Source organism: Rhodococcus sp. Eu-32 (genome assembly GCF_003336925.1).
Classification (GTDB): Bacteria; Actinomycetota; Actinomycetes; order Mycobacteriales; family Mycobacteriaceae; genus Rhodococcoides; species Rhodococcoides kyotonensis_B.
This window is the reverse complement of sequence record NZ_QGNK01000005.1, coordinates 228,087-280,770: the sequence shown is the minus strand read 5'-3', so window position 1 is coordinate 280,770 and position 52,684 is coordinate 228,087. Positions and strand designations below refer to the sequence as shown.

The following is a 52,684-nucleotide window of genomic DNA, read 5'->3' as shown; positions in this document are numbered from 1 at the left end:
ACCGGTCGCGTGTGCTTCAGGTGTCCATCGATGCAGCAGCCGACACATCACGGGAAAGACAGCCATCGGCGTCAGCGCGGAAACGAGTCAAACCACTGCATCGACGAACCATTCCAGTATCACTGCGCGGATAGTTGCACCCTGGCCCGACTATCCGCGCACGAGCCGCGCAGCGGCAGCCGCGGCGACCGCAAGACTCGCGACGAACACAGCCATCGCCGTCCAGCCGAACTGCTGGTAGACGACGCCGCCGACCCAGCCGACGAGGGACGAGCCGCCGTAGTAGAAGAGGTTGTACAGCGACGTGGCCTGAGCGCGGCCGACCGTCGCGCGTTGACCCGTCCAGCCCGACGCGATCGCGTGGGCGGCGAAGAATCCGACGGTCAGGATGACGAGTCCGACCAGAATGACGATCAGATTGCTGCTGATCGTCAGCGCGACACCGGCGATCATGACGGCCGTCGACCCCGCGAGTACCGGACCACGGCCATGCTTGACGGCCAACTGCCCGGCGACTCGTGACGACACCGTGCCGCTCAGGTACGCGACGAAGATCAGGCTGATCAGCGACTGCGGCAGACCGAACTGCGCACTTTCGAGGCGGAAACCGAGGAAGTTGTAGATCGCGACGAACCCGCCCATCAGCAGGAAGCCCTGCGAGTACAGCGCGAGCATGCTCGGTTCGCGCAGGTTCGCCCACAGCCGTGCCCCGAGTGACGGCCCGTCGGACGTGCCACCGAAGAACCGTCGCGGCGTGGGGGCCAGAAACAGGAAGAGTCCTGCGGCAACGGCCGCGATGATCGACACGGTCAACGTCCCGACACGCCAGTTCGTGAATTCGGCGACCGGCCCCGCGACGATGCGTCCGAGCAGCCCACCGAGCGTCGTGCCCGAGACGTAGGTCGCGGCAGCGAGCGCGGTGTGGCTGCGGTGGACCTCCTCGCTCAGGTAGGCGATGGCGATCGCAGGCAGTCCGCCGAGTGCCGCTCCCTCGAAGAAACGTATCGACAGCAGCATCGGCAGCGAACCGGACAGCGGAACGACGAGTCCCAACACGGTCGCGACGACGATGGAGACCGACATGGCACGGACGCGTCCGATGCGGTCGGCGACGATCGACCACGGCAGGACCGACACGGCGACGCCGACGGTCGCCAACCCGACCGCGAGCGACGACTGCGACGGCGTGATCTGCAGGTTCGACGCGATGAGCGGCAGGATGCCCTGCACCGAGTACAGCTGAGCGAACGTCGCGATGCCGGCGAACAACAGCGCGGCGACGAGTCTCTTGTACTCGCGCGATCCCCGCGGATGCCCCTCCCAGCCATCCCGCTGGACTTCACTGACCGATGCACTCATTGCTTCGACGTTAGAAGTCGTGGGGAACATACGTCCAATGCATGACGGCACCGCATTTAATGCGTCGGCGATATCATTGGCTCTATGCGCGACGAGGCAGAAGCATTGCTCCCGCTCATTCCGACGATCCTGGCCGTCGCCGATACCGAGCACATCACCGAGGCGTCGCACGTGCTCGGCGTTCCGCAGCCGACGGTCAGCCGTCAGATGGCGAGAGCGTCGGCGATTCTCGGGGTCGACATCGTCGAGCGGAAGGGTCGAGGAATCTCGCTGACGACGACGGGGCGCATCCTGGTTCCGTACCTCGAACGAGCCGTCGCCGACCTCGAAGCCGGTCTCGACGCGATGAGCGAGCACGACGCCCGTGCACGTGGCCGGATCTCGATCAGCTTCCAGAACACGCTCGGCGAGGACGTCGTGCCCGCGCTGATCAAGCGATTCCGCGCCGACCATCCGGCCGTCACATTCGCGCTCGATCAGGGCGCGCGCACACGATGCCTCGACCGTCTCGACGACGGGTCTGCCGACGTCGCGTTCGTGTCGCTCAGCGCCGAGCACACCGAGGACAACTCGTTCCAGCTGTACGAGGAGAGGCTCGTGCTGGTCGTGCCCGCCGATCACCGGCTCGCGCGTCGGAAATCGGTGAATCTGACCGACACCGCCGAGGAAAGTTACGTCGCGATGGGCCATGGATTCGGCATGCGCTCGATCTGCGAGGACCTGTGGGCGGAGTCGGGCATCACCCCGGACATCGCGTTCGAGGGCCAGGACATCCACACCGTGCGCGGTCTCGTCGGTGCCGGCCTCGGGGTCAGCATTCTGCCGCGCCTGCGTGGGCAGGGTCCCGAGACCGTCGAGGTCCGCATCGACGACCTGTCTGCTCGACGACGCATCGGCATCGTGTGGCCGACGCGTCAGCTCGCGCGTCAGGTCCAGGCTTTTCGGACGATGGTGATCCGAAGCGGCAGAAGCCTCGTGGTTAGGTAGAGCAGTGCAGCTGATCCTCGTGCGCCACGCACTCCCGCAACGGTCCGAGGTGTCGGCCGACCCACCGCTCGACGAACTCGGCCACGAGCAGGCGAAACGAGTTCCAGGTGCGTTGGCCCGCTTTCCGATCGCGAAGACCGTCGCCAGCACGCAGCTGCGCGCGGTGCAGACCGGAACCGTGCTTGCCGCCGAGCTCGGCTTGTCGCTGGAGTCCGACGAGCGCATCGCCGAGTACGACCGCGACTTCGCCGGCTACATCCCGATCGAAGCCGCGCGCACCGAGTTCCGCGACGCCTTCGAGCGGATCAAGGCCGGGCACCTGCCCGAACAGGTCGACGAGGCAGCCTTCCGGGCGCGTGTGCTCGACGGGATCGCGGACGCGGTCGACGGCGTCGAACACAGCGATACCGTCGTCGTCTTCGCGCACGGCGGCGTCGTCAACATCCTGCTGCAACACATCCTCGGCACGCCGAAGGTGCTCGGCTTCCCGATCGACTACTGCTCGATCACTCGGATTCTGTACGCGCGCAACGGAAATCGATCGGTTGCGTCGGTCAACGAGACTCAGCACGTGTGGGATCTGCTGCCGCGGAACCGCTGACGGCGTCCGAATCTCATAGGACTCTTAAACTGCCAGGTCGCACCGGCTTTTCACCCGTTTCACCGGCTCTTCGTGGTCGAGACGACCTGTCGAGACGGTTAGCCTCAGGGACACTATGCGCGTATCCAGTGTCCTTCGCAGGCCGTCCGTTGCACTCCTCGCCATCGCCTTCCCGCTGGTGGCCGCCGGTGCGTTCACACTCGGTGCAGGCTACGACCTCGACCCGGCCGAGACCGTCCGGGTGGACACTGCCACCGAAACGCCCGCCGAGGCGTCCGGTGACCCGCTGGCGTCGCCGCGGCAGAACCTGCAGCGGGCTGGGCTTCCCATCAGCTTGCTGTCCGGCGGTCTGACTCAGCTCACCGACGGGGGCAACCAGCTCAACGACGGTGCCGGACAGCTGTCCGACGGCATCACCCTGGCCCACGACGGTACGGTCCAGCTCGCCGACGGGTGGGTGCAGTACCGCGACGGCATCGGTCAGCTCGGCGACGGCGCGTCGCAGATCAGCGGTGGCGTCGACCTGGTGGTCGATCAACTCACCGGATTGGGTGAGCAGCAGGCAGGTTTCACCGCGCAGCTCGAGGCCGCAGCGGCCCAGGTCGCCGCATTCCCGACACCCGGATCGCAGGAAGCTGCCGCACAGATTCGCGGCGTCATCGACACGTTGAACACCCAGGGACTCGGGCCGCAGACACTCGGCCAGCTCTCCGAACTGAAGAGCGGGGCGCGTCAGCTGTCGAGCGAGCTCAACGACCCGTCGAGTCAATTCCTGACTGCGACAGGACAGATCGGCGACGCCACCGTCCAGCTCAGGGACGGACTCGGCCAGCTCGACGACGGCGGCAAGCAGCTGCGCGCGGGCACGCAACAGCTGGTCACATCCGTAGAACCGGTCCCGGACATCGTCAGCGGCATCCAGACGAACGTCAGCGAGGCGACGGCCGGGTTGCCGTCGGCCAAGGAACTGAGCGCACCGGCCGTGACGCCTACCGCAATGACGGTCGACGAGCCGGAGGCGTCGGTCGCGCCGTATCTGATCGCCGCGCTCGTCGCCGTCGGTGCTGTCGGGGCCGTCAGTCTCGTGCGCGTCCTCAGCCGGGATAGCCGCCCGCAGAATTCAGGGTCACTCCGCGGGCTACGCTCCTGGCTTGCGGCAGGCGTCGCCTCCCTGGCCGTCGGTGTATCGGCAGCACTCGCGTTCGCGTTCACCGCACCCGACGCCTCGATCGGCGCCCTCCTCGGCGCCGGTGCATTCCTGCTGGTCTCGGCGGCCGCCTACCTCGCCGCCGCAGGTGCGATTCAGCGTGTGCTCGGTGCAGCCGTCGGACAGGCGGTCAATCTCGCGCTTCTGCTCGTACAGGTCGTCGTCTGCGGCGCGGCGTACGCGTCGAACGCGGCGATCTGGGGTCAGTTGTCGGCCTTCGTGCCGATGGCCTACACCGCGGCCGGTGCCCGCGACATCGGCGACGGGACCATGACGTCGACGGCCTGGGTTGCCGTCGCACTCACCGTCGTCCTGCTCGTGATCTCCGGTCTCGTGTACCGAGGAGTCTCGACGACGCGGGTGCCCGACGAGTCCGCAAGCCTCGCGTAGCCGTCGAATTGTCGGAAAGCGCCGGTACGGTCATATCGGACGCTCCACCCGGCACCCGACGCGAAGGGGAATCGTGCACGACAAGGCGACGCGGAAAGACTGGCTCGGGCTGAGTGTCCTCGTCATTCCGATCCTGCTGGTCTCGATGGACATCTCGGTGCTGTACCTGGCCTTGCCCGCGGTCACCGCGGATCTCCAGCCCAGCAGCAATCAGACGCTCTGGATTCTCGACCTGTACGGATTCCTGCTCGCGGGCCTGCTCATCACGATGGGATCGGTCGGTGACCGCATCGGCCGACGCAGGTTGCTGCTGATCGGCGCGCTCGTGTTCGGTGCGGCATCGCTCATCGCCGCATTCTCCACCTCGCCTGAGATGTTGCTCGTCGCGCGAGCCCTGCTCGGCGTCGGTGGCGCCACCATCGCGCCCAGCACACTGTCGTTGATCCGCAACATGTTTCACGATCCCGCGCAGCGCAAGGAAGCCATCGGACTGTGGACGGCGGGCTTCGCGGGCGGCGGCGCGATCGGGCCCGTCGTCGGCGGCTTCCTGCTCGAGCATTTCTGGTGGGGCTCGGTGTTTCTCGTCAATATCCCGGTGATGGTGCTGTTGCTGGTCAGCGCCCCGCTGCTCGTCCCCGAATTCAAGGATCCCGACCCCGGGAAGTTCGATCCCCTGAGCGTCGTTCTGTCGATCGCCGCGATGCTCGGGATCGTCTACGCCATCAAGCACGGCGCGCAGGACGGCCTCGACGCCGCGACCATCGGGGCCGCCGTCGGCGGGCTGATCCTCGGCTTCTTCTTCGTCAGGCGTCAACGCCGCGGACGAGACCCGCTGATCGACGTCACCCTGTTCTCCGAACGTGCCTTCACCACAGCCGTTCTCGTGCAGTTCCTCGTCATCTTCGCGGTCACGGGTTTCAGTCTGTTCGCGTCGCAGTACCTGCAACTGGTGGTCGGACTCGGCCCGCTCGCCGCCGGCCTGTGGCTGCTCATCCCGGCCGCGGCTGCCGCAGCGGGAGCCGTCTTCTCTCCGACCGTCAGCAAGGTCGTCCCGACGGGTGTCATCATCGCCGGTGGTCTGCTGCTGATCAGCATCGGCGCATTCACGATGACCTTCATCGAAGCCGGATCGGGACTGCCACTGCTCATCACCGGTATGACGGCGATGATGCTCGGCATCGGTGCGGCGTCGACGATGAACTCGGACATCGTTCTCACCGCAGCGGCACCGGAGAAAGCAGGTGCCGCATCGGCGTTGTCCGAGACCGGTGCCGAGCTGGGAGGCGCCGTCGGCATCGCCATCCTCGGCACGATCGGTACCACTGTCTACCGCAACCGCGTCTCCGACGCCCTACCGCCGGAGACACCACCCGAGGTCGCCGGCCCCGCGTCGGAAACCGTGGGTGGCGGTATGGCCGTCGCCGACTATCTCCCGGCGCCGCTGAACGACATGCTGCGTGAGTTGGCCGCATCGAGCTTCGTCGACGGCTTCAACCTCGCCGCGGCATGGAGTGCAGCGGGAATGGGTGTCGCCGCAGTGGCCGTCTACCTGCTGCTTCGTTCGCGGCAGGCCGTCGTCGACAAGGTCTAGGCCTTGCTGCGCAGGTAGTTCGCCAGCCAGGTCGTCGCGCTCGTTCCGTTCGCGTCGACGGCATAGCTGCCGTACTCCTGGTGGATGCCGGAGCGGTAGAACGCGTCGATCTCGCGTCGACGCTGCTCGTTGGCCTTATCGGACAGCTGGCCCTGCAGGATCGGTAGGCCGCCCGCGTCGGCGATGTCACCGAGCAGAACCTGCGCCTCCTGCCCAGCCTGCTGCAGCACGTTCGGATTCGGATCGGACGACACCGCGAGGAACCCGGCGAGGCGCGCGATGTAGTCGTCCTTCGGCGTCGAGCAATACAGATCGCCGACGGCGCAGAACGTCCGAACCACCGGGCTGACGAATCCGAAACCGCCGACCCGAGGCCCACCGACACCGGTGCCGACGACCTCGGGCCCGACCAACGCGTCGACGTCGGAACGCTTGGGGTCGGAGATGAGTCCGACGGCGACCAACCGATCCGCGGGTACGACGCCAAGACCGCTGCCGATCGAGGCCGCGAGGTCGCCTGCCGCGTCGGCACCCTGGCTGTAGCCGATGACCGCGAGTTTCGTTGCGCCGCAACGATCCGCCATCACCTTCAGCATGCCGCCCGCATTGGCCGTCGCGATCGCGCGTGACTCGCCGTACACACCGCCCTCCCACGGGAACGCGGTGGCGGGGTACGACACGTACTCGGTGCGAATGTCCGCGCTCGCGATGCGGTCCGTGACGGCGGTCAGCATGCCCGGCCGCGGGGCTGCGCCCGAACTGGTCTCCCACGTGCCGGGAATCGCGGCGACGTAGAGGCTGGGACAGTCGGCAGGATCGGCCGACACGGGACCGGCAGTCAGAGCGGAGGTCCCCGCGACGACCGCCGCAAGTGTTCCGACGGCAGCGACGAGCTTCTTCACACGCATTCTGGACGGCCTCACTGATACTCGGGCGTGACGTTGTCATCCGTGACAATGCCAGCCGTCCATGTCGAAACGATGCCCGTCCGGTTAACGGAGGTAACCGAAGCGTTCGCCCCCGAACGCACGCCCCCGAAACGCATCGATGGACCGTAGCAACCGTCTATCGGCTGCTGCGGTCCATCGATGCCGGCCGGGAGCGGAGCCTGCGGAGTGACCCAACGATGCCCGGGGGCGGGAGAAAACTACCGCTGCGGCGCCTGCGTCGGCACGATCGGCGCGGGGAGCGCCGTTGCACCCTGCAGGAACGTGTCGACAGCTGCTGCGCAGGAACGACCTTCGGCGATCGCCCACACGATGAGCGACTGGCCACGGCCCATGTCACCGGCGACGAAGACGCCGTCGACGTTGGTTGCCCATTCGTTCGTGCGCTTGACATTGCCGCGCTCGTTCAGATCGACACCGAGATCGGTGAGCAGACCCGGCTTCTCCGGTCCGACGAAGCCCATCGCCAGCAGGACGAGATCGGCCTCGAGCGTGAACTCGCTACCCTCGACCTTCTCGAACTTGCCGCCCTTGAACTCGACCTCGTGCGCCTCGAGCGCGGTGATCTTGCCGTCCTTGCCGACGAAACGCTCGGTGTTGACGGAGAACACGCGCTCGCCGCCTTCCTCGTGCGCAGACGCGACGCGGAACATCAGCGGGTACATCGGCCACGGCGTCGAGGTGGCGCGCTCGGCAGGCGGCCGAGCCATGATCTCGAACTGGTGGACACTCTCGGCACCCTGACGGTGCGACGTGCCGAGGCAGTCGGCACCGGTGTCACCGCCACCGATGATGACGACCTTCTTGCCCTTGGCCGACACGGGCGGCTCGGCGTAGTCGCCCTGCTGCACACGGTTGGCGTGCGGCAGGAACTCCATCGCCTGGTAGATGCCCTCGAGCTCGCGGCCTTCGATCGGCAGGTCGCGCCACGCGGTGGCACCACCGGACAGCACGACGGCGTCGAACTGTGCGCGCAGCTCGTCGGCGGTGATGTCGACACCGACGTTGACGCCGGTACGGAACACCGTGCCCTCGGCCTCCATCTGAGCCAGACGGCGGTCGATGTGGCGCTTCTCCATCTTGAACTCGGGAATGCCGTAGCGCAGCAGACCACCGATGCGGTCGGCACGCTCGAACACCGTGACGGTGTGGCCGGCGCGCGTGAGCTGCTGTGCCGCAGCCAATCCCGCGGGACCGGAACCGACGACGGCGACCGTCTTGCCGGTCAGATGCGTCGGGTAGACCGGAGCGACCCAGCCTTCCTCGAACGCCTTGTCGATGATCTCGACCTCGACCTGCTTGATGGTGACCGGATCCTGGTTGATGCCCAGGACGCACGACGCCTCACACGGCGCCGGGCACAACCGACCGGTGAACTCCGGGAAGTTGTTGGTCGCGTGCAGACGGTCGATGCTCTCGCGCCAGCGATCCTTGTAGACCAGGTCGTTCCACTCGGGGATCAGGTTACCGAGGGGGCAACCGTTGTGGCAGAACGGAATTCCGCAGTCCATGCAGCGGCTGGCCTGTGTCCGCAGGGTGTCCTTCGAGAAGTCCTCGTAGACCTCTTTCCAGTCCATCAGACGCAGGTCGACCGGCCGACGCTTCGGCAGTTCGCGGACGGTGTTCTTCAGAAATCCCTGTGGGTCACCCACGAGCTGCCTCCATGATCGCCTCGTCCACGTCCGCGCCCGACTTCTCGGCCTCGGAGATGGCAAGCAGTACCTTCTTGTAGTCGCGCGGCATGACCTTCACGAAATGGTTCACCTGCTGTGACCAGTCCGCCAGGATGCGTTCTGCGACTGCGGATCCCGTTTCCTCGTGGTGACGGGTGACGATGTCCTTGAGCCACGTGAACTCGTCGCCTTCGAGCTCCTCGATGTCGACCAGCTCGGTGTTCAGGTTGGCCTCGAACGTCTTGTTCGGGTCGAACACGAACGCCACGCCACCGGACATACCGGCGCCGAAGTTGCGTCCCGTCTCACCGAGAATGACGACCTTGCCGCCGGTCATGTACTCGCAACCGTGGTCGCCGACGCCCTCGACGACGGCCACCGCACCGGAGTTACGGACTGCGAAACGCTCGCCGACGACACCGCGGATGAGAGCCTCACCCTGCGTCGCACCGAACAGGAAGACGTTGCCACCGATGATGTTGTCCTCGGCGACGAAGCCCTCGGGAGCGTTCAGCGACGGGCGCACGATTATGCGTCCACCCGACAGACCCTTGCCGACGAAGTCGTTGGCGTCGCCGTGCAGGCGCAGGGTCATGCCCGACGGAACGAAGGCACCGAAGCTGTTGCCCGCCGAACCGGTGAACGTGATGTCGATCGTGTTGTCGGGCAGGCCGACTCCGCCGTACGCCTTGGTCAGCTCGTGTCCGAGCATGGTGCCGACCGTGCGGTTGACGTTCGTGATCTTGATTTCGAACGTGACCTTCTCGCCCTTGTCGAGAGCGTTACGGCTCTGGACGATGAGCTGCTGGTCGAGAGCCTTCTCGAGTCCGTGATCCTGGACGCCCGTGTTGTAGAGGTCCTGGTTCATGAACGCGGACTCGACCTCGTCGAGGATCGGCGACAGATCGAGCTTCGACGCCTTCCACGCTTCCTTGGCAGCGGTCGTGTCGAGCAGCTGGACCTGGCCGATGGCCTCGTTCAGCGTGCGGAAGCCGAGCTCCGCGAGGAGCTCGCGAACCTCTTCTGCGATGAACATGAAGAAGTTCTCGACGAACTCCGGCTTGCCCGCGAAACGCTTGCGCAGCACGGGGTTCTGCGTCGCGACACCCACCGGGCAGGTGTCGAGGTGGCAGACGCGCATCATGATGCAGCCCGACACGACGAGAGGTGCTGTGGCGAAACCGAACTCCTCACCACCGAGCAGTGCGGCAACCATGACGTCGCGACCGGTCTTGAGCTGGCCGTCGACCTGGACGACGATGCGGTCGCGAAGTCCGTTGAGCAGCAACGTCTGCTGAGTCTCGGCGAGGCCGAGCTCCCAGGGTCCACCGGCGTGCTTGACCGACGTCAGCGGCGTGGCTCCCGTGCCACCGTCGTGACCGGAGATCAGGACGACGTCGGCGTGCGCCTTCGAGACACCTGCTGCGACGGTTCCGACGCCGACCTCGGAGACCAGCTTCACGTGGATGCGTGCCTCGGGGTTGGCGTTCTTCAGGTCGTGGATCAGCTGCGCGAGATCCTCGATCGAGTAGATGTCGTGGTGCGGCGGCGGCGAGATCAGGCCGACGCCGGGCGTCGAGTGCCGAACCTCGGCGACCCACGGGTACACCTTGTGCGCCGGAAGCTGGCCGCCCTCACCGGGCTTCGCTCCCTGCGCCATCTTGATCTGGATGTCGGTGCAGTTGGTCAAGTAGTGCGAGGTGACACCGAAGCGTCCCGACGCGACCTGCTTGATGGCACTGCGTCGCCAGTCGCCGTTCTCCTCCGGCTCGAAGCGCGAGACGTCCTCGCCGCCCTCACCCGAGTTCGACCGTCCACCAAGGCGATTCATCGCGATGGCGAGGGTCTCGTGCGCCTCGGCCGAGATGGAGCCGTAGCTCATCGCACCCGTCGAGAAGCGCTTGACGATCTCCGATGCCGGTTCGACCTCGTCGATCGAAATCGGCTGGCGCTCTTCGGTCTTGAAACGGAACAGGCCACGCAGCGACGCGAGACGCTCGGACTGGTCGTCGACCATCTTCGTGTATTCCTTGAAGATGTCGTACTGACCCGTGCGAGTGGAGTGCTGCAGCTTGAACACGGTGTCGGGGTTGAAGAGGTGGTACTCACCTTCCCGACGCCACTGGTATTCGCCACCGGTCTCGAGCTCGCGGTGAGCACGCTCCTGGCGGTTCTCCAGGTACGCGACGCCGTGGCGCGTGGCGACGTCCTGCGCGACCTGCTCCAGGTCGATGCCGCCCAGGTGGCTGTTGAGGCCGGTGAAGTACTCGTCGACGAGCTCCTGCGACAGGCCGATGACCTGGAACAGCTGCGCACCGGTGTACGACGCGAGCGTCGAGATGCCCATCTTGGACATCACCTTCAGGACACCCTTGCCTGCTGCCTTGATGTAGTTGGCGACAGCCTTGTCGAACTCGATGCCGGTGAGTGCGCCGCGCTCGATCATGTCCTCGATGGACTCGAAGGCCATGTACGGGTTGACCGCTGCCGCACCGAAACCGATGAGCAGAGCCATGTGGTGCACCTCGCGGGCGTCACCGGACTCGATGATCAGACCGACCTTGGTGCGCGTCTTCTCGCGAACCAGGTGATGGTGCACGGCCGAGGTCAGCAGCAGCGACGGGATCGGCGCGAGCTTCTCGCTCGACTCGCGGTCGGACAGCACGATGATGCGTGCGCCACCGGAGATCGCGGCAGACACCTGAGAACGGATGGCCTCCAACGACTTCCGGAGTCCTTCACCACCCTCGGCGACGGGGTACAGACCACGCACCACGACCGAACGCAGTTCGTCCTGGGTGCCGTCGTCGTTGATGTGAACGAGCTTGGCCAGATCGTCGTTGTGCAGGATCGGCTGAGGAAGCACGATCTGCTTGCACGCGTCGGGGCCCGGGTTGAGCAGGTCGCCCTCGGGTCCGATGGTGCCACCGAGACTGGTGACGATCTCTTCGCGGATCGCGTCGAGCGGCGGGTTGGTGACCTGCGCGAACAGCTGCGAGAAGTAGTCGAACAGCATGCGCGGGCGCGCCGACAGGACGGCGATCGGGGTGTCGGTTCCCATCGAACCGATTGCCTCGGCACCGGTCTTCGCCATCGGCGAGACGAGGACGTTCAGCTCCTCGGTGGTGTAGCCGAAGATCTGCTGACGGATGAGGACGCGGTCGTGCGGCATGTGCACGTGCGGGCGATCCGGCAGATCGTCGATCGAGGTCAGCCCCTCGTCGAGCCACTGCTGGTACGGATGCTCGGCAGCGAGCTCGTCCTTGATCTCGTCGTCGGAGACGATGCGTCCCTGCGCGGTGTCCACGAGGAACATGCGACCGGGCTGCAGACGGACCTTCTTGACGACCTTCGCCGGATCGATATCGAGGACGCCGACCTCGGACGCCATGACGACGAGGCCGTCCTCGGTGACCCACAACCGGCTGGGGCGCAAGCCGTTTCGGTCGAGAACCGCGCCGATGACGGTGCCGTCGGTGAAGCAGACCGATGCAGGTCCGTCCCACGGCTCCATGAGCGACGAGTGGTACTGGTAGAACGCCCGACGAGCGGGGTCCATGGACTCGTGACGCTCCCAGGCCTCGGGAATCATCATCAGGACCGCGTGCGGCAGGCTGCGTCCGCCGAGGTGCAGCAGCTCGAGGACCTCGTCGAACCGAGCGGTGTCACTGGCACCGTGGGTGACGACGGGGAAGATCTTCTCGAGCGCCTCGGAACCGCCGAACACGTCGGAGGCGATCAGAGCCTCGCGAGCGCGCATCCAGTTCTCGTTACCGGTAGCGGTGTTGATCTCGCCGTTGTGGGCGACGCGTCGGAACGGGTGCGCCAGCGGCCAGGACGGGAACGTGTTGGTGGAGAAGCGGGAGTGGACCAGACCGAGAGCACTCTCGAGCCGATCGTCCTGCAGATCCAGGTAGAAGCCCTTGAGCTGTGGCGTCGTCAGCATGCCCTTGTAGACGAACGTCTGCGACGACAGCGACGGGAAGTAGACGGTCTCGCGACCGGGAACGTCCTTGCCTGCACCCTCTTCACCGAGCTCGTGCTCGATGCGCTTGCGAATCACGAAAGCGCGGCGCTCGAGTTCCAGGTCCGTAACGGAGCGGTCGGGGGCGGCGAAGAACAACTGACGGAACGTCGGCATCGCGTCGCGCGCAAGTGCACCGAGGGAGGAGTCGTCGGTGGGGACCTCACGCCAGCCGAGGACCTGCATGCCCTCGTCCTCGACGATTCGAGCCACGTCGTCGCACGCACGCGCAGCGTCCTTCTTGCCCTGCGGCAGGAACGCAACTCCGGTGGCGTACGCGCCTTCGGCGGGCAGCTCGAAATCGACAACGGCACGGAAGAAGGCGTCCGGTACCTGGATGAGGATTCCGGCGCCGTCACCGGTGTTCGGCTCGGAGCCGGCGGCGCCCCGATGTTCGAGATTGACCAGCGCGGTGATGGCCTTCTCGACGATGTCTCGACTACGACGACCATGCATGTCCACGACGAACGCGACACCACAGGAGTCGTGCTCGTTACGGGGGTCGTAGAGGCCTTGCGGGCCCGGAGTGTGCTTCATACCTAGCCTTCGGATAAGTCCAGCCTTCAAGTACGTCGGATCGGCTCGGCACGAATTGCCGGCCGTCGCGGACGGCTCTTCGGTGCCGTTCGCCGTTGAAGCAGCACCCCCGGATCGACGATCTTCGACTAACCTCGAGCGGGTGGGCTCCGGTGTAGTTCGCAGCGTCGTACGGGCGGATCGGGCATCGGGTACGCCGGTCCAACCACAAACGATAAGTCAGTACCTAGCCCACCTCGCAAATTAGGTATACCTATTCAGGCCCTCTACCTGGTGTTTCGTGATTTCTCACGTCGCTCATAGCGCCCCCCTGCGCTCGAAAATGCATGCGTCGTAACCACCCTCGGCACGGAAACTACTCCCACGGGGGTCCACGCGCACCGAGATCCACGCTCGTGGGCGGGATTTGGGGAAATTACACACCTGTGGTTCCGCCGCGTCGCACAGGCACGTGCGTTCGTGGGAGAAGGCGGAGTTTGCCGGGCTCGCACCGGGGGTATGAACCGGCGGGCTGTGGACAACCCCGGAAATGACAACTGGCCGCAGCGATCGAATCAGCTGCGGCCAGTGTTGTGGGCGGAGGGGGACTTGAACCCCCACGTCCCGAAGGACACTGGCACCTGAAGCCAGCGCGTCTGCCATTCCGCCACCCGCCCGGGCGACGTCGAAAACACTAACACGCACATCCGGCAGCGATGAAATCGCGTCGTTACCAGCCCATCGGCGGCGACGCCCGGCAACCGGCAACGTATATCATGCTTGAACGACGACCTCGAGCCGACACGCGCTCGTCGGTCACAGGAGGATCGAGACCGGGAGGAGAGGTCACCCATGGGCATTGTCCAGCGCTTCGAGCGAAAGTTGCAGGGAGCGGTCGGTGACGTGTTCGCCCGCGTGTTCGGCGGCGGTGTGGTTCCGCAAGAAGTGGAAGCCGCGCTTCAGCAGGAGGCGTCGGATCGAGTCACACAGCTCGAGAGTGGCCATTACCTCGCACCGAACAGCTATGTGATCACCATCAACAGTTCCGATCACGACGAACTGGCTGCCGACCGAGATCTGACGGTGAAGGCATTCTCCCGTCACCTCGGCGATTACATCCGAGATCAGGGCTGGCAGACGTACGGCGACGTGGCAGTCAGATTCGAACCGTCACCCACTCTGCACACCGGACAGTTCCGGGCCAGTGGTTCGGTCGATCCCGATGTGGGACGATCACCGACTGCAACCGCACGACCTCCGCGCCCGTCAGCCCCACCCCAGTCGACATCAGGAGCCGGCCCCATGACGCAGAACCCAGGCTACGACCCCAACCGCGATCCGGCCGACGGCTCTCGCCAGGATCCGCGGAGTCGTGGCGGCTACCCGGCACCCGGGCAGGATCCGCGGTACGCGCAGCAGAACGGCTACGACGCGCAGGGACGCGACCAGGGCTACCGCAACGGCACGCCGTACCCGGGCAACGCGCCTCAGGACGATCGCTACGACCCGCAGTCGTACGACCAGGGCTCCTACGAGCAGGGTTACGACCAGCAGGCGTACGGCCAGCAGGCCTACTCCGACCAGAACTACGCCGACCAGGGCTACGGCCAGCAGGCGTACCCGGAGCAGAACTACGGCCAGCAGGCCTACTCGGACCAGGGTTACGCCGACCAGGGCTACGGCCAGCAGGCGTACTCGGACCAGAACTACGATCAGCAGGCCTACGACGGTCAGCGCTACGACCAGCAGGGACGCCAGGGCTACCAGCAGCAGCCGTCGTACGACTACCCGCCGCAGCCGCAGGGCGGCTACCAGCAGGGCGGCTACCGCTACGACGAGCCCACGTACGGCGACAGCCAGGGCTTGACGGCGACGCTGCAGCTCGAGGACGGCAGCGGCCGCTACTTCCAGCTACGCGACGGCCAGAACATCATCGGCCGCGGCCAGGACGCCCAGTTCCGCCTGCCCGACACCGGCGTGTCCCGTCGCCACGTGGAAATTCGATGGGACGGACGCGTCGCGATGCTGTCGGATCTCGGCTCGACCAACGGCACGACCGTCAACGGCGCCCCGGTACAGGACTGGCAGCTCGCCGACGGCGACGTCATCCGCGCCGGACACTCCGAGATCTTGGTCCGCATCGTTTAAACGGCCCCACCAGTATGGTGATCTCCACACGCAGCTTCACCCTAGGATGCTGCGTGAGATGCCGTGTCCGCACGAAGGGCACGGCCACGGGGGCCGTATTCGGGGCTCGTCTCACCGTGAACGAACAAGATGGTGGCGAAGGAGGTGGACGGCTGTGCAGGGCTTGATTCTGCAGCTGACCCGAGCAGGCTTTCTACTGTTGCTGTGGTTCTTCGTCTGGGCCGTCCTCCGGACCCTTCGTAGCGACATCTACGCAGCGTCCGGCATGCGGATGCCCGCGCGGTACACGGGTGGCTCGAAGGTGCTCCCGTCGTTCTCCAAGCAGAAGGTTGCCAAGAATCTCGTGGTGACGCAGGGCGGTCTCGCCGGAACCCGCATTTCACTCGGTACGCAGCCGGTTCTGATCGGCCGAGCCGACGACTCGACGCTCGTGCTGACCGACGATTACGCGTCGACCCGTCATGCTCGCCTGTCGCCGCGCGGCGGCGACTGGTACGTCGAGGATCTCGGCTCGACCAACGGCACCTACCTGGATCGCGCCAAGGTCACCACCGCCGTCCGCGTTCCGCTGGGCACGCCGGTGCGCGTCGGCAAGACCGTGATCGAGCTGCGCCCGTGACTCTGGTACTCCGCTATGCGGCCCGCAGCGATCGCGGACTGGTCCGTTCGAACAACGAAGATTCCGTCTATGCCGGTGCGCGCCTGTTGGCGCTCGCCGACGGTATGGGCGGCCATGCGGCAGGCGAGGTCGCGTCGCAGTTGATGATCGCCGCGCTGGCGCATCTCGACGACGACGAACCGGGCGACGATCTGCTCGGCAAGCTCGAGGCCGCGACGCGAGAAGGCAACGCGTCCATAGCCGACCAGGTCGAGGACGAGCCAGAGCTCGACGGCATGGGTACGACCCTGACCGCAATTCTGTTCGCGGGCAAGAAGATCGGGCTCGTGCAGATCGGCGACTCCCGTGCCTACATGTTGCGCGAGAAGAAGCTGACGCAGATCACCCGCGACGACACGTTCGTGCAATCGCTCGTCGACGAGGGACGCATCACTCCGGAACAGGCGCACACGCATCCGCAGCGGTCGTTGATCATGCGCGCGTTGACCGGCAACGAAATCGAGCCGACGCTCACCGTGCGCGAGGTCCGAGCCGGGGACCGTTACCTCCTGTGCTCCGACGGCCTGTCCGACGTGGTCAGCGACGAGACCATCGAGAACACGATGAACGAGGGCGACTCCGGTGAATGCGCCGACCGCCTCATCGAACTCGCGCTGCGCAGCGGTGGACCGGACAACGTGACGGTCGTCGTCGCCGACGTCATCGACCTCGACTACGGGCAGAGCCACCCGATCCTCGGCGGCGCTGCCAGCACCGAGGACGAAGAGGACTCCCCTCCCCCCAACACCGCTGCGGGACGCGCCGCGGCGATGCGGCCTCCCCGCGCGACACCCAAGCGGATCACGACGCCCCCACCCGAGCCCGAGAAGAAGTCGCACAAGCTGCGGTGGACTCTCGTCGCGCTCGCCGTCGTCGCGCTGCTCGTGGGCGGCGCGTTCGTCGCCAACACGCTGATCCGAAACAACTACTACGTCGGCGAGGACACGGGCCGCGTCGCCGTGCTGCGCGGCGTGCCCGGATCCATCCTGGGCTACTCGCTGCAGTCCGTACACACCATCGGCTGCCTCGACGCCGAGGGCGCGTTGACGTTGACGGCGCCGGACACCGCGCCGAGCGACTGCGACGCCTTCGAGATCGACGACTTGGCACCGGCTGCGCGCGAACAGGTTCGCGCCGGACTGCCGTCGGGACGGCTCGAGGACGCGAACGGTCAGATGTATCGCCTCGCCGATGGTGATCTGTTGCCTCCGTGCGAGGCGACCACCGCAACGTCGACGCCGACACCCACCCCGAACCAGCCGGTGACGACGCCGGAACCCGGGGCACCTCCCGTGGTTCCGACCACGGATGCTCCGCCGGCGCCGGAGGCACCGCAGCCGCCGGTCACGACCGTCGAACCCACTCCCTCGGTGCCTCAGGTGGCGGGTCAGAACTGCAGGGCCGGTACCGGATGAGTTCCAATCCATCTGTGGGCGCGTCGTTTCCGAGTCCACCGGGAGGATTCGCTCCTGCTCCGGTGCAGTCGAACCGTCGCAACGTGGAGTTGCTGCTTCTCGGTGCCGCGGTCCTGATCACGACGCTGTCGTTGATTCTGGTCGAGGCGAGCCAGGAACAGACCATCACGTGGGACATCGCGAAGTACGGACTCGCCTACCTCGCGTTGGTCTCCGTGGCGCACTTGGCCGTTCGTCGGTTCGCGCCCTACGCGGATCCGTTGTTGCTGCCCATCGTGGCGCTGCTGAACGGACTCGGCCTCGTGTTGATCCATCGACTCGATCTGGCGGATCAACAGACGGCCGCCTATCTGGGACAGGAGATTCCGTCGCCCGACGCGACCCAGCAGGTGCTGTGGACGACGCTGGCGATCGCAGGTTTCATCGCCCTGCTCGTTCTGTTGCGCGACTACCGCACGTTGGCTCGCTACAGCTACACCGTCGGGCTCGCCGGCCTGGTGTTGCTGGCCATCCCCGCGATCCTGCCGTCGGCGTTCTCCGAGGTCAACGGATCGAAGATCTGGATTCGGTTGCCCGGCTTCAGTCTTCAGCCCGGTGAGTTCGCGAAGATCCTGCTGCTGATCTTCTTCGCGTCGCTCCTCGTCGCCAAGCGTGAACTGTTCACCACGGCAGGCAAACACGTCCTCGGCATGGACTTCCCGCGTGCACGCGACCTGGGCCCGATCCTGCTGGTGTGGATCGTGTCGGTCGGCGTTCTCGTGTTCGAGAAGGACCTGGGCACGTCGCTGCTGATCTTCGGCACGGTGCTGGTCATGATCTACATCGCGACCGAACGTGTCGGCTGGTTGATCATCGGCTTCGGGTTGCTCCTCGTCGGATTCCTGTTCGCGTACCAGGTGTTCGGCCACGTCAAGATCCGTACCGACACGTGGCTGCACCCGTTCGACGACTACAACGACACCGGTTATCAGATCGTGCAGTCGATGTTCAGCTTCGCGACCGGTGGCCTCGCGGGCACGGGTCTTGGCAGCGGACGGCCGTCGCAGGTGCCGTTCGCGAAGACCGACTTCATCATCGCCACCGTCGGCGAGGAGCTCGGTCTGATCGGTCTCGCGGCCGTGCTGATCCTGTACCTGGTCTTCATCATCCGTGGCCTGCGAACCGCCCTCGCCGTTCGCGACAGCTTCGGCAAACTGCTGGCCGCGGGCCTGTCGTTCACCATCGCCATACAGCTGTTCGTCGTCGTCGGCGGCGTCACCAAGCTCATCCCGCTGACCGGCCTGACGACGCCGTATCTGTCCTATGGAGGATCGTCTCTGCTCGCCAACTATCTGCTGCTCGCGCTTCTGATCAAGATTTCCGACGCCGCCCGTGAGCCCGCGACGCCGAAGAAGAAGCCGGCTCCGGCCGCGCCGATCGCCGACGCACCGACCGAGATGGTGAAGCGCAAGTGAACACTCCCCTCCGGCGCGTCTCCATCGCCGTCATGGTGATGGTCGTCGCACTTCTCGCGAACGCGACCTATCTGCAGGTCATCAAGGCGGACGATCTGCGCAGCGACCCGCGAAACTCTCGCGTCCTTCTCGACGAGTACTCCCGCCAGCGCGGGCAGATCTCGGCAGGCGGTCAGGTGCTCGCCGCGTCCGTCGCCACCGACGACCGCTACAAGTACCTGCGCACGTACCCGCCGAACCCGCTGTCGACGTCCAGCCCGTTGGCCAACGCTCCGGTCACCGGCTTCTACTCGATGCTGTTCTCGAGCAGCGGACTCGAACGCAGCGAGGACGAGGTGCTCAACGGATCCGACGACCGCCTGTTCGGCCGTCGACTGTTCGATCTGATTTCCGGTCGCGATCCTCGAGGTGGCAACGTCGTCACCACGATCGATCCCGTCGTCCAACAGGTCGCGTACGACCAGCTGACCTCGCGCGGATACACCGGTTCCGTCGTCGCGATCGAGCCGTCGACCGGCAACATCCTCGCGATGGCGTCGACACCCAGTTACGACCCGAACACCCTCGCCAGCCACGACGGCGAGCAGACGACGGCAGCGTGGGACGCGCTCAACGCCGACCCGGACAAGCCGCTGCTCAATCGCGCGATCTCGGCGACGTACCCGCCGGGTTCGACGTTCAAGGTTCTGGTCACCGCTGCGGCACTCGAAGAGGGCGCGACGCCGGACGATCAGCTCACCGCCGCACCGAACATCACGCTGCCCGGTACCGAGACGACCCTCGAGAACTACAACGGCAGCACGTGTGGCGGTGCACCGACCGCGTCGCTGCGGGAAGCGTTCGCCCGGTCGTGCAACACCGCCTTCGTGGAGCTCGGCATCAAGACGGGTGCCGACGCGTTGCGCGACACGGCGTCGGCATTCGGCATCGGTTCCGAGACGACGTCCGTACCGCTGCCCGTCGCAGACAGCACGATCGGTTCGATTCCCGACGACGCCGCCCTGGGCCAGACGAGCATCGGCCAGCGCGACGTGGCGCTGACGCCGTTGCAGGACGCGATCATCGCGGCGACCGTCGCCAACGGCGGAGTCCGCATGGCACCGCACATGGTCGCGCAACTGCAGTCCCCCGACCTGTCGGATCTGGCGACGACGACGCCGCAGTCCGAAGGGCAGGCGATCAGCCCCGAGACTGCTGCGACGCTGACGTCGTTGATGGTCGGCGCCGAGAACAACGCCGGATCCGAAGGCAAGATCCCCGGCGTGCAGATCGCGTCGAAGACCGGAACGGCCGAGCACGGCACCGACCCGAGGAACACGCCTCCGCACGCGTGGTACATCGGGTTCGCACCTGCCGACAACCCCAAGATCGCGATTGCCGTCATTGTCGAGGACGGCGGCGACCGGGCACTCGCCGCGACGGGTGGCTCGGTGGCCGCCCCGGTGGGACGCGCCGTCATCGCGGCCGGATTGCAGGGGAGGTGACGTCATGCCGTTGAGCAACGGTGCACTGATCGCACAGCGCTACCGACTGATCCGACTCATCGCCACGGGTGGCATGGGTCAGGTCTGGGAAGCGATGGACACCAGGCTGGACCGTAAGGTCGCCGTCAAGGTCCTCAAGGCCGAGTTCTCCGAGGATCCGGAATTCCTGCAGCGGTTCCGGTTCGAGGCGCGAACGACCGCCCAGCTCAACCACTCCGGCATCGCAGGCGTCTACGACTACGGCGAGACCAGGGACGAAGCAGGCGAGTCGCTCGCTTACCTCGTCATGGAACTCGTCAACGGAGAACCGCTCAACGCGGTGCTGGGACGCGTCGGCCGACTGCCGCTCGGTCATGCCCTCGACATGCTCGAGCAGACCGGACGCGCGCTGCAGGTCGCGCACTCCACGGGCGTCGTGCACCGCGACGTCAAGCCCGGCAACATCATGATCACGCCGGCAGGGCAGGTGAAGATCACCGACTTCGGTATCGCGAAGGCCGTCGACGCATCACCCGTCACCAAGACCGGCATGGTCATGGGCACGGCCCAGTACATCGCACCCGAGCAGGCTCTCGGCAGCGAAGCGACCGCGGCCAGCGATGTCTATTCGCTCGGTGCCGTCGGCTACGAGGCGTTGTCGGGATCGCGGCCGTTCACCGGCGAAGGCGCCCTGACGGTGGCGATGAAGCACGTCCGCGAGATGCCTGCGCCGCTCCCGACCGACCTTCCGCCGCACGTGCGCGAGCTCATCGAGATCACGATGGCCAAGGATCCCGTCGCGCGCTACTCCAACGGCGGCGAGTTCGCCGACGCCGTGGCCGCCGTCCGCGCGGGCCGTCGCCCACCCGCCCCCGGAAACGGGCGGGGACCGGGAACCGGACGCGTGATGATGCCCGGTGTCGTAGCACCCAGCAGTACGCAGATGATGCCGACGTCGCAGAACCAGTACTCGGGACCGCAGACCGGCGCGGCGGTCACACCGCCGCCGGACGAGAAGTCCGGCATGACGAGTGCGCAGAAGGCGCTCGCGTGGGGCGGTGCCGGGCTGCTCGTTCTCGCGCTGCTGATCGGTGGGTTCGTCCTGTTGAACGGGCGTGACGACACGCCCGCCCCGTTCACGCCGCCGACGTCGACCACCGCACGGCCTACGACCACGACGACCACCGTCGAACCGACGACCGAGCCGCCGACCACACGGCCGACTACCACGACTGCGGAACCGACGACCACCACCCCCGAGCCGACCACCACCACACCCGAACCCACCACGACGACGCAGCCGCCGACGACGACAGCTGCTCCGACGACCACGACGGGTGGCGGCTTCACCTTGCCCAGCTTCACGTTGCCCGGGCTGCCGGGCGCAGGCGACGAGGACAGCCAGGGCGAGGAACCCTCGAACCCCTTCATGCCAGATCGACAAGGACAGCGATGACGACTCCCCGCAATCTCTCATCCCGGTACGAGCTGGGCGAGATTCTCGGCTTCGGTGGCATGTCCGAGGTCCATCTGGCGCGCGACGAACGACTGGATCGCGACGTCGCCATCAAGGTTCTGCGTGCCGATCTCGCGCGTGACCCTACGTTCTACCTGCGATTCCGACGTGAAGCTCAGAACGCAGCAGCACTCAACCACCCGGCCATCGTCGCCGTGTACGACACCGGTGAGGCCGAAACCGAAGCCGGTCCGCTGCCGTTCATCGTCATGGAGTACGTGGACGGGCACACCCTGCGCGACATCGTGCGCGCGGAAGGCCCGATGGCACCGCGTCGTGCGATGGAAGTGATCGCCGACGTCTGTGCCGCGCTCGACTTCAGCCATCGCAACGGCATCGTGCACCGCGACGTCAAACCCGCGAACGTGATGATCAACAACGCGGGCGCGGTCAAGGTGATGGACTTCGGCATCGCCCGAGCCATCGCCGACAGCTCGAGCCCGATGACGCAGACCGCCGCGGTGATCGGCACGGCACAGTATCTGTCGCCCGAGCAGGCCAGAGGCGAGCAGGTCGACGCGCGTTCCGACGTCTACTCCCTCGGCTGCGTCCTGTACGAGGTGCTCACCGGCGAGCCGCCGTTCAAGGGTGACTCACCCGTCGCCGTCGCGTACCAGCACGTCCGCGAGGATCCGCAGCTGCCGTCGCGCGTCAACCCGTCGGTGCCGCGCGAGCTGGACTCCATCATCTTGAAGGCGATGGCGAAGAACCCGGCGAACCGGTATCAGACCGCCGCCGAGATGCGGACCGACCTCGTCCGTGTTCTCGGTGGGCAGCGGCCGAGCGCGCCCACGGTCATGAACGACGAGGACCGCACGACGATCCTCGGCTCGATGGATTCGCGTTCGTCGCACAGCTCCGAATCGCGGGCCGTGTCGACGTCCGGGGGACGGCACTCCGACGGCCGTGACGATCAGCCGAAGCGACGCGGACTCCGTATCGCATTGTTCACCCTCGCCGCAGTCGTCGTCATCGGCATCGTCGGCGCGTTCCTGTGGTCGCTCGGTCCCGGATCGAGTCCGGACCGCGTGTCCATTCCCGACGTCACCAACCTGTCCTCGTCCGACGCCGAATCGCGGCTGCTCGAGGCGGATCTGCGCGTCGCCATCCAGGAGAAGGCCGACGCGACCGTTCCCGCAGGCAACGTCATCACGACGCGGCCGGGCGCCGGCTCCCAGGTCGACTCGAAGAGCACCGTCAACCTCGAAGTGTCGACGGGCCCGGAGCAGGTGCAGGTACCGCAGCTGAACGGCAAGACGCAACAGCAAGCCGCACAGGCCCTGTCCGCGCTCGGGCTCGAACTCGACGGAAACGTCGGGCGAGCAACGTCGACGCCGGAGAACCTGGACAAGGTCGTCGACCAGAACCCGTCGTCCGGTGTGAGTATCACGGTCGGTTCCGCGGTTCGAGTGACGCTCGGAAGCGGGCCGGCTCAGGTTCGCGTGCCCGACGTCGTCGGACAACAGCTCGAGGTGGCACAGCCGAACATCGAAGGCGCCGGATTCAAGGTGCAGGTCGAGAACATCGACTCTAGTCAGCCCGCCGGGCAGGTCGTGTCGACGTCGCCCACGGGTGGATCGAATGCCACGGACGGCGACACGATCACCCTGCGCGTGTCCAACGGCGACAAGATCCCGATGCCGGACCTACTCGGACTGACGCCGTCGCAGGCACGGGATGCGCTCGAGGCCGCCGGATGGACGGGTACCAGCTCGAGCATCACCTCGACGAACCAGAGCACGCTCGACCCGACGCTCGTCGGCAAGGTCGTCAATCAGGCCGAGCCCGCCGGGTCGGAGATCACGAAGCAGCAAAGCCTGAGCATCAGCGTCGGCACTCTCGGAATTCCGCCGCGATAGTGCGCTTCGCGGCCTCGATGGGTCGTTCCTGCAGGCTCCACTCCCGGCTTCGCCGCCTCGATGGGTCGTTCCTGCAGGCTCCACTCCCGGCTTCGCCGCCTCGATGGGTCGTTCCTGCAGGCTCCACTCCCGGCCGTGCGCGAATAGTTGGAACCTGGGCCAACTAAGCACGCACGGGTGGCGCAGCCGCACTCGCGACCTGCGCCTCGAGCTCACGCACCAGACCGTCGTCCAGCTCCATGCCGCACACCGCGAGCCAGTTCGCCAGCATCCGGTGACCGCCCTCGGTGAGGATCGACTCGGGGTGGAACTGGACACCGTGTATCGGCAGCTCGCGGTGACGCATCGCCATGACCAACCCTGTATCGGTGCGGCCGGTGACTTCGAGAACGTCGGGAACGGTGTCGGCCAGAACCGTCAGCGAGTGATACCGCGTCGCGGTGAACGGTTCCTCCAGGCCGGCCAGCACGCCTTCGCCCGAATGATGAACCTTGCTGGTCTTGCCGTGCAGCAACTCGGGTGCACGGTCGACGGTACCGCCGAATGCAGCACCGATCGCCTGGTGGCCGAGGCACACCCCGAGCAGAGGCGTGCGTGCTTTCGCCGCAGCTTCGACCAGGTCCATCGTCGCGCCCGCTCGCTGCGGCGTACCCGGTCCCGGGCTCAGCAGAATGCCGTCGAACTCCTCGGCGACGGCGTCGCGGTCGGCGAGCCGGTCGTCGTCGTTGCGCCACACCGTCGCGTCGACCCCCAGCTGCCCGAGGTACTGCACGAGGTTGAAGACGAAGCTGTCGTAGTTGTCGACGACCAGGATGCGCATAGGGCAAGGATAGGCGAGCCGCTCGGCACGAGCCGACGTCACCTCACAGGCTGAGCGAACCGCGTCCGGACGACACCCGTGTAGCCCGGCACCGAGAGCTCGTCCGCCGATCTCGCCTCGTATCCGAGCCCGTACCGCTGCGCGTACTGCTGGTACACGCGGACGCCCCGGTCGTTGTCGAGGGCCGCCGTCAGTCTTCGAGGATCGCCGAGGGCGGTGACGACGTACGGCGGACTGTAGGTGCGGCCACCGAGCAACAGCGTGTTCCCGATGCATCTGGGTGCGATCTCGCTGACGATCCGTTGGTCCTGCATCGCGATCGCCGACGCGCCCCCGGTCCACAGCGCGTTCAATACGCTCTGAACGTCCTGTTGATGAACGACGAGGTCGTCAGGTCTCGCGTCGGTCGCGTAACGGCCGTCGGCGCCGCGCGACGCGTCGGTCAGCGTGACGACGACGCCCGCGCCCGACTCGGGGTGCAAGCCCAGCGCGTCGGACTGCGCGAGGGCGTCGCCCACCTCGGCGTCTCGTGAACCGGCCGAACTCTGCAACTCCTCGAGCCGACGCGTCAGCTCGGCGCGGGCGGCCTCGGCTTCGTCGGTGCTGCTCTGCGCGCCCCGTACGAGGTCCGACACCCGGGTCGTGTCCGACCTGCGGATTTCGTCACCCGCGGAGATCTGCCTGGTCGTCGCGAGCAGGATTCCGGTCACGACGCACACGACGACCACCATGATCTGCCAGACGCGGTCCGTCGGACGCTGTCGGTGATGGTCGGTCATGTCGAAAGTCCGGTGCTCTCCCCAGAGAAAGTCCTGCGCTAGCGTGTACTGGACGAGTATCGCCACGTGCGACGCTCTCTTCGCAAGCAGACGCTACCCGCTCGCGCGCACAGGCGTTGTCCACAGTCTGTCCCATGGTTGTCCACAGGCGAGACGACGTCAGCGAGCAACGACGACGAAGGGGTTCACCCGTGCCCAAATCGAAGGTTCGCAAGAAGAAGGACTACACGGTCGCCCCGGCGACCCACACGCCCGGCTCCGTGAAAGCGGGCCCGTCCAGCACCCTCTACGTGTCGGTGATGCTCGGATTGATGCTGGTAGGGCTTCTGTGGCTGCTCGTCTACTACCTCGCTGCCGAGAACCTTCCGTGGATGGACGCACTCGGTGCGTGGAACTTCCTGATCGGTTTCGGATTCATGGTCGTCGGGCTCGTCATGACCATGCGGTGGCGATGACGGCGGGACGCTCCCGCCTAGTTACACACATGTCATTCACTAACAATGTGGATAATTACTGTGGATAAGTCGTCGAACCATCCACAGGATGTGCACAACTTGTCCTGGGCGACGCCGATGGCGGCAGTGATCGCACTCGCGGTCGGCGGATTCGTGCTGGTCATCGTCGCGTTCGTCACAGATGTCGATCCTGCCGGTCGATTTCTCGTGTCGGCTGCGGCCCTCGGCCTGTGGATAATCGCCGGATTGGCAGCGTTCCAGCGGCCGCGGCTGTGGATAGACGGTGGATCGTTGGCGATGAAGCGTCTGTCGGGGGTGCACACCTACCGAGCCGACGAGGTCAGCCGGATCAAGCTCGTCCGCTACCCACGCCTGGGTCGACGCATCCCGATGCTCGAGCTCGATCTCCGCCGAGCCGGCGAGGACGACGACCGGCTCGTCATCCTCGGTCGTTGGGACCTCGGCGCCGATCCACGGGACGTGTACGACGCACTCGAGCAAAACGGGTTCGTGCCACCGCATCGTTAGATGCGGGTGAGCACTTCCACGCCGTCGTCGGTGATGGCGATCGTGTGCTCGCTGTGTGCGGTCCGGCACCCGGTCGCGCTACGCAGAGTCCAGCCGTCGTCGTCGGTGACCAGTTCGTCGGTGTCCACCATGACCCACGGCTCCAGCGCGAGAAGAAGTCCCGGTCGGAGCGTGTATCCACGACCGGGGCGTCCGGTGTTCGACACGTGCGGATCCTGATGCATCGTCGACCCGATGCCGTGACCACCGAATTCGGTGTTGACCGAGTATCCCGCGTCGTGAAGCACGGTTCCGATGGCATGCGAGACGTCTCCCATGCGCGCCCCCGGCCCCGCGGCCGCGATACCTGCGGCGAGTGCGCGTTCGGTCGCGTCGATCAGCGCGACGCTCTCCGCAGGTCGCGCGTCGCCCACGATGAAACTGATCGCGGAATCGGCAGCGAGACCGCCGGTGATCACGGCCAGATCGAGGGACAGCAGATCGCCGTCGGCAAGCGTGTAGTCGTGCGGCTTGCCGTGCAGCACAGCGTCGTTCACCCCGGTGCAGATGTAGTGCCCGAACGGTCCGCGGCCGAACGACGGCGCATAGTCGACGTAGCAGGACTCGGCGCCCGCGCCCAGAATCATCTCTTTCGTCCACCGGTCGATGTCCAGCAGGTTGGTTCCGACGGTGGCCCGTTGCTTCATCGTCTGCAGGATCTCGGCGACGAACGCGCCTGCCTTCCTCGCCTGCGGCAGCTGGCTGGGACTCAGAATCTCGATCATGGGGCGCCTTCCTCGTGAAACCAATAACTATCCCGGTCATATTATCCCGGTATTAGTATTGGCGACATGGTCAGGTTGCCACTCACACCCGTGGAGGTCGAGCGAGGTCAGCGTCTCGGCTCCCTCCTGCGTCGAGCTCGAGGCTCTCGTTCGATGCTCGAGACCGCCCTCGATGCAGGGGTGTCACCGGAAACTCTGAGGAAGATCGAATCGGGCCGGGTCGCGACGCCCGCGTTCCCGACCATCGCGGCCATCGCCGACGTCCTCGGCCTGTCGCTCGACGAGGTGTGGACGGAGATCAACGCTCCCGCGGCGCGCGAAGCGTCGTAGACGTCGGTTCTAGATACCCATCTGGGCACGGATGTCGAGGATGCGCACCGCGATGATCGCCAGCGCGACGACCGCAACCGCGGCAACTCCCGCCCACGCCACCTTCGGCGACCGCGTGCGGCTCGGCAGAAACACGACGGCTGCGGTAGCGGCGGCTCCTGCCACGAGCCCGCCCATGTGTCCCCACAGCGAGATCCCCGGGATCGAGATGCTGATGACGATGTTGAGACCGATGATGACCAGAACCGGCGTCGGGCTGCGCTTCAGCCGCAGCAGCACGACGGCCTGAGCACCCAGAAGACCGAAGATCGCACCCGACGCACCCACCGTGACGGCGCCGGGCGACTCGAGGACCAGTACCGACGCGCTGCCGCCGAGCAGCGACACGACGTACACCGCGACGTAGCGGGCCTTACCGAGGATCGCTTCGAGATCGCGACCGATGATGTACAGCGCGAACATGTTCACGAGCAGGTGGATGGGCCCGTAGTGCAGGAATCCGCTACCGATGACGCGCTGGACGTCGCCGGTGGCGACCAGAGGCGCGTACAGGGCCCACTGCTGGAAAAGCGCGGACCCGCGAGTGTTCTCCATCAACGAGCCGGACTGTGCGGCGGTGACCGCGAAGGCCAGCACGTTGAGGCCCATGATGATGTACGTGACCAGGCCGTACCTGGACGACGCAGGCGCGCCGACGACGGTACGCACCGGCGCGGCCGACCGGTTGGCGGCCTGAATGCAGTCGACACAGTGCTGACCGACCGCTGCCGGGCGCAGGCAGTCCGGGCAGGCGGGTCTGCCACAACGCGAGCAGGCAAGACCCGTGGGTCGATCGGGATGCCGAACGCACCTCGACTGAGGTGGGGTGGGCTGATCGCCGGGCGCGCCACCCCAGCCGGGGTTCGTCATGTATCGAGTTCCTTCTGTGGGAGAAACCGTCAGGAAATCGTGATGCTGTTGATCTTGACCTCGTCCACCGGGCGGTCGCCGCGGCCGACAGCGGTACCGGAGATCTCGTCGACGACCTTCTTCGACGCCTCGTCGGTGACCTCGCCGAAGATGGTGTGGCGACGGTTCAGGTGGGGCGTCTTCACCGTGGTGATGAAGAACTGCGAGCCGTTGGTGCCCGGGCCCGCGTTGGCCATGGCCAGCAGGTAGGGGCGGTCGAACGACAGTTCCGGGTGGAACTCGTCGCCGAACTTGTAGCCCGGTCCGCCGGTTCCGGTGCCCGTCGGGTCACCGCCCTGGATCATGAAGTTGTCGATGACGCGGTGGAAGATCGCGCCGTCGTAGAACGGGCCGGAGTTTCCGCCGGACGCGTTGGTGGTCGTGTACTCCTTCGAGCCGTCGGCGAGGCCGACGAAGTTCTCGACCGTCTTCGGCGCGTGATTGCCGAACAGTTCGATGACGATGTCGCCGCGGTTGGTGTGCAGCGTTGCCGTGGATGTCTTGTTTGGTGAAGTCACACCACCATCGTGCCATTGTCGCCGCTCCTCGTGGCCGGGTGCCGGGGCACGACTGCCTCTATATGGAACAGTGGTGTCATGACCAGCACATCGAAGGTTCGCGACGTCGCCGTCGGCACGGGTGGCAATTTGCTGCATGCTGCGAGGATCGCCAGCACCGGACCTGCCGGTATCGGTGCCGCAGTCGCTACGCGGGGCTACTCGCTCGCCCGCACCGAGCTCGCGCGTCGGAAGAAGGCGAAGAAGCAGAAGGCACGGTCGACGGCGGGTGTGTCCCGACGGACTCGCCGGCTGGTCGTCTTCGGAACCTTGTTCGGTGCTGCAGCAGGTGCAGCCTTTCTCGCCACCAAGCGTCGACGGACGGTCCAGCGTCCGGCCGACGCGCCGCCCAGCCTGTCCGACTACGCCGACGACACCCCACGCATCGTCGAGACACCACAGGTCTGAACGGGTCATTCCTGGGGCTTCACTCCCGGCTCTAGTCCAGTCCTGCAACGACCCGAGCAATCGCCTGCTGCGATGTCGTGCCGTCGGTGAAGTAGTCGCTGTGCCCGTCCGATGCTCGCAGGTCGCCTGCTGCCGTGGTGGGCAACTCCTCGACGCCTGCGAGTTCGCTCGGATCGGCACCGAACACACCGAGATCGACGACGACGTCGCCGGCCGCCTCGCCGACGTGGAGGTGCCCGGGCGGGATCGACAGTTCGTGCACGGTCCCGACGCCGAGGCCCGGCGAGCCCACCGAGACGAACTCGTCGACACCGGTCGCCGACGCGTCGCGCACCGCATGTGCCGCGGTCAGCGAGCCGTACGAGTGTCCGAGCAGCGACAGGTGCGGGTCGCTGCGTCTCGACGCGTCGAGGCCGTCGAGGAACGTGCTGAGCCTGGCACCACCGGCGACGGCAGCGCCCGCGCCGACGACGGAACGGTTCGGGTCGAACAGACTCCAGCCGGTGTGTGGCGTCGAGTAATTCATCCACGTCACCACCGCGGCCGTGTCGTTCGACGGAAGCTGTTGTCGCACAGCTCTTTCGAGCGCATCCATGTCGCCGTCGTACCGAATCAGGTCGCTCTGCACGTCGGAGTTCATTCCCGGGACGAACACCGCTACATGGGTTGCCGTGTCGACATCACCCACCGCGACAGCGGCCAATGTGTCGTCGGCGGAGTGATTGTCGAGCACCAGCAGTTGCCTGTTTCCCTTCGCAAGAGTGGTCGCGACGGCGTCCAACGCGGCCAGCCTTTTCTCGGTCTGCGCGAGCCCTGCGTCGGCGTTGCTGAATGCTCCTCCGAACTTGTTGCCTTGCAATTCTTTACGTAGTTCCTCGACGACTTCCGCGAGCCGTGTTCGCTCCTGGGCCAGCACGCGACGGTTCGCCGCGTCGCGAACGTGGGCCGGAATGCCGTCGAGATTGCCCAGCAGTTCCGGTCGACGCACCAGGAATTCGGTCCGTTCGGCCTGAGTCGCCGCGTCCCAGAAAGCCGCGTTCGCCGCCGGCGTTCCTGGCACCGGAGGGTCCACTGTGGCCTGCCGCGTCCGATCCTCGCCGTTCTCGCACCGGTTCAACGACGCTGCGGTACGTCCGTCCAGTTCCTCTGCCCGAGCGAGCAATGCGGCGGCTCGTTCCTCGAGCTCCCGCCGAATCCGCATTCGGTCGCGGGCGATACCCCAGGCATCAGCGGCAGCACTCGTGTACGCCGGGAGGCCGTCGACCACGGTGCCGTCGGAACCGATGGACATCGACGTGCCGTCCGCGTCGGCTGCGCACTCACGAACCGCATGCGTCAGCGGATACATCGCGATGGCCATCTCGTCCAGGCACCGACCGACGGCGCTCAGCACTCGGGCACGTTCTCCGACATCGCTTTCGAGGCCGTTCATCGCCGCACGGGCAGCATCTGCGGCCGGACCGTGCCAGTCGAGCTGTTTCAGTAAGCCCGCCAGATCCACACTTCGGTCGTCCATTGATTTCGACGAGTCACGGATGCGCCGGGCGAGGACGCCGACCTCCGACGGATTCCAGTTTCGAACATCCCCCCACGCCAACGACATGCCGCCCCCGCTCGATCGCCCACCTCGCACGTCGACGAATGTGCCGACGCATCAGGACAATTGAACCGCGAGCCGCGACCGCGACGGAGAATTCATCCACAGACTGTGGATGAATTCTGTGGAGCAAGCGTCAGCGCGCTATTCTCCACTCCGAATCGTCGGAGCCCGGCGTATCGGTCCGTGACGCCTTCTGTGCCCGCGATGGGCGAGCGCGCTTGGCGCGGTAGAGATCGGCGTCGGCCGCACGATAGACGTCCACCCAGCGTCGCGTCGCAGGCATGCACACCAGTCCCACGCTCCACTCGGCGCGATGTGCCCGTCGTAGGCGGTCGATGATCTGCCACGCCTCGGCCTCGAGAACGCCAGGCATGAACAACACGAACTCGTCTCCCCCGAGCCGTCCCAACACGTCGCGACGACCGATCTCCGCCTTCCATGCTTTCGACACCCTGGACAGCAAGACGTCGCCGGCGATATGGCCGTACTCGTCGTTGATCTGTTTGAAGTTGTCCAGATCCAGAACGGCGACGCTGACGGACAATCCGCGACTTGCACACGCGGGCAGCATCTTCTCGACCTTGGACTCGAACCCGAAGCGGTTGAGGAGACCGGTGAGCGTGTCGTGTGTCGCCGAGAAGCGCATACGACGCGCGAACGCGCCGAAAACTTCTGTAGCCCCGACGATTCCGAGTGCCACGAGGACGTAGACGACGAACGACGAGTCGAACGGACTGGCCGCGGCGCCGACGACGGCCGAGACGGCGAGGACCGCGACCCAACCACCGGCGTTGCGCTCCGACCAGAACGCACCGATGTGCATACCCAGGAAGATCGCGGCCTGGACGCAGATCAGGAAAGCAGGAAGCGTCACCACCGCGGAGAAGGACACCGCCAGCGCGACGATCGCGAGTGACGTCACGATGCCGATGATTCGCTTGGGGCTCGGCGGCCTCGACCGAACGAGAACGACGGCTGCGGCCGACCCGCACAGCACGGACACCACGACCGCGGTGCGTCCCCACACGCCCAACATCGACCACGACGCGCTTCCGGCTGCCGCGTACAGAAGGGTCGACCCGACCACGAACACGAACAGCGTGACTCCGGCCTCGTCGAATCTGGGCCTGGTCACGCGTGACGCAATCGTGCCGCGGATTCCCCGGTACCGAGGCGGACAGCCGATGCGAGCAGAATTCGACCCGGCACGGCCCACCTCCCCATGAACACCACGCACTACCGACGTCGTGCGGGACTGTAACACCTTCCGCCGACTTTTCGGATGGGTAACCGACGGATCGGCCGATGGCACGCGTCCTGGCGTGACGATCGGCCGAACGACGTCGTCGTGGATACCGGGAGTCCGTACGTGAATGCACCCCCCTGCGGCGCATTCACGTCGGACGATTGCCGGTACTTACCGAAGAGTAGGGCCCAGACGGTGTGCAGGCACGCTACACAGCCGAAGACTGGGCATTTCGACACACCCGCCTACCCGCGTCTTGGCATCTCTCACAGTCCAGGAAAGACCGGCGCAGATGATGGCAGTTTTTCGACGTACATTGTCATCACTGCCACTGTTCGCCCGTTTTCGCAGCACAGACACTCTAGGCATGACAACTTTCATCGCCCTCGTGATCGTCATGGTCTTCCTTCACGTCGTCACGACGACGTACATCCGACACGGACGGTCGCAGTCCGTCCGTGACCTCTGGGACAGCCCGTACCGCTACAACTGGTTCCGGGAGAGCTGACGGATCAGGCGCTACGTGCCACCACACAGTAAGGACGTTGCACAGACACGAAAAAGGCGTCCGATCCGTGCGGATCGAACGCCTTCTTCTTTGTGGAGCCTAGGAGATTCGAACTCCTGACATCTGCCTTGCAAAGGCAGCGCTCTACCAACTGAGCTAAGGCCCCGGGTCGTGCCGGACAAGCGAACAACAGCTTACACGCTTGCAACCAACGGACGTCAGGCGGCTGTAACTTCGTGCCAGACACCGTCTCCCGCACGCTGTGCGCGTACCTTCGACACTGTCACGATCGCTGCTACTGCCGCGCCGACGAGAACGAGAATCTTCACAGAATCTCACCTCTTCGTCTCGCTCGGTGTGGGCCTAGGAGGACTTGAACCTCCGACCTCTTCCTTATCAGGGAAGCGCTCTAACCGCCTGAGCTATAGGCCCGTGTACCTCGGTGACCGGAATGATTTCTCTTTCCGAACCGAGGAGAGAGATTACCGTATCGAACCGCCGTACTCCAAAACGGCCCGATACGGTGCCTCTCACCTGCGCATTTTAGTCCCGGTCGGCCAGTGTCACTTCGACACCGCCCACCAAGTCGGACGACAGGTTGTAGATGAACGCCCCGATCGTCGTCAGCGCCGTGAACAGGATGACGTTGATCACACCGATCACCGCTGCATACCCGAACACCTGTCCGGCGCTGACGAGTCCGCCGCCACCGGATTCGTTGACGATCTCGGTGAAGGCACTGTTCAACCTGTCCCAGACGCCCATGCCGTCGAGAACCGCGTACAGCAGCCCGACCGCGACCATCCAGACGAAGAACAACGACACCGCGATCACGAGCGAGATCTTCAGCGTCGACCAGGGATCGATCTTGCGCAGCTGAACCGTCGCACGCAGCGACTCACCCTCGGGTCGTGCGGCGACGAGGGCAGGCGCTGCGACGGCAGACTGCTTCTCGGAGCCGGACTCCGGGTGGCGAACCGCGGACAGATCCGGCATGTCCTTGGCCAGATCCTTGCGCTCGATGTGACGAGTCGGACCGTCGATGACCGCTGCCTTCGACTTCGCGGCCTCACGGCGCTGTGTCTTGGCGTCGGCGTCCTCGGCGACCGCCGGGTAGGCGGCCGTCCGATCCGCTGCGGCCGCGGAGACCTGCCCGCCGGTGGGCAACGATCCACCACGGTTCGACAGGTTGGTCTGCGGCGTGCTCTGCGGTGCGGACGCATCGGCCGGCTCCTGACGCTGCGTGCGCTGCCACGGCGGAGACTGCACAGCACCGTTGGTCGGCACCTGCTGGGTCTCGTTCGCCCGCAGAGGGTCACGGGGACGACTCTGTTCCGGCGTGGGTGCCGACGCGGAAGGCGACTGCGGGGCGCGCTTCTCGGGCTGACCGACCGCCGGAGCAGCCTCGGTCGGCGGCTGCTTGTCCGCTGACGGACGGGACGCCGGTGCCTGCTGCGGTGCCGGTGCCTGCTGGGGTGCCTTGGGCGCGGTAGCGCCCTGCTGCGGGCCGGGCTGAGCCGCGGGGTGAGCCTGGGTTGCAGGCTGTTCCCGCGTCTGCGGAGTCCTGTCCGACGTCTGTTGCGGCGCCGGGCGAGCGGCCTGCGGGGGCTGCTGGGGACGCTGAGCGGCCGGACCCTGCGCAGGCTGCGGCCCCCGAGGAGGCTGACCCTGCGGGCCGGGACGTCCACCCTGCACCGGCTGTTGGCCCTGCGGAGGTTGTTGCCCTTGCGGAGGCCTCGGTTGCGGCCGAGCACCACCCTGCGGCGGCCCAGCGGGCCGCGATGCCGGTTGCGGCCTCACAGGCTGAGCTTGCTGTTCGGCTCGATCACTCTGCGGACCGGGCGTGCTGCCTGGCCTGTTGGGAGTGCTCACTACGACTCCTTCGATGCATCATCTTCGGTGCTCGTGGTACCCGGCTCGGGCTCGTCTGCTTCGTCTGCGTTGCGGGCGATAGCGAGCAGTGTGTCGCCTTCACCGAGATTCATCAACCGAACGCCCTTCGTCTGCCGGCCCGCCTTGCGTACCTGCTTCGCGGCGGTACGAATGACACCGCCACTCGAGGTGATGGCGTACAGCTCGTCGTCGTCGTCGACGATGAGCGCTCCCACCAGGGTGCCACGCTTCGGGTCGTACTGGATCGTGAGCACACCCTTGCCGCCACGACCCTGAGCCGGGTAGTCCTCCATCGCGGTGCGCTTGGAGTAACCGCCGGACGTCGCGACGAGAAGGTACTTGCCCTCACGGACGACGTTCAGAGACAGCAGCTGGTCGTCACCGTTGAAACGCATGCCCTGGACGCCGGATGTCGCACGACCCATCGGACGCAGAACTTCGTCGGTCGCCGAGAAGCGGATCGACTGCCCCTGTCCGGAGACGAGCAACAGATCGTCGTCGGACGACGCCAACACGGCGCCGACCAGCTCGTCCTCGCCGCGGAGGTTGACGGCGACGATGCCGCCGCTGCGGTTGGAGTCGAAGTCGGTGAGCTTGGACTTCTTCACCAGACCACCCTTGGTGGCCAGCACCAGGTAGGGCGCGTCCTCGTACGTCTTGATCTGGATGACCTGGGCGATACGCTCGTCGGGCTGGAAGGCCAACAGGTTCGCGACGTGCTGACCGCGTGCGGTGCGGTTGGCCTCGGGCAGCTCGTATGCCTTCGCGCGATAGACGCGGCCCTTCGTGGTGAAGAACAGAATCCAGTCGTGCGTCGAGCACACGAAGAACTTGCTGACGATGTCGTCCTGCTTGAGACCGGCGCCCTGGACCCCCTTGCCGCCGCGCTTCTGCGAGCGGTACAGATCGGTCTTGGTGCGCTTGGCGTACCCGGTCTCGGTGATGGTGACGACGACGTTCTCGCGAGCGATCAAATCCTCGTCGCTGACGTCTCCGTCGTTGGCGATGATGCGGGTACGACGGTCGTCGCCGTACTTCTCCACGATCTCGGCGAGCTCGTCGCGCACGATCTGACGCTGGCGCTCGGGCTTGGCGAGGATGTCCTGCAGGTCCGCGATCTCACGCTCGATCTCGGCCAACTCGTCGATGATCTTCTGACGCTCGAGGGCTGCGAGACGACGCAGCTGCATCGCGAGGATGGCGTCGGCCTGGATGGTGTCGACGTCGAGCAGCTCGATCAAGCCGGTCCGTGCCGCGTCCACGTCGGGCGAGCGACGGATCAGGGCGATGACCTCGTCCAGCGCGTCGAGAGCCTTGACCAGACCGCGCAGGATGTGGGCCCGCTCCTCGGCCTTGCGCAGGCGGTAGCGCGTGCGCCGAATGATGACGTCGAGCTGATGAGCCACGTAGTAGCGGATCATCTGATCGAGACGCAGCGTGCGCGGAACACCGTCGACGATCGACAGCATGTTCGCGCCGAAGCTCGTCTGCAGCTGCGAATGCTTGTACAGGTTGTTCAGCACGACCTTGGCGACGGCGTCACGCTTGATGGTGACGACGATGCGCATGCCGACGCGGTCGGAGGACTCGTCGTCGATCTTCGAGATGCCGGCGAGCTTTCCGTCGCGGACCTGCTCGGCGATCGAGGTGATCAGGTTGTCCGGGTTGACCTGGTACGGCAACTCGGTGATGACGATCGTGGTGCGGCCGTTCGAGTCCTCTTCGATCTCGACGACGCCGCGCATGCGGATCGAGCCGCGGCCGGTCGAGTACGCGTCCTGGATGCCCTGGTTGCCGACGATGAGACCGTGCGTCGGGAAATCCGGGCCCTTGACGCGTTCCATGCACGCGGCGAGCGTGGCTTCCTCGTCGGCCTCGTGGTTGTCGAGGGCCCAGAACACGGCCTCGCCGAGTTCGCGCAGGTTGTGCGGAGGAATGTTGGTGGCCATACCGACGGCGATGCCGTTGGAGCCGTTCATCAACAGGTTCGGCACACGCGACGGAAGTACCGTCGGCTCCTGGGTCTTGCCGTCGTAGTTGGGGATGAAGTCGACGGTTTCCTCGTCGATGTCGCGCAGCATCTCCATCGCGAGCGGAGTCAGACGGGCCTCGGTGTATCGCATGGCGGCGGGTCCGTCGTTGCCGCGCGATCCGAAGTTGCCCTGACCGTCGACGAGCGGGTACCGCATCGACCACGGCTGCGCGAGACGCACGAGCGCGTCGTAGATCGAGGTGTCACCGTGCGGGTGGTAGTTACCCATCGTTTCGGCAACGGGCCGAGCGGATTTCACGTAGCTACGGTCGGGGCGGAAGCCCGAGTCGTACATCGCGTAGAGGACGCGGCGGTGCACCGGCTTGAGGCCGTCGCGCACCTCGGGCAGCGCGCGGCCGACGATGACGCTCATCGCGTAGTCGATGTAACTACGCTGCATCTCCTGCTGAATGTCGACCGGATCGATCCGGTCTCCGCCCTCGGCGTTCGTCGTCTGTCCGGGAGGCCCGACAGGAGGCTCGGTGGTATCCGACATCAAATTCTCCTTGATTCAAAGATAGTGCGTGGCAACAGGTTTCGAGCGCGCTACACGTCCAGGAACCGAACGTCCTTGGCGTTGCGTGCGATGAAACTGCGTCGAGCACTGACGTCTTCACCCATCAGGACGCTGAAGAGCTCGTCCGCGGCAGCCGCGTCGTCGAGCGTGACCAGACGCAACACACGGACCGCCGGGTCCATCGTGGTCTCCCACAGCTCTTTCGCGTTCATCTCGCCGAGACCTTTGTAGCGCTGGACGCCGTCGTCGACGTTGATCTTGCGCTTGTTCGCCAGGCCGGCCTCGAGCAGGCCGTCGCGCTCACGGTCGGAATACGCGTAGTCGGGCTCGCCGCGGTTCCACTTGATCTTGTAGAGCGGCGGCATCGCGAGGTAGACGTGGCCGTGCTCGATGAGCGGACGCATGAAGCGGAACAGCAGCGTCATCAGCAGAGTCGAGATGTGCTGGCCGTCGACATCGGCGTCGGCCATCAGCACGATCTTGTGATACCGCAGCTTGCTGATGTCGAACTCGTCGTGAATGCCGGTTCCGAAGGCCGTGATGATGGACTGCACTTCGTTGTTCTTCAGCACACGGTCGATGCGCGCCTTCTCGACGTTGATGATCTTTCCGCGCAGCGGCAGGATCGCCTGGAACATCGAGTCGCGGCCCGACTTCGCGGAGCCTCCTGCGGAGTCGCCCTCCACGATGTAGATCTCGGACTTCGCCGGGTCGTTGGAACGGCAGTCGGCGAGCTTGCCGGGCAGGCCACCGATGTCGGTTGCGCTCTTGCGCCGCACCAACTCTCGCGCCTTGCGCGCGGCCATGCGCGCCTGCGCCGACGACACGGCCTTGTTGATGATGGTCTTGGCATCGGCCGGGTTGGACTCGAACCAGTGCGCGAGGTGCTCGTTGCACGCCTTCTGCACGAACGAACGAACCTCGGTGTTGCCGAGCTTGGTCTTGGTCTGACCCTCGAACTGCGGTTCGCCGACGCGTACCGAGATGACGGCCGCGAGACCTTCGCGGATGTCGTCGCCGGTGAGTTTGCCGTCCTTCTCCTTGACGAGCTTCTTCTCGGCTGCATACTTGTTGACCGTCGACGTCAGCGCGGTACGGAAGCCCTCTTCGTGGGTACCGCCCTCGTGCGTGTTGATCGTGTTGGCGAACGTGTGGACCGACTCGGAGTACCCGGCGTTCCACTGCATCGCGATCTCGACCTCGTGTCCCTCACCCTTGGCGGTGAAGCCGACGACGGAACCGTGGATCGCGGTCTTGGTCTTGTTGATGTGCTTGACGAAGTCGACGAGGCCGTCGGGGTAGTGATAGGTGCGCTTCTTGACCTTGGCGGCCTTGGGCGCCTCTGCCTCTGCTTCTTCTTCGGACGCGGTCTTGGGTGCTTCCGCCGTCTCGGCGAGTTCGTCCTCGCTGGCGTCGGACGCCGCGACCCGCTCGTCGGTGAAGTTGATGGTCAGTCCCTTGTTCAGGAACGCCATCTCCTGCAGGCGACGGTGCACGGTCTCGAAGCTGAAGTCGAGCGTCTCGAAGATCTCGCCGTCGGGCCAGAAGCGGACCGTGGTGCCTGTCGCGTCCGTGTCGCCGACGGTCTCGAGCGGGCCGGGCTTGGCGTAGTCGTACGACTGCTTGTAGCGGTGGCCGTCGCGTGCGATCTGCAGCTCCACCTTGGTGGACAGCGCGTTGACGACCGAGATGCCGACGCCGTGCAGACCACCGGACACCGCGTAGGAGTCCGAGTCGAACTTTCCGCCTGCATGCAGCTGGGTCATGACGACCTCGACGGTGGGAACACCGGACGCGTGCGTGGCGACGGGGATGCCACGGCCGTCGTCGACGACCTCGACGCTGCCGTCGTCGTGAATGGTGACGTCGACGGTGGTGGCGTATCCGGCCATCGCCTCGTCGACGGAGTTGTCGACGACTTCCCAGATCAAGTGGTGCAGGCCGCGCTCACCGGTGGAACCGATGTACATACCGGGCCGCTTACGAACTGCTTCCAGTCCCTCGAGGACGGTGATCGACGAAGCGCCGTAGTCCTTGTTCTGAGTCTCGCTCTTACCTGACTTCTGGGCGGCCACGGTTCGGTCGTTCTCCTTTACGCGTCTTCACTCCCCCTCGCACCATCGGTGCTACCGCGCTCGCACCATGGCAGGTGCCACCGCACGGACGCTCGCGTTCCCCCTGATGTCCACGGACATGGACACCTGGTTCGGCGCGGTAGATCCGAAGGGCTTCTCTGTTACCGGTCCATACTACTGGTACGCACCGACAGGAGGGGGACGATGACACCCCGAAAAGCCCCCTGAAAGCCTCTCTGAGGGATTTTCTCAGCATCCGTCGACAAAGATGGACGGTGAAACCGTGTCGAACGGCTAGAGGTCCAGCACGATCCTTCCGCCGTTCGAGCGAGAGACGCAGATCAGCATTTCGCGACTGCGCTCCTCCGGCGTCAGTCTGTCGTCGCGGTGCTCCGGAATGCCGTGCAGCACCCGGACCCGACACGTTCCGCAGAATCCTTGCCGACAGGAATAGGCGACGTCCGGCTTTACCTCTCGAATCGCTTGCAGCGCAGTCGTATCCGCCGGCACAGTCACCACCGTTCCGGATTCCACCAACTGAACCTCGAATTCGACACCGCCCCGAACGGGTGGCGGGGAGAAACGTTCGAAGTACAGGTGGGTCGCCCGCGAGTCGTCGAATGCCGTCCTCACGGTGTCGATCATCGGCGGCGGGCCACAGCAGTACACCGCGCCACCCGTCGCGTCGTGCAGCAGAGACGACCCGGTCCGGACACCGTCGACGTCGTCCGTGAAGACCGTCACACGCGCCGAGTTCCACGACTCGATCTCGTCGAGAAACGGCAACGATGCACGCGAGCGGCCGCAATAGATCAGACGCCAGTCCATGCCGACGCGTCGGGCAGCACGAACCATCGGCAGAATCGCGGTGATACCGATGCCGCCCGCCACGAACAAGGCCTGTCCCTGCGGCACGAACGGGAACCCGTTACGTGGCCCGAGAACGGTCACCTCGTCGCCCGGCTCGAGGGCATGCATCTCCGTCGACCCACCGCCGCCGTCCGGAACGAGCCGCACCGCAACGGTATAGGTGCTGTCCGACGGGTCGCCGCACAGCGAGTACTGGCGACGACGTCCCGACGGCAACCGGACGTCGATGTGCATTCCGGGCGACCATGCCGCGAGCGGGACGCCGTCGGTGGGCGCGAACGTCAATCGGACCACCGGTTGGTCGTCGCACATCACCTCGCGTCGCTCGAGCGTGAGCGACCTCGCGTGCACGACGGCCGGAGCCGCATGCTCGGGCGAGTAGGTACCTGCGTCGAGCAGTGCGAACCATTTGTCGAGCGCATCGGTGACGAGCGACATCGTCTGGTCCGGAACCGGGTCACCGTACAGATCCGGCGGAATCGTGCGTCCCACCCGAAAGGATTCGACCGCCTTCGTCATGTCGGAGAGCTTGCGTCGAACACCCATCTCGCGCCTACCCCGCAGCCGCTCGTGCCGCGGGCGACGACGCCAGATAGCGCTCCGCCTGTTCGGTCGATCCCTCCTGTGAGGGGTGGTAGTCCGACCGGAAGTACCGCAGCGATGCGCGCACGATCAGCATGGGCCCGGGAAACAACCCCTTGGCCGTGACCCGCCGGTACCGACGGAACGACGGCCGACGCTTCTTCACCGGCACATTCTGCAACGACGGATCCTGGCTCATCAGGTAGCGCACGCCGCGCGCCCAGAACCACATCAGTGCGGGCGCGATCACCAGATAGGTACGGATCCGCCTGGCCGGTCGGACGTCGAAGTACCGCATCACTTCGTATGCGACACAACGATGTTCGACCTCCTCGGCACCGTGCCAACGCAGCAGATCGAGCATCGTCGGATCGAACTCGACGTCGTCGAGTGCGTCGGCGTTGAGGACCCAGTCTCCGAGAAAAGCCGTGAGATGTTCGACGGCGGCGATCAGGGCGACGCGCTCGACAAGGCTGTTCTGACCGTGGTGCGTCCGGTTGCCGAGTGCGCGTCCGAACAGGAACTGCATCTGCAGGGCGTACGGCGTCACGTCGATGCCGTACGCGGTCAGTTGATCGAGAACTTGCGTATGTGCTTGCGCGTGAACGGCTTCCTGTCCGATGAATCCGATGACGTCGTCGCGCAACTGCTCGTCGTGGATCAGGGGCAACGCTTCCTTGAACGTTCTGACGAACCATTCCTCGCCCTCGGGCAGGAGCAGATGCATCACGTTGAACAAGTGCGTCGCGAGGGGATCGCCGTCGACGTAGTGAAGTGGCAGGGACCCCCAATCGAACGCCACGTTCCGCGGCCGGAGAACCACTTTGTCGGACGGTCCTGCTTGCTCGGTCGATGACATGCACTCACCTCGTCTTTGCGAACGTCGGTGGCGCCCCCGCACCGATCTCTCCTGGGGTCGAACGGCACGCTACGTGACAGAGTCGCGCGAAAGCAACCAAGATCACAGTTGACATGTGCATGTTACCGAGCAGACAACGGTTTCCAGGGAGAAGAACGGTCTATCCGTACGTGTCGCGTGGACCGCGCCCTTTGATGTGGCGTTCGCCCTTCCGCCAGCTCTTGGTGACCGGACCGGTGATCTTCAGGGACGTCACCACACCGTGTCCGACGGCCGCCGCGATCTTGGCCAGGATCTGCGACTGCATCAACCGCAGTTGAGTCGCCCACGCGGTCGACTCGGCGGACACGCTCAGCACGCCGTCCTCGAGTTTCGTCGGAGTGGCGTGCGAGGCGATGTCGTCCCCGACGACGGCCGTCCAGCGTCCCAACACGGTTCCTTCGGCCACCTTGTCGGACCATCCCCGCTTCTTCGCGATCGCGCCGGCCAGCGACCCGAGCGTCTGCGGATCCCGATCGTCGGGACCGGGACCGGACCACCCTCGCTTGCGACGACCGCGGAGCGCGCGAATTCCACCCGACGGCGACGAACGACCCTGTCCGACGGATTTGCCGCTCGCCTTCGCTGCCGCCCGTGCCTCCTCGAGCGCACGACGCGCGAGGTCGACGCCGCGCAGTTCGGGCTGTGGTTCCGGTGCAGCTTTCTGGTCGTCGCTCACGGCGTCACACCTTCGCTCTCGTCGATCGCGCTGATCCTCGACACCCGACCAGTGTCCTCCTGGTGCGCAGCAACTCCCCAGCGGCGCGCCTCGAGCTCCGGGGGTACGTCCTCGGCCACCGCCGCGGTGATCAAGACCTGTTCGGCATCGACGGCAACCCGCGCCAATGCACTGCGACGCTTACGATCGAGTTCGGCGAACACGTCGTCGAGCATCAGGACCGGATCCGTGCCCTCCGCGCGAAGCAGACCGAACGACGCCAGTCGGAGCGACAACGCGAAGGACCACGATTCGCCGTGGCTCGCAAAGCCTTTCGCCGGCTGATCGCCCAACGTCAGCTCCAGGTCGTCACGATGCGGTCCGACGAGGCAAACTCCGCGCTCGATCTCGCGCTGACGCATCACCGAAAGCTGATGCAGGAAGGCAGCTTCCAACACGTCGGCGTCGTCCGCCTCGGGAGTGCGTGTCGGATCGGAGAATTCGGGAGGTAGCGCGTCGGCGAGGCTGCTACGGTACCGGATCGCAGCGGGTCGAGACTCCGGCGCGATCGACGAATATGCTTCTGCGACATACGGAGTCAGCTCGTGCACCACACCGATGCGCGACGCCAGCAGCTGCGCACCGTGCGCCGCGAGGTGACCGTCCCATACATCCAGCGTCGCAAGAGCACCCGCACCATCGCTCGAGGAGGATCCTCGCCGCAACGCACCGCCCGCCGTCTTCAACAACGCCGATCGTTGACGCAATACCTTGTCGTAATCGCTTCGGACACCGGCCATTCGGGGTCGGCGCGTGGTCATCAGTTCGTCGAGGTAGCGACGTCGGTCACCCGGGTCGCCGCGTACGAGCGACAAGTCCTCGGGCGCGAACAGCACGCTGTGCAGCACACCGAGAATCTCCCGCGGCCGACGCACCGGTGACCGGTTCATGCGCGCCTTGTTCGCCCTGCCGTCCTGGATCTCGACGTCGATCGTCAGCTCACGACCATGATTGACGACGGTTGCGCTCGCGAACGCACGATCCGCACCCGCTCTGATCAGCGGCGCGTCCGACGAGACACGATGCGAGGACAGCGTCGCCAGATATCCGAGCGACTCGAGCAGGTTCGTCTTGCCGTGCCCGTTCGGCCCGACGAACACCGTCGAACCCGGCTCGAGTTCGACGGTGGCGTCGTCCCACGATCGGAAATCACGCAGGGAGAATGAACGAACGAACAAGGCTTATTTCTTGGGGTCGGGAGCGCGCAACGTCTCTTCGGTGGTGGCTCGTTTGACGGCGTGCCCGCCGAACTGGTTGCGCAGCGCGGACACTGCCTTCATCGCCGGCGAATCCTCCTGGCGCGACGCGAACCGCGCGAACAGCGCCGCGGAAATCACCGGAGCCGGGACAGCGTGTCGGATCGCTTCCTCGACGGTCCACCGTCCTTCGCCGGAATCCTCTGTGTAACCGGAGATCTCGCGGAACTCCGGGTCCTGAGCGAGTGCCTGAACGAGCAGATCGAGCAGCCAGGACCGCACGACGGTGCCCTGACTCCACGCACGAAGGACGCCGTGCACGTCCTGGACCAGGTCTTCCGCCTCGAGGAGTTCGTAGCCCTCGGCGTACGCCTGCATCAACCCGTACTCGATGCCGTTGTGCACCATCTTCGAGTAGTGGCCTGCACCGACGGGCCCGGCATGGACGAAACCGTCGGCGCGCTCGCCTTCTGGGCGCAACGCGTCGAAGATCGGAAGTGCGCGCTCGACGTCGGCCTCGGAGCCACCGACCATGAGGCCGTAGCCGTTCTTCAGACCCCACACACCGCCGGACACACCGGCGTCGATGTAACCGATGCCCTTCTCCGCGAGCAGGTCGGCGTTCATCCTGTCGTCGGTGAACCGGGAATTGCCGCCGTCGATGACCAGGTCGCCCTCCTCGAGGACGTCACGCAGCGAGGTGATCGTGTCACGCGTGATGTCGCCGGCGGGCACCATCACCCAGACGACGCGCGGCGCGGTCAGCGCTGCAGCGAGATCGCCGAGCGACGGCGTATCGGTGACCTCGGGTCGCGGGTCGTATCCGATCACTTCGTGGCCGTGTGCGCGAAGACGCTCGCGCATGTTGAAGCCCATTTTCCCGAGGCCGACCAGTCCCAGCTGCATGAGAGACGTCCTTCTCTAGTGTGCGGTCATTCGCGCGTTCACCTTCGGGCGAAGGCGGGCGCACGTAGTCCGTACCCGATCAGCCCGGAAGTCGAACCGGCATCAGCAGGTACGTGTACGCGCTCTGCGGTGCTGCGAACTTGCCCGACGCGTCGGGTACCAGTTCATCATCGGCGGTCGGCCGCAGAACTGCAGGACGACTGGGAGTGGTGAAACCGAAGGTGACCTTCTCGCTGTGCAGCGACGACAATCCGTCGATCAGGTAGCCCGGGTTGAACGCGATGGTCAACGCTTCACCCTGGAAGTCCGCCATCAGCGATTCCTCGGCGCGACCTGCATCGTCGCCACCGGCCGACAGCAGCAGACCTTCGGCGGAGAACTCGAGTCGAACCTGTGCGCCGCGCTCGGCGACGAGAGCGACACGTTTGATCGCCTCGACGAGGGGAGCGACCTCGACGACGGCCACAGCTGTGTGTTCCGCGGGCAGGAGCTGACGGAACTTCGGGAAGTCGGCGTCGAGAAGCCTGGTCGTCGTGCGGCGACCCTCGCTGATGATGCCGAGAAGACCGTCGGCGCCGACGGACGACCCGGAACCGAGAGCGAGCTCGACGGGCGAATTCGCGTTGCCGCCCAACGTCTTTGCGGATTCGGACAAAGTCTTGGCCGGGATCAGAACTTCGGTCTTGGTCTCGCCGTTCGCCGGCATCCACTCGAGCTCGCGGACGGCCAGACGGAATCGGTCGGTCGCCGCGAGGACCACGGTCGTGCCGTGGATCTCGACGCGGATGCCGGTCAGCATCGGCAGCGTGTCGTCGCGTCCGGCGGCGACGGCAACCTGGGAGATGGCCTCGGAGAAGACATCGTTGGCGACGGATCCGGTCTGCGTCGGCAGTTCCGGTAGCTGAGGGTAATCCTCGACAGGCATCGTCGGCAGCGAGAACTTCGCGCTACCGCACGTGATGAGCACCCTGGTTCCGTCGACGCCGACGTCGACGGGCTTGTTCGGAAGCGACTTCGTGATGTCCGCCAGGAGCTTGCCCGAGACCAGTGCCTTGCCTGCGGTCGATACCTCGGCGGACACCCGGACCTGCGCGGACACCTCGTAGTCGAAGCCCGACACGGTCAAGCCCTGCTCGTCGGCAGCGAGAAGAACTCCACCGAGGACAGGAACGGGCGGCCGGGACGGCAGGCTTCGAGCTACCCACGCAACGGAATCGGAGAAATCTTCACGAGCAACGCGAAACTTCAGACTTCCAAGCTCCATCGCTCGGCATTTCCTCTCGGTCGGGGCGGTTCGTCACGAAGAAGGGTCTTCGGTGAGTGCGGGGCACTCGAGGGCACCGGTGCATCACTGAGTCTGACACAACCGGCAGATGCACACCGTATGCCCTTCGCGACCAACTTGGAAAGCCGAACCTGGCGCGCGCGGACGCGTCGACGAGGGGCTGTGAGGGGATCTGTCCCCAACACCTGTTTTCAAAGAAGATCCCTTCAAGAGAAATTCTTCGTATTAATAGGTCCTGTGGAATCTGTGCACTCGCCCCTCGAGCCGCTGGTCGCTCGGCGTGGTGTCGTGGGGATGAATTCGGGACCAATCGGCGGTTGCGATGGGGAAGCTTGTGGACGAATCACAAACGGTTCACAGCCTCCCACAGTCCATCCCCAGAAGAGCGCGTTTCTCCACATGCTTATCCACAGGTGTGAATCATTGGAGACCACCCCGAAAAAATTTCCGGGAACGTCTCTCGAGGGGCGCCCGCAGACGAGAAACGCCGGACGGATCCTCTCTCTCGAGGGGTCCGCCCGGCGTCGGGACGAGAAACGTCAGCGCTTGGAACGCTGTTTGATGCGAGCCGTCAGCTCCTGTACCTGGTCGTAGACCTTGCGACGCTCGGTCATCTCCTTGCGAATCTTCTTGTCGGCGTACATGACGGTGGTGTGGTCCCTACCGAAGGTCTGGCCGATCTTGGGCAGCGAGAGATCGGTGAGCTCGCGGCACAGATACATCGCGATCTGACGGGCCATGGCCAGTGCCCTGGCCTTACCCGGCCCGCACAGGTCGTCGATCGTGGTGTCGAAGTACTCGGCGGTGACGGCCATGATCGTTGCCGCGTTGATCTCGAGGCTCGAGGAGTCCGGCATCAGATCGCGGAGGACCACTTCGGCGAGCGTCAGATCCAGAGCTTGTCCGTTGAGCGACGCGAACGCGGTGACGCGGATGAGCGCACCCTCGAGTTCACGAATGTTGCGCTCGATACGGCTGGCGATCAGCTCGAGGACGTCGTGCGGCACGTCGAGCCGGTCCATCCTCGCCTTCTTGCTGAGGATCGCGATGCGGGTCTCGAGTTCCGGCGGCTGAACATCGGTGATCAGACCCCATTCGAACCGGGTACGCAGGCGTTCCTCGAGGGTGGCCAGCTGCTTCGGAGGACGATCCGACGAGACGACGATCTGCTTGTTCGCGTTGTGCAGTGTGTTGAAGGTGTGGAAGAACTCCTCCTGGATACCTTCCTTGCCCTCGATGAACTGGATGTCGTCGACCAGAAGGACATCCGTTTCGCGGTAGCGGCGCTTGAACGCGACCTTGCGGTCGTCACGAAGACTGTTGATGAAGTCGTTCGTGAACTCCTCGGTCGAGACGTACTTCACGCGCATGCCCGGGAAGAGGCGTTGAGCATAGTGACCGGCCGCATGGAGCAGGTGAGTCTTGCCCAGACCCGACGCGCCCCAGACGAACAACGGGTTGTAGGCGCGGGCGGGCGCCTCGGCGATCGCGACGGCGGCCGCGTGCGCGAATCGGTTGGAAGCGCCGATGACGAAGGTGTCGAACGTGTACTTCGCGTTCAAGCTGCCTGCGCCTGCGGGGGGAGTCGTCGTCTCGGGTGGCTTGGTGAAGTAGGTCGGCCACGAGTTCTGCACGCTGGTCAGAGCGTCACCGTCGTCGTCGACTTCCTCGTAGTCCGCCGTCTCGGAATCCGACGGATCGTCGTCCGTGCTGGTCAGGAACCGACGACGGTAGGTCGGTGAACTGGGAGTTTCGGGGTACGACGCACGTTCGGTCTCGTGCTTGTCCTCCTCGGGAGCCGAGATACGGACGCCGAGGCCCTCGACACCCTGGCCGAGGTGACGGCCGAGTGCGTGCAGGATCGGTTCGCGGAGGTCCCTCTCGATCGCTTCTTGCGCGAAGGACGAGGGGACCGCGAGCAGCGCGAAGCCTTGCGTGAGCGTGAGCGGTTCGACCAACGCGAGCCAGGCCTTCTGTCCCTTGGTCAGGTCTGGGCCGCCGTGCCGATCGGACGTCAACTCCGTGACAACCTCAGGCCAGACGCGCGCCAGCGCACCCGGATCGTCGTTCACGGTGCCTCCCATTCGAACAGTGCTGTCAACCGGCTGAATCCGATGATCTTTTCCCACCCGCGTCACGCCGAATTCGGCTATCGTCCCCTCTCAGCGACGTTCTTCGGGGGATTCACAGTCGAGCAGTGCACACGTGCCGGATACGAATATGCCATCTGGCCCGTGTTTCCACACAATTATCCACAGGTGTGGATTAACGACATCGTTGTCACCCTGACAGGGGCCCGGCGACCGTATCCGTGCGGTTCTCCGGCCTTGACCTGCTGCTTTAGGTGAAACCGGCAGACTCGAGTTATGGGCTTGCCCTGTGAGTAACGGAGGACACGCGTCCGAATGCGGTTATACACACACCGTTCTCCCCATGGGTGTGGATGAATTACACGGATGTAGTCCCGAGGGCGTACATTCGACGAGTTTGACCACCGCCAAGTCGATCAGTACTCTCGAACAGTCACCCAAGGCGAGGTGGCCGATGCTTGCTGGCTGCATACAGTCTGTGGTTACTCGGATTTCTCGCTCGGGGATGTAATTGGAGTTCGACCGAACTCGTTACCACCGTTGCCGACGCCTTCGGGCGTCAATGATTTTCGAGGAGTGTTCACCGTGGCCAAGGGCAAGCGGACGTTCCAGCCGAACAACCGACGCCGCGCGCGTGTTCATGGCTTTCGTCTTCGTATGCGTACGCGTGCAGGTCGTGCAATCGTCTCTGCACGCCGTGGTAAGGGCCGCAAGGAACTCACCGCTTAATTCATTGTTCGTCCGAACGTACGGAGCTCGGGGTGTTGCCTGAGCCGCACAGATTGCATCGCAGCGCTGATTTCTCACGTGTGATGCGTCGAGGCCGCCGCATGGGTAGACAAGACCTGGTCGTTCACGCGTTCGCGCGTGACGACGAGAACACTGTCGTCAGCCCCGGTGCTTCGAGGTTCGGATTGATCGTCAGTAAAGCTGTCGGGCCGGCGGTAACTCGTCATCGAGTTGCACGCCGGCTTCGGCATATCTGCGCCGAGGTGATGCTCGAGGTGCCCGCCACCAGCGACGTCGTCATTCGAGCTCTTCCGGGCGCAGCCGATATGTCCTCGAGGGACCTACAGCGCCAAGTTCGTTCGGGCTTGAGGAAGCTGGGGTACATCGACCCGGCGAAAGACGCGCGCTCATGACGCTGCTTCGCGCCGTCCGCTCGCTTCCCGCGCGGGCGCTGATCTTCTGTATCGAGCTGTACCGCACCTATGTGTCTCCGCTGAGGCTGCCCACCTGCCGTTTTTCCCCTACGTGCAGTGAGTACGCAGTCGACGCGTTGAGAACCCACGGTGCGATCAAAGGCTCTCTGTTGTCCGTTGTCCGGTTGCTGAAATGTGCACCCTGGCACCCTGGAGGGTGGGACCCGGTTCCCGAACGCGGCTCATGGCGTCGCGCCTCGCCGGCGACAACCGAACAGACTTCGACCGAAGAAAGCCACGATCTCGTGAGAGTGGACGAACAGAGGAGTACATAGAGCCGTGCTCGACTTCATTTATTACCCGGTCTCCTGGATTCTCTGGGTGTGGCACAAGGTATTCGGTGCCGTTCTGGGTGCCGACAACGGATTCGCGTGGGCGCTGTCCGTGATGTTCCTGGTGTTCACTCTGCGACTGATTCTGTACAAGCCCTTCGTCAAGCAGGTACGTACGACGCGTCAGATGCAAGAGCTGCAGCCGCAGATCAAAGCCCTGCAGAAGAAGTACGGCAAAGACAAGCAGCGCATGGCCGTCGAGATGCAGAAGCTGCAGAAGGAACACGGATTCAACCCGATCATGGGTTGCCTCCCGGTCCTGGCCCAGGCTCCGGTGTTCATCGGCCTGTTCCATGTGCTTCGTTCGTTCAACCGAACGGGTACCGGCGTCGGTCAGCTCGGTCTGGATCCGGCAGTCAACCGCACCCTGCCGAACTACGCCTTCAACGTGGAGGACGTGAACTCGTTCCTCGACGCCCGTCTGTTCGGCGCACCGATCTCGGCGTGGATCACGATGCCGAAGGCGCAGCTCGAGGCGTTCGCGAACCCCGAACTGGGCCTCGGCGTCCCGTCGGTGTGGACGATCGTCGCGGTGTCGGTTCCGCTCATGGTCATCGCGGCTGTGGCCACGCACCTGAACTCGCGTGCATCCGTCGCTCGCCAGAGTGAGGCCGCAGCGGCCAATCCGCAGTCCGCGATCATGAACAAGCTTGCGTTGTACGTCTTCCCGCTCGGTGTTCTTGTCTTCGGTGCGTTCCTGCCCATCGCCATCCTGCTCTACTGGGTGTCGAACAACCTGTGGACCTACGGCCAGCAGCACCTCGTGTTCGGCAAGATCGACCGTGAGGAAGAAGAGAAGAAGAAGCTTGCCCTCGAGAAGCGCACCGAAAACGCGCCGAAGCCAGGCGTCAAGCCGGTCACCAAGCCGAAGCCCGGTGCCAGGCCCAAGCTGTCGAAGATGACGCCTCCTCCAGTCGTGGACGCAGCCGAGCAGGATGGAACGTCCGACGTCGAAGCGAATCCGTCGGACAGCACTCCCCCGGCAGGTGGAAACGGGGCAGCGCGTGCCAAGGGACAGCGCCCTCAGCCGAACCGCAACAGGCCCAAGCGCAAGCGGCGCTGAGCGGCTCGATCGACGACAAGGGACGAAGATGCCTGCAGATACCGAAGAAACAACGAGTACGGACAACGCAGTGAACGCTGGGGACGGAGCTGGTGAGGTCGTGGCAGTCGAAGCCGACAAGACAGTCGAAGACGAGGCCGTGAAGAAGGCTGCCGTCGACGAGACGATCGACGACGCGATCGATGACGACGAGGATGCCGAGGACTACTTGGTCGAAGAGGGCGAGATCGCCGGCGACTACCTCGAGCAGCTTCTCGATGTTCTCGACTTCGACGGTGACATCGACCTGGATGTCGAGGGCGACCGGGCGATCGTCAGCATCGACGGCGGCAACGATCTGAGCAAGCTCGTCGGACGGAAGGGCGAGGTGCTCGACGCGCTGCAGGAGCTGACGCGCCTCGCGGTTCAGCAGTCGACCGGTGAGCGCAGCAAGCTGATGCTCGACGTCGCCGGCTGGCGCGCTGGGCGTCGGAGCGAGCTGAGCACCTTGGGTGTGGAGGCTGCGCGCCGCGTGCTCGAAAGCGGCGAGCGCGAGGAACTCGCCCCGATGACACCGTTCGAGCGCAAGATCGTGCACGACGCGGTCGCCAAGATCGACGGCGTCGAGAGTGAGAGCACCGGCGTCGAACCGTCGCGGCGAGTGGTGGTCGTCAAAGCCTGACGATCACACCGACACCTCGAAGGCCCCCAACTCCGGTTGGGGGCCTTCGTCGTTTCCGGGTTTCGATGCCACTCGCTGATGCGATGCCTATCGGCGTCCACACGGTGCGAACCGCATTCCGCTCCGCTGTCGTTCGGAATCGTGCGGTGGAATTGCATGCATGTAGTTCGATCATGCCCTCGTTTCACGTGAAACGTGCGTTCCGACAAAACGTCACAGTGACGATGCGCGCCTAGGCTCTGGGTCGTAAGAATTCGGGGGTGAGACGCGATTTCTGCGCGTGGAGGTGGATGCCAAATCTCGTGGGCTGAGGTCCTTCGGTTTCACGTGAAACCGCGTCCAGTAAGCGCGGGTGTGTCGCAGCGGTAGCTCGTTGGCGCTTCGTGGTTGGCACTCTCGATCGAGCGGGCTACATGTGCGGGCAATATCGTGACACGTCTTCCTCACTTCGCCGGCGGATGCGTCTATGCACACACCGGGGTCTCAGATGTGTGTGTACAGAGATGGTGTCGCGAAGCCGAGCGTCGGTGGGGTCAGTCCTCGCCGATGAACGAGCTACTGGAGTGGTCGCAGAATCTCGAGTTGAGACGACGGTGTTGTCTCTACGTGTGTGAACGACATAGCCGGAACAACGCCTCGAGCTGACTGGGCGTGGATGCGTTGTGGTCGGGTGGGGCGGTGTCCGAACGAGGGCGAACTCTCAACCGTGGTTCCGTCCTCCCCTCCCCTGCCGTTGCGGGTGCCGGCGAAGGTGGTCAACTCCGAACGGGCTCCGATTCCGGTATTCGCGTGATGGAGGTAGGCGCAAGCTGTCGTGTAAGTGCGGTGGATGGCAGTAGCCGCGGTGCACGGTTCGATTTGCTTACGTGAATCGATGGCCGACGCAAGGTGGCCTGCGGAGCGATCCAAGTGTCGCGCTCGGCGGTGCTCGGTTCAGGGCGGTGGTCGGTTCGCGTAGCGATGGCGCAGCCGCATCCCGTTTCACGTGAAACAGAAGAGGCTTTGCTCCGCGCACCGACCGGTCTGCCGGAAAACAGATAGAGGCGCGCGACTATCGCGGTGCGGATTCCGGGGGGGTCGACGGGGTTCTGTCGGAACGCAAATGTCGTCCGGAAGCCGCATCATGACTTCGAGTGCGCACGAGGACCGCGGCAGGCTGCCGTCCGTATCTGGCACCACCCTCGCGCGACGGGTCCGGGTGGGTGCGCAGCGAACCGACGCACAGGCCACGCGAGTACTGACGGCAGGCCATAGCTGTGGTCGCCGGCCAACGCATCGCGAGAGGAAGCCTCGAGAAGGAGCACCCACGTGAAGGCATCGCATGGTTCCGATTCTCGAAGCTCCACCAGGTACGTGGGCCATGGGTGGTCCAATCGGTCCGCCACGAACCCGTCTACCTCGATCGGAGATCTCGCAGTACATCGTGAAGCCAAATCCGGGCCTTGCATCGATCGCAGCTCAATCGGCGCCGGTAGATGCGACGTTGACCAATGGCGCGGGTTGGCGACCACGGGTCAGGTGGACGCGCTGGGCCAGCCCGCTGGAACGTGAGTCGACGTCTGCCCGGTCATCAGGCCGAGCCCTGAATGAAGAGTGGCTTCGGCCTACTGTTT

42 protein-coding genes and 3 tRNA genes are annotated in these 52,684 nt (G+C 65.3%); 21 read left to right on the top strand and 24 right to left on the bottom strand.

Translation table 11 applies throughout. The annotated features are described in order from the left end of the window. Positions 1 to 150: 150 nt before the first annotated feature. Positions 151 to 1,359 (bottom strand): MFS transporter, encoded by a 1,209-nt coding sequence (locus DK926_RS08855; protein ID WP_114330091.1) that lies wholly within the window; start codon positions 1,357 to 1,359, stop codon positions 151 to 153. Between the two features lie 84 nt (positions 1,360 to 1,443). Between DK926_RS08855 and DK926_RS08850 the strand changes: the two genes are divergently transcribed. The 4 genes from DK926_RS08850 (at position 1,444) to DK926_RS08835 (ending at position 6,135) form a co-directional block, all read left to right on the top strand. Then, the gene (locus tag DK926_RS08850) at positions 1,444 to 2,346 is read left to right on the top strand and encodes a LysR family transcriptional regulator (RefSeq protein ID WP_114330090.1); all 903 of its coding nucleotides are present in this window, start codon (positions 1,444 to 1,446) and stop codon (positions 2,344 to 2,346) included. A 4-nt stretch (positions 2,347 to 2,350) separates the two neighbouring features. Beyond that, on the top strand, positions 2,351 to 2,947 hold the full coding sequence (locus DK926_RS08845) for a histidine phosphatase family protein (RefSeq protein ID WP_068429703.1): 597 nt from the start codon (positions 2,351 to 2,353) through the stop codon (positions 2,945 to 2,947). A 115-nt stretch (positions 2,948 to 3,062) separates the two neighbouring features. Beyond that, the gene (locus DK926_RS08840; protein WP_114330089.1) at positions 3,063 to 4,544 is read left to right on the top strand and encodes a phage infection protein; all 1,482 of its coding nucleotides are present in this window, start codon (positions 3,063 to 3,065) and stop codon (positions 4,542 to 4,544) included. A gap of 73 nt (positions 4,545 to 4,617) precedes the next feature. Beyond that, positions 4,618 to 6,135, top strand: a complete 1,518-nt coding sequence (locus tag DK926_RS08835; RefSeq protein WP_243636722.1) for an MFS transporter — start codon at positions 4,618 to 4,620, stop codon at positions 6,133 to 6,135. Here the strand turns inward: DK926_RS08835 and DK926_RS08830 are convergent. The 4 genes from DK926_RS08830 to DK926_RS08815 all read right to left on the bottom strand — a co-directional run bounded on the left by DK926_RS08830 (position 6,132) and on the right by DK926_RS08815 (position 13,972). Further along, positions 6,132 to 7,043, bottom strand: coding sequence for a cutinase family protein (locus tag DK926_RS08830; RefSeq protein ID WP_114330087.1), 912 nt, complete (start codon positions 7,041 to 7,043; stop codon positions 6,132 to 6,134). The two genes, DK926_RS08835 and DK926_RS08830, sit on opposite strands and share 4 nt — an antisense overlap. Before the next feature lie 239 nt (positions 7,044 to 7,282). Further along, the gene (locus DK926_RS08825; protein ID WP_114330086.1) at positions 7,283 to 8,734 is read right to left on the bottom strand and encodes a glutamate synthase subunit beta; all 1,452 of its coding nucleotides are present in this window, start codon (positions 8,732 to 8,734) and stop codon (positions 7,283 to 7,285) included. Continuing rightward, complete coding sequence (gene gltB, locus DK926_RS08820) at positions 8,727 to 13,316, bottom strand: glutamate synthase large subunit (RefSeq protein WP_114330085.1); 4,590 nt, start codon at positions 13,314 to 13,316, stop codon at positions 8,727 to 8,729. Before gltB ends, DK926_RS08825 begins: the two co-directional genes overlap by 8 nt. Positions 13,317 to 13,889: 573 nt before the next feature. After that, a tRNA-Leu gene (locus DK926_RS08815) sits at positions 13,890 to 13,972 on the bottom strand. Positions 13,973 to 14,147: 175 nt separating this feature from the next. Here DK926_RS08815 and DK926_RS08810 point away from each other — a divergent pair. The 7 genes from DK926_RS08810 (at position 14,148) to pknB (ending at position 23,808) form a co-directional block, all read left to right on the top strand. Further along, positions 14,148 to 15,443 carry a DUF3662 and FHA domain-containing protein gene (locus DK926_RS08810; RefSeq protein WP_114330084.1) on the top strand — a complete coding sequence of 432 codons (1,296 nt, stop codon included), beginning with the start codon at positions 14,148 to 14,150 and terminating at the stop codon, positions 15,441 to 15,443. Between the two features lie 154 nt (positions 15,444 to 15,597). Next, positions 15,598 to 16,062: an FHA domain-containing protein gene (locus tag DK926_RS08805; protein WP_068429692.1), complete on the top strand. Its 465-nt coding sequence runs from the start codon at positions 15,598 to 15,600 to the stop codon at positions 16,060 to 16,062. Next, complete coding sequence (locus DK926_RS08800) at positions 16,059 to 17,516, top strand: PP2C family serine/threonine-protein phosphatase (protein ID WP_114330083.1); 1,458 nt, start codon at positions 16,059 to 16,061, stop codon at positions 17,514 to 17,516. The genes DK926_RS08805 and DK926_RS08800 overlap by 4 nt, the downstream gene beginning before the upstream one ends. After that, positions 17,513 to 18,970, top strand: a complete 1,458-nt coding sequence (locus DK926_RS08795) for an FtsW/RodA/SpoVE family cell cycle protein (protein WP_068429689.1) — start codon at positions 17,513 to 17,515, stop codon at positions 18,968 to 18,970. Before DK926_RS08800 ends, DK926_RS08795 begins: the two co-directional genes overlap by 4 nt. Next, entirely contained in the window at positions 18,967 to 20,454 is a 1,488-nt protein-coding gene (locus DK926_RS08790) for a penicillin-binding protein 2 (protein WP_068429687.1), read from the top strand. Before DK926_RS08795 ends, DK926_RS08790 begins: the two co-directional genes overlap by 4 nt. A 4-nt stretch (positions 20,455 to 20,458) precedes the next feature. Further along, positions 20,459 to 21,889: a serine/threonine-protein kinase gene (locus DK926_RS08785; RefSeq protein WP_114330082.1), complete on the top strand. Its 1,431-nt coding sequence runs from the start codon at positions 20,459 to 20,461 to the stop codon at positions 21,887 to 21,889. Next, entirely contained in the window at positions 21,886 to 23,808 is a 1,923-nt protein-coding gene (gene pknB / locus DK926_RS08780; protein WP_114330081.1) for a Stk1 family PASTA domain-containing Ser/Thr kinase, read from the top strand. Before DK926_RS08785 ends, pknB begins: the two co-directional genes overlap by 4 nt. A 163-nt stretch (positions 23,809 to 23,971) precedes the next feature. On the opposite strand, the gene DK926_RS08775 is transcribed toward pknB, so the two are convergent. Together DK926_RS08775 and DK926_RS08770 are read right to left on the bottom strand one after the other, a co-directional pair. Continuing rightward, the gene (locus DK926_RS08775; protein WP_114330080.1) at positions 23,972 to 24,628 is read right to left on the bottom strand and encodes an aminodeoxychorismate/anthranilate synthase component II; all 657 of its coding nucleotides are present in this window, start codon (positions 24,626 to 24,628) and stop codon (positions 23,972 to 23,974) included. A gap of 38 nt (positions 24,629 to 24,666) precedes the next feature. After that, a complete protein-coding gene (locus tag DK926_RS08770) occupies positions 24,667 to 25,407 on the bottom strand; it encodes a DUF881 domain-containing protein (protein ID WP_114330079.1) in 741 nt (246 codons plus the stop codon). A 191-nt stretch (positions 25,408 to 25,598) separates the two neighbouring features. Between DK926_RS08770 and crgA the strand changes: the two genes are divergently transcribed. After that, positions 25,599 to 25,862 carry a cell division protein CrgA gene (gene crgA / locus DK926_RS08765; RefSeq protein ID WP_114330078.1) on the top strand — a complete coding sequence of 88 codons (264 nt, stop codon included), beginning with the start codon at positions 25,599 to 25,601 and terminating at the stop codon, positions 25,860 to 25,862. A 45-nt stretch (positions 25,863 to 25,907) separates the two neighbouring features. Beyond that, entirely contained in the window at positions 25,908 to 26,390 is a 483-nt protein-coding gene (locus DK926_RS08760) for a PH domain-containing protein (RefSeq protein ID WP_207890777.1), read from the top strand. Here the strand turns inward: DK926_RS08760 and map are convergent. Beyond that, positions 26,387 to 27,154 carry a type I methionyl aminopeptidase gene (map, locus tag DK926_RS08755; protein WP_114330076.1) on the bottom strand — a complete coding sequence of 256 codons (768 nt, stop codon included), beginning with the start codon at positions 27,152 to 27,154 and terminating at the stop codon, positions 26,387 to 26,389. The genes DK926_RS08760 and map overlap by 4 nt on opposite strands. 66 nt (positions 27,155 to 27,220) lie before the next feature. On the opposite strand from map, the gene DK926_RS08750 reads away from it, so the two are divergent. Then, positions 27,221 to 27,484, top strand: coding sequence for a helix-turn-helix transcriptional regulator (locus DK926_RS08750; RefSeq protein WP_068429672.1), 264 nt, complete (start codon positions 27,221 to 27,223; stop codon positions 27,482 to 27,484). A gap of 9 nt (positions 27,485 to 27,493) precedes the next feature. On the opposite strand, the gene DK926_RS08745 is transcribed toward DK926_RS08750, so the two are convergent. After that, on the bottom strand, positions 27,494 to 28,393 hold the full coding sequence (locus DK926_RS08745) for a rhomboid family intramembrane serine protease (RefSeq protein WP_114330075.1): 900 nt from the start codon (positions 28,391 to 28,393) through the stop codon (positions 27,494 to 27,496). 29 nt (positions 28,394 to 28,422) lie between these two features. Continuing rightward, positions 28,423 to 28,950 (bottom strand): peptidylprolyl isomerase, encoded by a 528-nt coding sequence (locus tag DK926_RS08740; RefSeq protein WP_068429666.1) that lies wholly within the window; start codon positions 28,948 to 28,950, stop codon positions 28,423 to 28,425. Between the two features lie 78 nt (positions 28,951 to 29,028). Between DK926_RS08740 and DK926_RS08735 the strand changes: the two genes are divergently transcribed. Further along, positions 29,029 to 29,397, top strand: a complete 369-nt coding sequence (locus DK926_RS08735) for a hypothetical protein (RefSeq protein WP_125833392.1) — start codon at positions 29,029 to 29,031, stop codon at positions 29,395 to 29,397. A gap of 31 nt (positions 29,398 to 29,428) precedes the next feature. Here the strand turns inward: DK926_RS08735 and DK926_RS08730 are convergent, their stop codons facing one another. Continuing rightward, entirely contained in the window at positions 29,429 to 31,000 is a 1,572-nt protein-coding gene (locus DK926_RS08730) for an alpha/beta hydrolase (RefSeq protein WP_114330072.1), read from the bottom strand. A 130-nt stretch (positions 31,001 to 31,130) separates the two neighbouring features. After that, entirely contained in the window at positions 31,131 to 32,132 is a 1,002-nt protein-coding gene (locus DK926_RS08725) for a GGDEF domain-containing protein (RefSeq protein ID WP_068429658.1), read from the bottom strand. 478 nt (positions 32,133 to 32,610) lie between these two features. On the opposite strand from DK926_RS08725, the gene DK926_RS26635 reads away from it, so the two are divergent. Continuing rightward, positions 32,611 to 32,751 carry a hypothetical protein gene (locus DK926_RS26635; RefSeq protein WP_157105391.1) on the top strand — a complete coding sequence of 47 codons (141 nt, stop codon included), beginning with the start codon at positions 32,611 to 32,613 and terminating at the stop codon, positions 32,749 to 32,751. A 93-nt stretch (positions 32,752 to 32,844) separates the two neighbouring features. Here the strand turns inward: DK926_RS26635 and DK926_RS08720 are convergent. The 12 genes from DK926_RS08720 to dnaA all read right to left on the bottom strand — a co-directional run bounded on the left by DK926_RS08720 (position 32,845) and on the right by dnaA (position 47,795). After that, positions 32,845 to 32,917 (bottom strand) — tRNA-Ala (locus tag DK926_RS08720). Positions 32,918 to 33,109: 192 nt separating this feature from the next. Further along, positions 33,110 to 33,183, bottom strand: a tRNA-Ile gene (locus DK926_RS08715). Between the two features lie 111 nt (positions 33,184 to 33,294). Continuing rightward, positions 33,295 to 34,623 (bottom strand): DUF3566 domain-containing protein, encoded by a 1,329-nt coding sequence (locus DK926_RS08710; RefSeq protein WP_243636721.1) that lies wholly within the window; start codon positions 34,621 to 34,623, stop codon positions 33,295 to 33,297. Continuing rightward, a complete protein-coding gene (gene gyrA / locus DK926_RS08705; RefSeq protein WP_068429654.1) occupies positions 34,623 to 37,172 on the bottom strand; it encodes a DNA gyrase subunit A in 2,550 nt (849 codons plus the stop codon). Before gyrA ends, DK926_RS08710 begins: the two co-directional genes overlap by 1 nt. Positions 37,173 to 37,222: 50 nt before the next feature. Next, positions 37,223 to 39,268, bottom strand: coding sequence for a DNA topoisomerase (ATP-hydrolyzing) subunit B (gene gyrB / locus DK926_RS08700; protein WP_068429653.1), 2,046 nt, complete (start codon positions 39,266 to 39,268; stop codon positions 37,223 to 37,225). Positions 39,269 to 39,562: 294 nt separating this feature from the next. After that, on the bottom strand, positions 39,563 to 40,657 hold the full coding sequence (locus DK926_RS08695) for a PDR/VanB family oxidoreductase (protein WP_243636720.1): 1,095 nt from the start codon (positions 40,655 to 40,657) through the stop codon (positions 39,563 to 39,565). A gap of 34 nt (positions 40,658 to 40,691) precedes the next feature. Continuing rightward, positions 40,692 to 41,579, bottom strand: a complete 888-nt coding sequence (locus tag DK926_RS08690; RefSeq protein WP_114330069.1) for a metal-dependent hydrolase — start codon at positions 41,577 to 41,579, stop codon at positions 40,692 to 40,694. A gap of 160 nt (positions 41,580 to 41,739) precedes the next feature. Then, positions 41,740 to 42,297, bottom strand: a complete 558-nt coding sequence (locus tag DK926_RS08685) for a DUF721 family protein (protein ID WP_114330068.1) — start codon at positions 42,295 to 42,297, stop codon at positions 41,740 to 41,742. Next, positions 42,294 to 43,514: a DNA replication/repair protein RecF gene (recF, locus tag DK926_RS08680; protein WP_114330067.1), complete on the bottom strand. Its 1,221-nt coding sequence runs from the start codon at positions 43,512 to 43,514 to the stop codon at positions 42,294 to 42,296. The genes DK926_RS08685 and recF overlap by 4 nt, the downstream gene beginning before the upstream one ends. 3 nt (positions 43,515 to 43,517) lie before the next feature. Further along, positions 43,518 to 44,438 carry a phosphogluconate dehydrogenase (NAD(+)-dependent, decarboxylating) gene (gnd, locus tag DK926_RS08675; RefSeq protein WP_114330066.1) on the bottom strand — a complete coding sequence of 307 codons (921 nt, stop codon included), beginning with the start codon at positions 44,436 to 44,438 and terminating at the stop codon, positions 43,518 to 43,520. A gap of 79 nt (positions 44,439 to 44,517) precedes the next feature. After that, complete coding sequence (gene dnaN / locus DK926_RS08670) at positions 44,518 to 45,702, bottom strand: DNA polymerase III subunit beta (RefSeq protein WP_068429638.1); 1,185 nt, start codon at positions 45,700 to 45,702, stop codon at positions 44,518 to 44,520. Positions 45,703 to 46,262: 560 nt separating this feature from the next. After that, complete coding sequence (gene dnaA / locus DK926_RS08665) at positions 46,263 to 47,795, bottom strand: chromosomal replication initiator protein DnaA (protein WP_114330122.1); 1,533 nt, start codon at positions 47,793 to 47,795, stop codon at positions 46,263 to 46,265. 603 nt (positions 47,796 to 48,398) lie between these two features. Here dnaA and rpmH point away from each other — a divergent pair. The 5 genes from rpmH to DK926_RS08640 all read left to right on the top strand — a co-directional run bounded on the left by rpmH (position 48,399) and on the right by DK926_RS08640 (position 51,071). Further along, the gene (rpmH, locus tag DK926_RS08660; protein WP_026347786.1) at positions 48,399 to 48,542 is read left to right on the top strand and encodes a 50S ribosomal protein L34; all 144 of its coding nucleotides are present in this window, start codon (positions 48,399 to 48,401) and stop codon (positions 48,540 to 48,542) included. 32 nt (positions 48,543 to 48,574) lie between these two features. Beyond that, on the top strand, positions 48,575 to 48,955 hold the full coding sequence (rnpA, locus tag DK926_RS08655; RefSeq protein ID WP_114330065.1) for a ribonuclease P protein component: 381 nt from the start codon (positions 48,575 to 48,577) through the stop codon (positions 48,953 to 48,955). Next, positions 48,952 to 49,290 (top strand): membrane protein insertion efficiency factor YidD, encoded by a 339-nt coding sequence (gene yidD / locus DK926_RS08650; protein ID WP_084423906.1) that lies wholly within the window; start codon positions 48,952 to 48,954, stop codon positions 49,288 to 49,290. The genes rnpA and yidD overlap by 4 nt, the downstream gene beginning before the upstream one ends. A gap of 4 nt (positions 49,291 to 49,294) precedes the next feature. After that, the gene (yidC, locus tag DK926_RS08645; RefSeq protein ID WP_114330064.1) at positions 49,295 to 50,410 is read left to right on the top strand and encodes a membrane protein insertase YidC; all 1,116 of its coding nucleotides are present in this window, start codon (positions 49,295 to 49,297) and stop codon (positions 50,408 to 50,410) included. A 100-nt stretch (positions 50,411 to 50,510) separates the two neighbouring features. After that, a complete protein-coding gene (locus DK926_RS08640; RefSeq protein WP_068430056.1) occupies positions 50,511 to 51,071 on the top strand; it encodes a R3H domain-containing nucleic acid-binding protein in 561 nt (186 codons plus the stop codon). Positions 51,072 to 52,684 lie beyond the last annotated feature (1,613 nt).

Bases quoted from the DNA above. Each gene is read 5' to 3' on its own strand.
- DK926_RS08855 (WP_114330091.1), bottom strand. From the start codon at position 1,359: ATGAGTGCATCGGTCAGTGAAGTCCAGCGGGATGGCTGGGAGGGGCAT.
- map (WP_114330076.1), bottom strand. From the start codon at position 27,154: ATGATCGAGATTCTGAGTCCCAGCCAGCTGCCGCAGGCGAGGAAGGCA.
- DK926_RS08770 (WP_114330079.1), bottom strand. From the start codon at position 25,407: ATGACCGACCATCACCGACAGCGTCCGACGGACCGCGTCTGGCAGATC.
- gnd (WP_114330066.1), bottom strand. From the start codon at position 44,438: ATGCAGCTGGGACTGGTCGGCCTCGGGAAAATGGGCTTCAACATGCGC.
- DK926_RS08775 (WP_114330080.1), bottom strand. From the start codon at position 24,628: ATGCGCATCCTGGTCGTCGACAACTACGACAGCTTCGTCTTCAACCTC.
- pknB (WP_114330081.1), top strand. From the start codon at position 21,886: ATGACGACTCCCCGCAATCTCTCATCCCGGTACGAGCTGGGCGAGATT.
- DK926_RS08785 (WP_114330082.1), top strand. From the start codon at position 20,459: ATGCCGTTGAGCAACGGTGCACTGATCGCACAGCGCTACCGACTGATC.
- gltB (WP_114330085.1), bottom strand. From the start codon at position 13,316: ATGAAGCACACTCCGGGCCCGCAAGGCCTCTACGACCCCCGTAACGAG.
- dnaN (WP_068429638.1), bottom strand. From the start codon at position 45,702: ATGGAGCTTGGAAGTCTGAAGTTTCGCGTTGCTCGTGAAGATTTCTCC.
- DK926_RS08760 (WP_207890777.1), top strand. From the start codon at position 25,908: ATGTGGATAATTACTGTGGATAAGTCGTCGAACCATCCACAGGATGTG.
- DK926_RS08735 (WP_125833392.1), top strand. From the start codon at position 29,029: ATGACCAGCACATCGAAGGTTCGCGACGTCGCCGTCGGCACGGGTGGC.
- DK926_RS08730 (WP_114330072.1), bottom strand. From the start codon at position 31,000: ATGTCGTTGGCGTGGGGGGATGTTCGAAACTGGAATCCGTCGGAGGTC.
- DK926_RS08795 (WP_068429689.1), top strand. From the start codon at position 17,513: ATGAGTTCCAATCCATCTGTGGGCGCGTCGTTTCCGAGTCCACCGGGA.
- DK926_RS08830 (WP_114330087.1), bottom strand. From the start codon at position 7,043: ATGCGTGTGAAGAAGCTCGTCGCTGCCGTCGGAACACTTGCGGCGGTC.
- DK926_RS08810 (WP_114330084.1), top strand. From the start codon at position 14,148: ATGGGCATTGTCCAGCGCTTCGAGCGAAAGTTGCAGGGAGCGGTCGGT.
- DK926_RS08695 (WP_243636720.1), bottom strand. From the start codon at position 40,657: ATGACGAAGGCGGTCGAATCCTTTCGGGTGGGACGCACGATTCCGCCG.
- DK926_RS08750 (WP_068429672.1), top strand. From the start codon at position 27,221: ATGGTCAGGTTGCCACTCACACCCGTGGAGGTCGAGCGAGGTCAGCGT.
- DK926_RS08840 (WP_114330089.1), top strand. From the start codon at position 3,063: ATGCGCGTATCCAGTGTCCTTCGCAGGCCGTCCGTTGCACTCCTCGCC.
- yidD (WP_084423906.1), top strand. From the start codon at position 48,952: ATGACGCTGCTTCGCGCCGTCCGCTCGCTTCCCGCGCGGGCGCTGATC.
- gyrA (WP_068429654.1), bottom strand. From the start codon at position 37,172: ATGTCGGATACCACCGAGCCTCCTGTCGGGCCTCCCGGACAGACGACG.
- DK926_RS08850 (WP_114330090.1), top strand. From the start codon at position 1,444: ATGCGCGACGAGGCAGAAGCATTGCTCCCGCTCATTCCGACGATCCTG.
- DK926_RS26635 (WP_157105391.1), top strand. From the start codon at position 32,611: ATGACAACTTTCATCGCCCTCGTGATCGTCATGGTCTTCCTTCACGTC.
- DK926_RS08690 (WP_114330069.1), bottom strand. From the start codon at position 41,579: ATGTCATCGACCGAGCAAGCAGGACCGTCCGACAAAGTGGTTCTCCGG.
- DK926_RS08745 (WP_114330075.1), bottom strand. From the start codon at position 28,393: ATGACGAACCCCGGCTGGGGTGGCGCGCCCGGCGATCAGCCCACCCCA.